This window comes from Flavobacterium sp. RHBU_24 (assembly GCF_046613695.1).
Classification (GTDB): domain Bacteria; phylum Bacteroidota; class Bacteroidia; order Flavobacteriales; family Flavobacteriaceae; genus Flavobacterium.
On sequence record NZ_JBKJHD010000004.1, the window covers coordinates 1 to 57,671 of the forward strand.

The 57,671-nt window shown below is 44.3% G+C and carries 52 protein-coding genes, 1 tRNA gene and 1 pseudogene (1 of these 54 running past the window's edge); 20 read left to right on the plus strand and 34 right to left on the minus strand.

What is annotated here, in order from left to right; translation table 11 throughout:
- From ACLI09_RS05675 to ACLI09_RS05690, 4 genes are all read left to right on the plus strand, one after another.
- The coding region (locus ACLI09_RS05675) for a DUF2147 domain-containing protein (RefSeq protein ID WP_411418631.1) at positions 1 to 452 on the plus strand (452 nt) is incomplete at its 5' end.
- A gap of 12 nt (positions 453 to 464) precedes the next feature.
- Positions 465 to 1,667 carry an MFS transporter gene (locus ACLI09_RS05680; RefSeq protein ID WP_411418632.1) on the plus strand — a complete coding sequence of 401 codons (1,203 nt, stop codon included), beginning with the start codon at positions 465 to 467 and terminating at the stop codon, positions 1,665 to 1,667.
- Positions 1,668 to 1,959: 292 nt separating this feature from the next.
- Positions 1,960 to 2,310: a hypothetical protein gene (locus tag ACLI09_RS05685; RefSeq protein WP_411418633.1), complete on the plus strand. Its 351-nt coding sequence runs from the start codon at positions 1,960 to 1,962 to the stop codon at positions 2,308 to 2,310.
- 15 nt (positions 2,311 to 2,325) lie between these two features.
- A complete protein-coding gene (locus tag ACLI09_RS05690; protein ID WP_411418634.1) occupies positions 2,326 to 3,249 on the plus strand; it encodes a helix-turn-helix domain-containing protein in 924 nt (307 codons plus the stop codon).
- Between the two features lie 130 nt (positions 3,250 to 3,379).
- Here ACLI09_RS05690 and ACLI09_RS05695 read toward each other — a convergent pair whose 3' ends face one another.
- Together ACLI09_RS05695 and ACLI09_RS05700 are read right to left on the minus strand one after the other, a co-directional pair.
- Positions 3,380 to 4,207, minus strand: a complete 828-nt coding sequence (locus ACLI09_RS05695; RefSeq protein WP_411418635.1) for an SDR family oxidoreductase — start codon at positions 4,205 to 4,207, stop codon at positions 3,380 to 3,382.
- Positions 4,208 to 4,300: 93 nt separating this feature from the next.
- Entirely contained in the window at positions 4,301 to 5,191 is an 891-nt protein-coding gene (locus tag ACLI09_RS05700; protein WP_411418636.1) for a helix-turn-helix domain-containing protein, read from the minus strand.
- 230 nt (positions 5,192 to 5,421) lie between these two features.
- Here ACLI09_RS05700 and ACLI09_RS05705 point away from each other — a divergent pair, with 230 nt between their 5' ends.
- Positions 5,422 to 6,222, plus strand: coding sequence for an SDR family NAD(P)-dependent oxidoreductase (locus ACLI09_RS05705; RefSeq protein WP_411418637.1), 801 nt, complete (start codon positions 5,422 to 5,424; stop codon positions 6,220 to 6,222).
- A gap of 4 nt (positions 6,223 to 6,226) precedes the next feature.
- On the plus strand, positions 6,227 to 7,144 hold the full coding sequence (locus tag ACLI09_RS05710) for a helix-turn-helix domain-containing protein (RefSeq protein ID WP_411418638.1): 918 nt from the start codon (positions 6,227 to 6,229) through the stop codon (positions 7,142 to 7,144).
- An 89-nt stretch (positions 7,145 to 7,233) separates the two neighbouring features.
- Here the strand turns inward: ACLI09_RS05710 and ACLI09_RS05715 are convergent, their stop codons facing one another.
- From ACLI09_RS05715 to ACLI09_RS05770, 12 genes are all read right to left on the minus strand, one after another.
- Positions 7,234 to 8,094, minus strand: coding sequence for an SDR family oxidoreductase (locus ACLI09_RS05715; protein ID WP_411418639.1), 861 nt, complete (start codon positions 8,092 to 8,094; stop codon positions 7,234 to 7,236).
- 78 nt (positions 8,095 to 8,172) lie between these two features.
- The gene (locus tag ACLI09_RS05720; protein WP_411418640.1) at positions 8,173 to 8,742 is read right to left on the minus strand and encodes a Crp/Fnr family transcriptional regulator; all 570 of its coding nucleotides are present in this window, start codon (positions 8,740 to 8,742) and stop codon (positions 8,173 to 8,175) included.
- 120 nt (positions 8,743 to 8,862) lie between these two features.
- Positions 8,863 to 9,690 (minus strand): NAD-dependent epimerase/dehydratase family protein, encoded by an 828-nt coding sequence (locus ACLI09_RS05725; protein WP_411418641.1) that lies wholly within the window; start codon positions 9,688 to 9,690, stop codon positions 8,863 to 8,865.
- A 63-nt stretch (positions 9,691 to 9,753) separates the two neighbouring features.
- Complete coding sequence (locus tag ACLI09_RS05730) at positions 9,754 to 10,233, minus strand: helix-turn-helix domain-containing protein (protein WP_411418642.1); 480 nt, start codon at positions 10,231 to 10,233, stop codon at positions 9,754 to 9,756.
- Positions 10,234 to 10,262: 29 nt separating this feature from the next.
- Positions 10,263 to 10,607 carry a hypothetical protein gene (locus tag ACLI09_RS05735; protein ID WP_411418643.1) on the minus strand — a complete coding sequence of 115 codons (345 nt, stop codon included), beginning with the start codon at positions 10,605 to 10,607 and terminating at the stop codon, positions 10,263 to 10,265.
- A gap of 43 nt (positions 10,608 to 10,650) precedes the next feature.
- Positions 10,651 to 11,430: a helix-turn-helix domain-containing protein gene (locus tag ACLI09_RS05740; RefSeq protein WP_411418644.1), complete on the minus strand. Its 780-nt coding sequence runs from the start codon at positions 11,428 to 11,430 to the stop codon at positions 10,651 to 10,653.
- A 20-nt stretch (positions 11,431 to 11,450) separates the two neighbouring features.
- Positions 11,451 to 11,804 carry a hypothetical protein gene (locus tag ACLI09_RS05745; protein WP_411418645.1) on the minus strand — a complete coding sequence of 118 codons (354 nt, stop codon included), beginning with the start codon at positions 11,802 to 11,804 and terminating at the stop codon, positions 11,451 to 11,453.
- 1 nt (position 11,805) lies between these two features.
- Positions 11,806 to 12,849, minus strand: coding sequence for an SDR family oxidoreductase (locus tag ACLI09_RS05750; protein ID WP_411418646.1), 1,044 nt, complete (start codon positions 12,847 to 12,849; stop codon positions 11,806 to 11,808).
- A 166-nt stretch (positions 12,850 to 13,015) separates the two neighbouring features.
- Positions 13,016 to 13,930 carry a helix-turn-helix domain-containing protein gene (locus tag ACLI09_RS05755; protein ID WP_411418647.1) on the minus strand — a complete coding sequence of 305 codons (915 nt, stop codon included), beginning with the start codon at positions 13,928 to 13,930 and terminating at the stop codon, positions 13,016 to 13,018.
- Between the two features lie 410 nt (positions 13,931 to 14,340).
- On the minus strand, positions 14,341 to 14,703 hold the full coding sequence (locus tag ACLI09_RS05760; RefSeq protein WP_411418648.1) for a hypothetical protein: 363 nt from the start codon (positions 14,701 to 14,703) through the stop codon (positions 14,341 to 14,343).
- Positions 14,704 to 14,782: 79 nt separating this feature from the next.
- Positions 14,783 to 15,709, minus strand: coding sequence for an SDR family oxidoreductase (locus ACLI09_RS05765; RefSeq protein WP_411418649.1), 927 nt, complete (start codon positions 15,707 to 15,709; stop codon positions 14,783 to 14,785).
- A 177-nt stretch (positions 15,710 to 15,886) separates the two neighbouring features.
- Complete coding sequence (locus ACLI09_RS05770; RefSeq protein ID WP_411418650.1) at positions 15,887 to 16,738, minus strand: SDR family oxidoreductase; 852 nt, start codon at positions 16,736 to 16,738, stop codon at positions 15,887 to 15,889.
- Between the two features lie 217 nt (positions 16,739 to 16,955).
- Here ACLI09_RS05770 and ACLI09_RS05775 point away from each other — a divergent pair, with 217 nt between their 5' ends.
- Complete coding sequence (locus tag ACLI09_RS05775; RefSeq protein ID WP_411418651.1) at positions 16,956 to 18,359, plus strand: serine hydrolase domain-containing protein; 1,404 nt, start codon at positions 16,956 to 16,958, stop codon at positions 18,357 to 18,359.
- 489 nt (positions 18,360 to 18,848) lie between these two features.
- Here the strand turns inward: ACLI09_RS05775 and ACLI09_RS05780 are convergent, their stop codons facing one another.
- The 11 genes from ACLI09_RS05780 to ACLI09_RS05830 all read right to left on the minus strand — a co-directional run bounded on the left by ACLI09_RS05780 (position 18,849) and on the right by ACLI09_RS05830 (position 29,759).
- Positions 18,849 to 19,055 (minus strand): hypothetical protein, encoded by a 207-nt coding sequence (locus ACLI09_RS05780; protein ID WP_411418652.1) that lies wholly within the window; start codon positions 19,053 to 19,055, stop codon positions 18,849 to 18,851.
- A gap of 556 nt (positions 19,056 to 19,611) precedes the next feature.
- Positions 19,612 to 20,832, minus strand: a complete 1,221-nt coding sequence (locus ACLI09_RS05785; protein WP_411418653.1) for a phage integrase SAM-like domain-containing protein — start codon at positions 20,830 to 20,832, stop codon at positions 19,612 to 19,614.
- Positions 20,833 to 21,268: 436 nt separating this feature from the next.
- Positions 21,269 to 21,356 (minus strand) — tRNA-Ser (locus ACLI09_RS05790).
- Between the two features lie 146 nt (positions 21,357 to 21,502).
- Positions 21,503 to 22,642, minus strand: a complete 1,140-nt coding sequence (gene ribB, locus ACLI09_RS05795; protein WP_411418654.1) for a 3,4-dihydroxy-2-butanone-4-phosphate synthase — start codon at positions 22,640 to 22,642, stop codon at positions 21,503 to 21,505.
- Positions 22,643 to 22,666: 24 nt separating this feature from the next.
- Positions 22,667 to 24,133, minus strand: a complete 1,467-nt coding sequence (locus ACLI09_RS05800; RefSeq protein WP_411418655.1) for an LptF/LptG family permease — start codon at positions 24,131 to 24,133, stop codon at positions 22,667 to 22,669.
- Positions 24,134 to 24,140: 7 nt separating this feature from the next.
- A complete protein-coding gene (locus tag ACLI09_RS05805) occupies positions 24,141 to 24,809 on the minus strand; it encodes a LolA family protein (RefSeq protein WP_411418656.1) in 669 nt (222 codons plus the stop codon).
- On the minus strand, positions 24,790 to 27,342 hold the full coding sequence (locus tag ACLI09_RS05810) for a DNA translocase FtsK (RefSeq protein WP_411418657.1): 2,553 nt from the start codon (positions 27,340 to 27,342) through the stop codon (positions 24,790 to 24,792). The genes ACLI09_RS05805 and ACLI09_RS05810 overlap by 20 nt, the downstream gene beginning before the upstream one ends.
- A 38-nt stretch (positions 27,343 to 27,380) precedes the next feature.
- The gene (locus ACLI09_RS05815) at positions 27,381 to 27,755 is read right to left on the minus strand and encodes a diacylglycerol kinase family protein (RefSeq protein ID WP_411418658.1); all 375 of its coding nucleotides are present in this window, start codon (positions 27,753 to 27,755) and stop codon (positions 27,381 to 27,383) included.
- A gap of 12 nt (positions 27,756 to 27,767) precedes the next feature.
- A complete protein-coding gene (tpx, locus tag ACLI09_RS05820) occupies positions 27,768 to 28,265 on the minus strand; it encodes a thiol peroxidase (protein ID WP_411418659.1) in 498 nt (165 codons plus the stop codon).
- Positions 28,266 to 28,396: 131 nt separating this feature from the next.
- Positions 28,397 to 28,768: a hypothetical protein gene (locus tag ACLI09_RS05825; protein ID WP_411418660.1), complete on the minus strand. Its 372-nt coding sequence runs from the start codon at positions 28,766 to 28,768 to the stop codon at positions 28,397 to 28,399.
- A gap of 40 nt (positions 28,769 to 28,808) precedes the next feature.
- Positions 28,809 to 29,759, minus strand: coding sequence for a hypothetical protein (locus ACLI09_RS05830; RefSeq protein ID WP_411418661.1), 951 nt, complete (start codon positions 29,757 to 29,759; stop codon positions 28,809 to 28,811).
- Positions 29,760 to 30,279: 520 nt separating this feature from the next.
- Here ACLI09_RS05830 and ACLI09_RS05835 point away from each other — a divergent pair.
- Positions 30,280 to 31,893, plus strand: a complete 1,614-nt coding sequence (locus ACLI09_RS05835) for a T9SS type B sorting domain-containing protein (RefSeq protein WP_411418662.1) — start codon at positions 30,280 to 30,282, stop codon at positions 31,891 to 31,893.
- 110 nt (positions 31,894 to 32,003) lie between these two features.
- Complete coding sequence (locus ACLI09_RS05840; protein WP_411418663.1) at positions 32,004 to 33,623, plus strand: T9SS type B sorting domain-containing protein; 1,620 nt, start codon at positions 32,004 to 32,006, stop codon at positions 33,621 to 33,623.
- A 31-nt stretch (positions 33,624 to 33,654) separates the two neighbouring features.
- Here the strand turns inward: ACLI09_RS05840 and ACLI09_RS05845 are convergent, their stop codons facing one another.
- Together ACLI09_RS05845 and ACLI09_RS05850 are read right to left on the minus strand one after the other, a co-directional pair.
- A complete protein-coding gene (locus ACLI09_RS05845) occupies positions 33,655 to 33,873 on the minus strand; it encodes a hypothetical protein (protein WP_411418664.1) in 219 nt (72 codons plus the stop codon).
- Between the two features lie 539 nt (positions 33,874 to 34,412).
- Positions 34,413 to 39,278, minus strand: coding sequence for a fibronectin type III domain-containing protein (locus ACLI09_RS05850; RefSeq protein WP_411418665.1), 4,866 nt, complete (start codon positions 39,276 to 39,278; stop codon positions 34,413 to 34,415).
- A 337-nt stretch (positions 39,279 to 39,615) separates the two neighbouring features.
- On the opposite strand from ACLI09_RS05850, the gene ACLI09_RS05855 reads away from it, so the two are divergent.
- The 4 genes from ACLI09_RS05855 (at position 39,616) to ACLI09_RS05870 (ending at position 45,557) form a co-directional block, all read left to right on the plus strand.
- Positions 39,616 to 41,106 (plus strand): ankyrin repeat domain-containing protein, encoded by a 1,491-nt coding sequence (locus tag ACLI09_RS05855; RefSeq protein ID WP_411418666.1) that lies wholly within the window; start codon positions 39,616 to 39,618, stop codon positions 41,104 to 41,106.
- 4 nt (positions 41,107 to 41,110) lie between these two features.
- Positions 41,111 to 41,596 (plus strand): DUF2271 domain-containing protein, encoded by a 486-nt coding sequence (locus tag ACLI09_RS05860; protein WP_411418667.1) that lies wholly within the window; start codon positions 41,111 to 41,113, stop codon positions 41,594 to 41,596.
- A 16-nt stretch (positions 41,597 to 41,612) separates the two neighbouring features.
- Positions 41,613 to 43,799, plus strand: a complete 2,187-nt coding sequence (locus ACLI09_RS05865; protein WP_411418668.1) for a PepSY domain-containing protein — start codon at positions 41,613 to 41,615, stop codon at positions 43,797 to 43,799.
- 72 nt (positions 43,800 to 43,871) lie between these two features.
- On the plus strand, positions 43,872 to 45,557 hold the full coding sequence (locus ACLI09_RS05870; RefSeq protein WP_411418669.1) for a pseudouridine synthase: 1,686 nt from the start codon (positions 43,872 to 43,874) through the stop codon (positions 45,555 to 45,557).
- A 99-nt stretch (positions 45,558 to 45,656) separates the two neighbouring features.
- Here the strand turns inward: ACLI09_RS05870 and kduI are convergent, their stop codons facing one another.
- From kduI to ACLI09_RS05885, 3 genes are read right to left on the minus strand one after another with little or no spacing between them, the layout of a single operon-like run.
- On the minus strand, positions 45,657 to 46,493 hold the full coding sequence (kduI, locus tag ACLI09_RS05875; RefSeq protein ID WP_411418670.1) for a 5-dehydro-4-deoxy-D-glucuronate isomerase: 837 nt from the start codon (positions 46,491 to 46,493) through the stop codon (positions 45,657 to 45,659).
- 25 nt (positions 46,494 to 46,518) lie between these two features.
- Positions 46,519 to 47,712 (minus strand): DUF4861 family protein, encoded by a 1,194-nt coding sequence (locus tag ACLI09_RS05880; RefSeq protein ID WP_411418671.1) that lies wholly within the window; start codon positions 47,710 to 47,712, stop codon positions 46,519 to 46,521.
- Between the two features lie 41 nt (positions 47,713 to 47,753).
- Positions 47,754 to 48,959 (minus strand): glycoside hydrolase family 88 protein, encoded by a 1,206-nt coding sequence (locus ACLI09_RS05885; protein WP_411418672.1) that lies wholly within the window; start codon positions 48,957 to 48,959, stop codon positions 47,754 to 47,756.
- A gap of 260 nt (positions 48,960 to 49,219) precedes the next feature.
- Here ACLI09_RS05885 and ACLI09_RS05890 point away from each other — a divergent pair, with 260 nt between their 5' ends.
- Positions 49,220 to 49,672, plus strand: a complete 453-nt coding sequence (locus ACLI09_RS05890) for a Fur family transcriptional regulator (RefSeq protein ID WP_411418673.1) — start codon at positions 49,220 to 49,222, stop codon at positions 49,670 to 49,672.
- Positions 49,673 to 49,784: 112 nt separating this feature from the next.
- Positions 49,785 to 51,056, plus strand: coding sequence for an adenylosuccinate synthase (locus ACLI09_RS05895; protein ID WP_411418674.1), 1,272 nt, complete (start codon positions 49,785 to 49,787; stop codon positions 51,054 to 51,056).
- Between the two features lie 64 nt (positions 51,057 to 51,120).
- On the opposite strand, the gene bcp is transcribed toward ACLI09_RS05895, so the two are convergent.
- Entirely contained in the window at positions 51,121 to 51,573 is a 453-nt protein-coding gene (bcp, locus tag ACLI09_RS05900; RefSeq protein ID WP_411418675.1) for a thioredoxin-dependent thiol peroxidase, read from the minus strand.
- A 34-nt stretch (positions 51,574 to 51,607) separates the two neighbouring features.
- On the opposite strand from bcp, the gene ACLI09_RS05905 reads away from it, so the two are divergent.
- The 5 genes and pseudogenes from ACLI09_RS05905 to ACLI09_RS05925 form a co-directional block, all read left to right on the plus strand.
- The gene (locus ACLI09_RS05905; RefSeq protein WP_411418676.1) at positions 51,608 to 52,285 is read left to right on the plus strand and encodes an endonuclease III domain-containing protein; all 678 of its coding nucleotides are present in this window, start codon (positions 51,608 to 51,610) and stop codon (positions 52,283 to 52,285) included.
- A 343-nt stretch (positions 52,286 to 52,628) separates the two neighbouring features.
- The gene (locus ACLI09_RS05910; RefSeq protein WP_411418677.1) at positions 52,629 to 54,356 is read left to right on the plus strand and encodes a hypothetical protein; all 1,728 of its coding nucleotides are present in this window, start codon (positions 52,629 to 52,631) and stop codon (positions 54,354 to 54,356) included.
- A 12-nt stretch (positions 54,357 to 54,368) separates the two neighbouring features.
- Positions 54,369 to 55,244, plus strand: a complete 876-nt coding sequence (locus ACLI09_RS05915; RefSeq protein ID WP_411418678.1) for a hypothetical protein — start codon at positions 54,369 to 54,371, stop codon at positions 55,242 to 55,244.
- 4 nt (positions 55,245 to 55,248) lie between these two features.
- Positions 55,249 to 56,241 carry a tetratricopeptide repeat protein gene (locus ACLI09_RS05920; protein ID WP_411418679.1) on the plus strand — a complete coding sequence of 331 codons (993 nt, stop codon included), beginning with the start codon at positions 55,249 to 55,251 and terminating at the stop codon, positions 56,239 to 56,241.
- A 10-nt stretch (positions 56,242 to 56,251) separates the two neighbouring features.
- Positions 56,252 to 56,419: pseudogene (locus ACLI09_RS05925) on the plus strand (endonuclease III); the annotation flags it as partial.
- Positions 56,420 to 56,441: 22 nt separating this feature from the next.
- Here ACLI09_RS05925 and ACLI09_RS05930 read toward each other — a convergent pair.
- From ACLI09_RS05930 to ACLI09_RS05940, 3 genes are all read right to left on the minus strand, one after another.
- Entirely contained in the window at positions 56,442 to 56,585 is a 144-nt protein-coding gene (locus ACLI09_RS05930) for a hypothetical protein (RefSeq protein WP_411418680.1), read from the minus strand.
- Between the two features lie 60 nt (positions 56,586 to 56,645).
- A complete protein-coding gene (locus ACLI09_RS05935) occupies positions 56,646 to 57,230 on the minus strand; it encodes an RNA polymerase sigma factor (protein ID WP_411418681.1) in 585 nt (194 codons plus the stop codon).
- 263 nt (positions 57,231 to 57,493) lie between these two features.
- On the minus strand, positions 57,494 to 57,671 hold the 3' portion of the coding sequence (locus ACLI09_RS05940) for a DUF1905 domain-containing protein (RefSeq protein ID WP_411418682.1). It continues 296 nt past the right edge of the window; the window shows 178 of its 474 coding nt (coding positions 297-474); its start codon lies off the right edge, out of view; it ends in the stop codon at positions 57,494 to 57,496.

Sequence of the window (57,671 nt, forward strand, 5' to 3'; positions counted from 1 at the left end):
TTATTAATACTATTAAAATGAAAAAAACTTTTTTTGCCATCCTGATGCTTTTTCTCTCAATAGCATCATTCGCACAGAAGATATCCCCTGACAATATCATCGGTATATGGAAATGTGAAGAATACAAAATCGAAATTTTTAAAAACGGCGGTACCTATTCGGCAAAGCTTCTATGGGCTAAAGATATGTTTGAAGCGGATGGGAAAACCCCGAAAAAGGACGACCAGAATCCTGATGAAAAGCTGAAGGCCCGATCCCGGCAGGGACTGACCCATATTACAGGGCTGACCTTTAAAAATGGTGAGTATATTGACGGTAAGCTCTACAGTGTTCAGGACGGGAACACCTACAGCTGCAAAGCTGTGGTGAAAAGCATCAATACCCTTGAAACACGGGGCTATAAGGGTATACCCATGATAGGAAAGACCTTCACGTGGACGCGCGTACAATAAATTTATAAGCTGATGAAAAATAAAGGAACCCTTAGAATAGTGCAAAAGGAGGACTGGCTCTACGGCTGGCGCAGGACAGCGCTCTTACTGGCGCTGCTGTTGGTGACCATTTTTAGCCAGGTAGACAGGATACTGCCTTTCATTTTAGCGGAATCCATAAAGGCTGACCTGCACCTGACAGATACACAGCTGGGCCTTATTTCAGGGTTAGCATTTTCAGTATGCTATTCGTTGGCATCCCTCCCCCTTGCGAGGTTGGCTGACCGGGGGTGGGCAAAACCAATCCTTGTGTGGTGCATTGTACTGTGGAGCATCATGACGGGGGCGGGTGGCCTGGCCACAGGGTTCCTTACCCTTGCGCTATCCCGTTTTGGTGTGGCCCTGGGCGAGGCAGGGGGAACCCCTGCCAGCCACGCGCTCATAACTGCTAAAATTTCCGAAAAATTCAGGGGGCGTGCTATAGGGCTAACGGCAATGGGAATCCCGCTGGGCACTATGCTGGGTTTTGCATTAGGAGGATATGCCGGCGATACAATTGGATGGCGTAACGCTCTCTTTGCGGTGGCGGGGCTGGGTTTTGTGGTCGTTATGGTGGTTTTGGCTTTCGTAGGGGCCAGGGTGTTCAAAACACATAGTCCTGTAAACAATCAAAATCTTTTTAAAGCAGGTAAGGCATTATTCGCAAAGCCCGCATTTCCATGGCTGTTCGCAACAGCCCACCTGCTGGGTTTTGCCTCAGCGCCGTTCTATATATTTACAGCTCCCTTTTTAATTAGGCAACATGGGTTTACAACAAGTGAAGTGGGTTTGTTTTTTGGTGTGTTACAGGGTTTGATGGGGATTGCCGGCACCATACTTGGCGGCAGGCTGTTTGATAAGGCGGTAGGCCGCAGCTCAGCACGGATTATGAATCCGCCGGCATTCCTTCTTTTATTCACGGCACTAACAACATGTTTGGCTCTTTTTGCCCCGACAGGCTGGATGTCTATTGCCCTGTTTGTCCCGGCTATGCTCTCCTTTGCTTTTTTACTCCCTTTTGCTTTTGGAACGGGGCATTTGGTGGCCGGTGAGGGAAAACAGGCTTTTGCAACCGGTTTGATCCTGCTGGGGTCAGGGCTGCTGCCGGCCGCACTCGCACCACTTTTAACCGGGCTCATCAGCGATATGGCAACGGAAGCAGGTAGCCACAATGTTTACAGATGGGCCTTTTGGTAACGCCTGTATTCAGTTTACTTGGCGGTATAGCATGCTTTATTATAAGCCGCAAGCTAACAGTCGCGAACCTGCAAAACTGAAAAAGAATATAATAAATTATGGTGTGGACAACAATAGCAGGGCTGGGAGATTTTCCGCGTTTTGGTTTACATCTCAAATATGGTAAAACCAACAGGATTGTTTCTCCGGTTCACGTACAGGAGTACCACACTATAAATCACAAAGCATTTAAAGCGAATCCATTAGGAAACCGATAGCGCTGAGAACAATATCCATTTAAAACCCACATTTTATGATCAAGAATATAATTTCATTACTGCTCTTAATCGTTTCAGCTTTTCTTAGTTTCAGCCATGGCTGGAGCGCTTTCCAGCCACCGGCACCGCAACAGGCCGAGATGATGTCAATACTGGGTATAAGTAAAACCTCCCTTCCTTATTTTGGGGTGTTTTCAATCATTATAGGCCTGATGTTGCTGTTCCCAAAAACGTTTTTTATAAGCAATTTGCTACATGCTACGACTATTTTAGTAATTATGGCATTATCTTTAAAGGCGGGCAATTACAAAATTGCCCTGATTGAAATCCCTTTTTTGGCACTGCCGCTTATACTGATCTGGTTAAAATATCCGTTTAAAAATTAAACTCACTTTGTGACTATGGAAGACAGAAAATTAATCCGTGTAAAATCAATAGCAGATGGGTACCGCATGCGTATGCTCCCGCCGCCCGAACATCCTTTGATAAGTATTTTAGACTGTGCCGATATAAAAGACAGCCATGAAGCAGACAGCCCTGTAGCAAACATTAACCTGGTACTGGATTTCTACTTTATTTCCCTTAAAAGAGGTTGCGATAAACTATTTTATGGGCAGCAAAAGTATGATTTTGATGAAGGTGTGATGGGGTTTGTAGCCCCTAACCAGGTTATGCGTGGGCAGCTTGGTACCCAAAAGGCCATGTCCGGCTGGCTGCTGTTCCTACACCCTGACTTTTTATGGGGTACACCCCTTGCAAAAAAGATCAAGAAATATGACTTTTTTGACTACAGTACAAACGAGGCACTGTTTCTTAGCGAGAAAGAAGAAAAGATTATAAACGGCATTATCAGCAACATAAAAGAGGAGTACCACGGCAACATTGACAAATTTAGCCAGGATATTATCATTTCACACCTGGAAACATTGTTTAACTATTGTGAGCGTTTTTACCAAAGGCAGTTCATAACCCGTAAAATTACCAACAGTAAAATCCTCGGGAGCATCGAGAAGGTTTTAAATGACTATCTTGACCATGAGGATCTGGCTTCCAAAGGGCTGCCAACCGTTCAGCACCTCGCCAATTCCCAAAATATATCTCCAAAATACCTGACCAGCCTTCTAAAACAGCTGACAGGGCTGACGGCGCAGCAGCATATACATGAGAAGCTGATTGAAAAAGCCAAAGAAAAATTAACGACCACGGAGCTCTCTATAAGCGAAATTGCCTATGAATTAGGATTTGAACATTCCCAGAGCTTCAGCAAACTATTTAAGGCAAAGACAAAGCAAAGTCCTATAGAGTTCCGGGCCAGTTTTAACTGAGAGGCCTTACCGCTTGCTGCAGGAACAATTAACAACCCCTGGCAAATTCTTCCTGTTTAACCCTGTTTACAAGGTAACAGTTGTAACGTTAAACAGGAAGACCGCTGCCCGGCTCATTTTTTCGCTGTAGTTAATCCCTTTTTTCGCTTGCCATCGCAAGCTCCTTTTGTGCATCCAGTGCTTCCAGGCGGGATACCAGTGCCGCACGCATATCGCGATAGGCATCGCCCCCAAGGGCTAAACGCAGCGGTGCGGGAGATACTTCCACGCTATCAATCATGGCTTGTACTGATTTATCCACATCTCCTTTTAGAGGGAATGTCCCTGCGGCGATGGCACGTCGTACCTCACCCGCCGGAGTGCTCTCGTAGGCTTCCATCACCGGAGCGGTAGTCATGCCTGCGCCAAATGAGGTCTGATGCGCCCCGGGCTCAACAATGGTTACGCCAATGTTCAATGGGGCCAGTTCCTTGGCAATGGTGTCGCAAAAACCTTCAACAGCCCATTTGGTGGTATGGTAATACCCAAAGTTAGGGTAGGTAGTTTGCCCGCCTGCTGATGAAAGTTGGAGGATCCTGCCATGGCCTTGTTTTCTAAAGTGTGGCAGTGCGGCACGGATGACCTGGATAGACCCGATGACGTTGGTATTGATTTGGTGGACAATTTGCTCGTCGCTTGCTTCTTCAACCGAGCAGAATAACGCATAACCAGCGTTGTTGACCACAACATCTATTTGTCCAAAATCTGCAAATGCCTGGTTAACCACTGTTTTAATGGCAGCGGTGTCGGTAACGTCCAGCACGGCTACATGCAAATTTTCAGGATAGGTTTTTTTCAATTCGTCCAGGGCATGGGGTTTGCGGACCGTTGCCACAACGCGATCGCCTTTTGCCAGCAGTTTTTCAGTGAGTACCCTGCCCAGGCCGGTAGATGTACCGGTTATCAACCATGTTTTCATAATGTATCGTTTAATTATTTACGATACAAAATTAAGCGCTTACCTACCGGCCCGTTAACCATGGACAAACCAGTACTGACCCTAATCAAACAGCTATCGCAATGAAGATGGCGGATGTCCGGAATACGCCCGGAACGCCCGGGCAAAATGTGTCGGCTCTTCAAAACCAAGGCTGTTGCTGATCTGGCTGATGGTCCAGTTCGAATGTACTAATAAAGCACGCGCCTCCAGCATCAGCCTTTCATTGATAAGCTGCGTTGTAGTCTTTCCTGTCACTTCTTTTAATGCACGGTTAAGGGAGTTGGTATGTACAGCCAGTCGTTCGGCGAATTGCTGCGGTGTACGCAGGCCGACCTGCTGATTGGGGTAGGCTAATGGAAACTGGCCTGCCAGCAACGATTTAAATGCATTAGCAAGGCGTGCCGATGCGGTAGCACTTTTATGCTCCGGCTCCGGCTGTAATTTTAATGCCCCGTGGATGCATTCCAGCACGTAGAGGAATAAAAGGTCGTATTTATGCGCGTAGGTGGATGCCTGCTCCTGGAGCATTTTCTGGAACAGGCTGGTAAAATGCGATTGGTCAGACTCGTTGAGTTTAAAGACGTATTGAGCGTCTCCATTAAATACAGCCCAATCGGCTGGCCGCAGGTGTGTGTGGAGCGGCAAAAAATCTTCTGTGAACATACAGGCATAGCCGCTGCAAATACCCTCGTGCACCTCCCATCGGTAGGGCACTTCGCGGTTGGTAAATACCAGTGCCCACTCACCCGCATTCAGCCGGTACTCTGTCCCCTGGTAAAAATAGGAGGTATTACCCGTAACCAGGGATATTTTATAGAAATCTTTACGGCTGTAAGAAGCGGTCGCAGCCAAACTTTCCGCTGAAAATTCTTCCAGCCTGACAGCCGCGAAATAGCCTGCGGAAGGATCTTTAGCTTCCGATATATCCGGAGCGAAAACATGAATAGGCTGCGTATGTATCATGATCAAATTTAAGCAAAGTAAAATGTCGATAATAACATTATCGTAAAATATTTACCAAATTTCCTTAGATGATAGCCTAGAAAACAATCCTAAATTAGCTAACGGTCTTACATTTATCTAACTTGCATAACCCAACCAGCCGCCAACAGCCATTTGGTTACAAATTCCGGAGTTATAGTTACAAAACCTTTGGCTCTTGTCGGGACCTTTGTACTACTAAATTATACTAAATGAAAACTACTTTGATTACAGGGGCTTCAGGAGGGATTGGGGAAGCGATTGCCAGGCGCCTTGCCGAAAAGAAAGAGAACCTGACGTTGGTCGCCCGAAGTGAAACCAGACTTAGGCATTTGTGCCAGGAATTATCGACGCAATACGGCGTTAGTGTCGGCTTCATTGCAGCTGACCTCTTTGACCCGGAGGCACCCAAAGCGGTATATTTGGAATGTAAAGTACGTGGGCTTGAAGTAACCAGCCTGATCAACAATGCAGGTATTGGCTCTGGCGGTGAATTTGCCGGGGCAGATTTAAAAAGCCTTGAAAATATGCTGCAACTCAACAATGGCGCACTTGTCAACCTCACGCACTTATTCATGCAGGATATGCTAAAACGCAAAGCCGGGAATATCGTCAACATGGGTTCGCTGATCTCATTTGCGCCTGTGCCGTATATGGCGCTTTATGGGGCAAGCAAGGCGTTTGTCCGCTTTTTCACCCTGGCGTTGTATGAGGAGTGCAAGCCGTATGGCGTGCACGTCCTGTTTTTTGCACCAGGCCTTACTTCTACCAACTTTATGGAAGCGGCGGCACTAAAAAATGAAACGGGTGATGCCTTAATCGCCGGGGCGCCTGCCCAGACAGCAGACCAGGTGGCCGAGGAATTTATTAAAGCATATTATAACAGGAAAAGGGCTGCTGTCTCAGGGCGTATTAACCGCTTTGCGGTTAAGTTGCTTGCACTGATACCCAATTCCGCGATTGCAAAAAGCTCTGCCAGGACTTTTAAAAAACGGATGAATAAAAAAAGTTAGGCATATGAAGAATGACAGCAGGCCGCATTTGCATATTGATTCATTAGCGGAATTACATAAACAGTTGGGTTTTGCCAAACCAAAACACCCGCTGTTCACTGTGCTCCAATTTAAGGATTTCCCGATAATCGAGCTGGAAGACGGTGTGAAGCTCAGCGCAGATTTTTACCAGATTACCTTCAAGAAGGGGTGTTGCAATAAAATGATCTACGGCCAGTCCGAATTCGATTTTGACGAAGGTGTCCTGTCTTTTTTTGCCCCCAAACAAACATTTATCAAGGATGGCGAAGTTATCCCGCCCGCCGGGTTTTTGATCATGATTCATCCTGATTACTTAAAAGGCACTTCCCTGCAGGCCAAGATACGGTCCTACAGCTTTTTTGATTATGCGGTAACCGAATCTTTGATTCTATCTGAGGACGAAGAAGCGTTTATTGAACAGGTTTTCGTTCAGATTGAAAAGGAGGCCCTGCGGCCTATAGATAAACACAGCCAGGATGTCATCATTTCAAGCCTCGAACTGTTGCTGACCTATGCTGACCGCTTTTATACACGGCAGTTCCTGACGCGCAAACCAAAGTATAATACCCTTATGGCTAAATTTGAAAAGTACCTCGACGACCTGGTACATAGTGATGCCATTCCAGAACATGGCACGCCGAATGTAGCGGCAATAGCGGAAAAATTCAACCTCACTCCTAAATATTTCAGTGACCTGATCCGGCAGCATACCGGCCGTTCCGCACAGCAGCATATCCATGACAAGTTGATAGATGCCGCAAAAGAAAAATTATCCAGCACTGCATTGTCTATTAGTGAAATTGCCTTCCTGCTCGGTTTTGAGCACCCACAGTCCCTGAGCAGGCTCTTTAAACTAAAAACTAACGTTACGCCATCAGAGTATCGGGCTACATTGAATTGATCAAATAACATCATTATAATCAACAATACTCAGCCACAATACAAAACGGCGGTAGCATACTACCGCCGTTCCCATTTAATCTGTGCCGCTTATAATAACTCACCCATTCCGAATACCGTCAATCCTTTGGCAAACTGCTCGGCTACAGCCTGGTTGGCCGCTTCAATGTATTGGCCGGTTATCGGGTCAACCACGGTGCGTAATGGACGGGTGCCTTTGGGTGCGCCAATCAGTTTTACAATGGCGTCGGCAACATCCTGCGGATTAGGGTTTTTAGCCTGCATCTCTCCGCCCAAGGCGGCTATCATTTTGTTGGGTATATCGGCAATGGCGCCGTACGCTTCAAATACCCCCTGGTCGGATGCGGGGTTGTTCTTTTGCTGCATTTCGGTAGGGAAAGCGCCGGGCTCCACAATAGCCACATCAATGCCTAAACGCTTCACCTCATAATGAAGTCCCTCGCTTATGCCTTCCAGCGCAAATTTCGAGGCCGCATAAATAGTAGCAAACGGGAACGATACACGCCCGAAGCCGCTGGTCACGTTAATGATCAGCCCATCAGCCTGTTTTCGCATTGCGGGCAACACCTGTTTGATCAATCTCCATGGGGCATAAACGTTGATATCAAAAGTGGTGTGCACATCGGCCGTGGTAAAGCTTTCTGCCACCCCGCTCATGGCGTAACCGGCGTTGTTCACCAACACATCAATACGGCCTTCTTTGGTCAAAATGGTCTCAACGGCCTGCTTCACGCTTTCGTCATCGGCCAGGGTAACGTCCAAAACGTTTATGTTCTCCACGGCCTCAAGGGCCTGGACTTTATCGGCGTTGCGGCCCTGCGTATCGCGCACGGTGGCGTATACGGTATGCCCCAAGGCGGCCACGCTATGGGCGGTAAGCCAGCCAAAACCACTATTAGTTCCGGTTATCAGTACAATCTTTTTGCTCATCTTTTTTAATTTTTAAATGAATAAGCAAATGTTGAAAAAGGCTGCAACATAACATTTACCATTTGGTAAAAAGCGCCGCTAACGGATATTACGACGGATACGGCTAAGTGATTGTTGGGTGATGCCCAGGTAAGAGGCCACATAGGAAAGTGGAATGCGGTTGATGAGGTTGGGGAATGCCTCAATAAATGAAAGGTAGCGCGTGGTAGCATCTTCTGACACCAGCGGGCTACGCCGCTCCATAGCCAATAAGAGGCATTTTTTTACCATTTTTGCCTTCATCATTTCCCAGCCTACAATGGTATTGGATATGTCGTCCCAGTCTTTTTTACTAAATACAAGCACTTTACAGTCAGTAGCGGCCTGTACATATTCCGAGGCCACAATCTGCGATTCAAACTTTTCGTTATCGACTACGAAATTGCCTTCGTCCACAAAATAAGTTGTAACCTCCTCACCTTTGTTGTTATAATAGCTAAAACGGAACACGCCTTCAAGAACGAACGCCACATAGCGGGGCACTTTACCGGCTTCGGAGAGGTAGTCGTCTTTTTTAAATTCAAGCATTTCAACCTTGCTCAGCACGAAATCGATCTGCTGTTTGTTAAGGTGGCCATATTGCAGGATAAGATTTATTAGTGCTTCCATAGCGTAAAGATAGCGTACTGCGCAAAGCGGTGATTTACCATATGGTAAAAAATGGAAATGCATCGGGAATACACGCACAAAGCCCCCCGGGATGTAAGGGGCTGTTAATGCTATAGGTTTTCAGAGCAGGTTTTCCCGCGACGCCTGGTAAACGGTTCTTACCGACGCCTGAAAGCCTAAACTGCGGGCCAGGGATGCATCGGCATGCAGATACCATGGGTTTGTCAGCGGTTCTGCAGAAGAGGCCATCGGCTGGCCAACAAGCTGCAGCAGTTCATATAATGTTGTTGGGGCTTCATCTGCGATATTGACCACCCGGCCATCCATAATTCCCTGCAAAGCCATCTCAATGCCTGTGTATATATCACGATGGTGGATGGTGCTCATGCGCATTGCCGGATGAAAGTTAGCAGCAATTACATGTTTAGGCAATTCTTCCAGGTGGCCGTCACCATCCCCGTAAACAAACGGGAAGCGGAGAACCGACCAGTTCAGCCCGCTTTCGCGTAGCTCTTTTTCCGCAGCAACTTTACTGGCCGGATAGGCATGTTTCGGGTTAAGCGCATCGTCTTCGCGACCGGGGTGCGGATTGTTCATATCGTAAACGTGGCTGGTACTTGCAAAAATGAAGCGGGCGTCAGGGGCATTGCTTTTTACAGCAGTAATAAGGTTGCGCGTGCCCTCCAGGTTACTTTTCCAGATCAGGTCCGTGTCGGGTGAGCGGAACACGGCTGCCAGGTGAATGATGGCTACTGCATCGCTCACCGCTTCTGCCAGAGATACCGCATCGAACAAGTCGCCCTCTATAGCCGTTACTCCGGAAGCGACCTCTTTACCACGTACCAGTGCAGCACAATTATATCCTGCTTCAACAAGGCGGGGCAAAAGCCGTGAGCCTACCAGGCCGGTTGCACCGGTTACCAATATTTTACCAAATTGTCTGTCCATAATTATATTATTTTGGACAAAGGTGAGGGTAATGCGATAATTAGGGTCGGACAAAAACCGCTTTTACAAGGACAAATCCTGATAAAAGCCGGCTACCGTTTTGCCTGTTACTTTTTTAAACAGGCGCGAAAAATACCCGGGGTCGTTAAAGCCGAGCTCAAAGGCCAGTTCCTTTACAGATATATTCTGGTTGTGGTATATTCTACGCCTGGCTTCGGTGATCAGGCGGTCTGTGATAAATTCTTTAGGTGAAAGGCCCGACTGCTGTTTCACGACCCTGTACAAACAATCTGTGCTTACGGCCAGCTTTTCTGCAATCTCCGTTATGGCAGGCTGATCCGTAAGGTGATCTTCTACAAATAGCCTGAACCCTAAAAATGTATCCAGGCTTTCTCTTGCCTGCTTTTTATGCTGTGCAAAATAGGCGGTGTTTATTTCCGTAAGCAGGCTGTTCAGGTAAGCCAGGATTAGTTCGGGGTCAGTATCGGCAGTACGCAGCAGTTCATTTAAGATTTTAAAAGTATTCTTAATCCTTACTGCCACATCGGGCAGTAAACTGATTTTTTGCCGATTCAGGGGGTTAAGCAAAAAGAGGTAGCTTTCGGCAACCGGGACAGGCACTCATCGTCAAACCCTAGTTTATAATAGTCGGCGTCATGACCGCTTGCAGCCAGTTGCCTGATCTGGTGCGGCAAGGCAAAAAATAGCTCATTTTCACCTACCTCGTTCGTTTCTCCATCAATAACCTCCCGACTGTTCCCCTGCAGCACTAAAAGAAAGAAATAGTAAGGCAGCCGCTGAGCAGAACCGTATTGCGCTGCCAACTCCGGCGATATACGGCCAAACTCCGGTGTAACGATACGTATAGGCAGGCCTTTGTTCTGACTCAGGTTTTCGGGAAAAGTGTTTCTGCGCATAACTTCTAATGCTCCTTATTAAACGAAGTTAATCAATTCGTCTTTATTTATGCGTTAAAAGCGAAGTCGGAGCTATCCCAAACTCTTTTTTAAACGCCACGGAAAAATGGGACAACGATTCAAAACCGAGTTCAAGATAAATTTCAGAAGGTTTCCTGCCCTGATTTTGCACAAGAATGTGGGCTTCCTGCAAACGCCTGCGCACCAGCCATCGGCTTGGGGACTCCTTAAATACCGAGCTAAAGTCGCGCTTGAATGCAGAAAGGCTGCGCCCAGTGAGTAAAGCGAACCGCTCCAGGCTGACATTAAACCTAAAATTCCGGTTCATGTAAGCTTCTAAATTAATCTTTTGAGGGGTATCAAAATTAAAGAATATATCCGCAAGCTCTGGCTGCGACCTGAGCAGGATGATCATCAGCTCCTCGTACTTGATGTCCTCAAAGGCAGCATCCAGTTCCATAACGCCCTTATGGTACGGCTTTATTGATTGTATAAAGCTATCGATTAACGCGCTTTTTGCCACCTTAATGATTGCCCGCTCGGACAAAAAATTTACGGCTTTGTTTTGGTACTTTTGCTGAAACTGGCGGAGGAACTCCTCGTCAAAACAAAAGAGTACCGGCTCAAAATCTTCCGTTGTACTGTTGAGTATGAATTTAACCAGGTGGTTCCTGCGGGCGATACAGCTATCTCCCGGTCCATAAGTGTACATTTCATTGCCATCAAAAAAGCTGACCTGCCCCTTTGAGACGTATAAAAACAGGTGGTCGGGGATGAACTGTTCCCTCAGGATATTACGCTCTGCCTGGTTTATCGCTCTCATCTTTATCGTATTTAGTATTACTAAACCGTATCGCCTTTAAAGGGATGGCCTAAATAGATCAGCAGCAAAGGCACAATCAAAAAGGGCACTTCAATTAAAGCGAGCTTATAATTTCCCGCCTTCAGTGCCAGTGTCATCATTACAACCAGCTGCACGGCCCGCAGCACATTTCCCCAAAAGAATGTTTTTGGGAACAGGATCAGTACGGCCGAGGTAATCGCCCAAATGCCAAATACGATGCGCATGGCATCCGTTATGCCCAGGGCCGACATCATACGAATGTACTCCTCAGATGGTTGCCTGAATGCACGGCTGCCATGGCTGATACCCAAATATACCGAAACCATAATCAACGCCCCACTTACTATCTTCATATTATTTCGCGTTTATGAGGTTATATTTGACCATACTGTCTACCGATGCCAACAGCGTTTCTTCCTGCGGGGCGATAGGTTTCCAGCCCAGTACGCTTTTCGCTTTTTGATTGCTTACGTTACGGTTCATCCTAATGAGTAAAAGCGCTTCTTTTGCCTGCCCGCTAAACAATGATGCTAACCTCAAGACCCAGGTCGGCAGCTGCTTTTTAGCAACCAGTTGCGATACGCCCGGCCGCTCTTTTTTTAACAATGCGGCAATCTCAGGTAGTGAAATTTGTCCGTCGGCACTGGCAATGAAGCGTTGTCCATTGGCCTCAGGGGTCAGCATTGCCCTAATATGCAGGTCAGCGACATCCCTGACATCTACGATGTTTAGCGCAATGTCCGGCACCGCTTTCATCGAGCCATTCAGCAGGTTTTTGAGCAAGTGGAAGCTGCCGGAGATATGCGCATCGAGAGCCGGACCTAAAATGGCAACGGCATTGATGGTTACCAATTCCAGCTTCCCACCTTCTGAGCGTATGAAATCCCAGGCTGCCCTTTCAGCCAGTGTTTTTGACTTTTCGTAAACCGATAGCCCCTTTGCTGCCGTATCGGTCCAGTCCGCCTCTGTGGTTTCCCTGCTCCTGTCGGTTTGCGTAAAGCCGACCGCACCGAAATTGGAGGTCATCACTACCCGCTGCACGCCTGCACGCTTAGCAAACTTAAGGATACGCAAAATGCCTTCCACCGCAGGGCGGATGGCTTCCTGCTCATTTTTGGGCTTCTCAAAGAACACCGGCGATGCTACGCTCAATACATATTCGCAGCCCCGCATCGCCTGTTGCCAGTTATCGTCGCTTGTAAGCTCCGTTTCTGCAAAAGATAGATAGTCGATGGCCGTTACCCCATGGGCAATAAGCATTTCTTTTACTTCGGTAGTACTTGCCAGGCTGCGTACCGTTGCCCTTACGCGGTAGCCATTTTGTAACAATTGCAGAATAATCTGCCGGGCTACAAAACCCGTGCCGCCTGTTACCAGAACAGTTGCTTTGTCTTCCATTTTTCGAGATTAAAATATAAGCCAAAGGTCTGGATAAAATGAAACGGCCGGTTTTCTGAAAAGTCCAATTTGTTTTATTGAGCGGCCCCATGACGAATGTGACACGTATCAACCAAAGGATGCCTTTACCCGCGTGCCATCTTATATAAAGGGCTTCATGATCATTTTAGTTGAACGATTGCCGAAAATCCAACGGGCTTTGGTTGGTTTTACTCTTAAATAATTTATTGAAGGACTGCGGATGCTCAAAGCCAAGCTGATAGGCAATTTCACTTACCGACAGCTCCGTTGTGGATAGTTTCCCTTTCGCCACATCAATCAATTTTTCGTGGATCATTTGTTGCGCGGTCTGTCCGGTAAGCTGTTTAAGCAGGCTGCTTAAATATTTAGAAGATATGTGCAGATTGTCTGCCATGTATTGCACTGTGGGCAGTCCCTTAGAGAGCATGTCCTCATTACCAAGATATGCTGTCAGGATCTCCTCAAACCGGTCCAGGACTTTATGGTTTGTGATCTTTCTCGTGATAAACTGGCGCTCGTAAAAACGCTGGGCATAGTTGAGCAGCGTTTCAAGGTTTGAGATAATGATGTCCTGACTAAATTTATCAATATTAGAATCATATTCGGTTTTAATATTCTTCACCAGGTCGTTTATTACTGCCTCTTCCTTATCGGATAGAAACAGGGCTTCGTTTGTAGCGTAACCGAAGTATTCGTACTTCTTTATTTTTTGTGCAAGGCTGGTATTCCATAAAAAATCGGGATGAATAAAGAGCATCCAGCCTTCAAGATTGCTCGGTACCCCGTTTGCTTCTCCACGTAGCAGTTGTCCGGGAGATAGAAAAGCCATCAGTCCCTCATCAAAATCATACTGCTGCTGGCCATAATGTAAGCCATCGCAGCCTCTTTTCATTGATATCACATACATTTCAAAGACAACGGCCTCAATATCACTATCGTTTCTCAGGCCTTTCAGGTCCAGGATGCTGATAAGGGGTGATGCGGTTTTGGAAGCCCCATCAACTGGTGTATTTGTGATATGGATTGAACCCTGAAGGGCGTTGAATTTGCCATACTGCAAGTTATTTAATATGAAATTATTACTTTATTTTTTTGGGGTCCTAGCAAGAGCAAAATTTATTAAAGTTTGTAAAGTGATGCCCGGAATGATCCGGACAACACTCTTACAAACCAACCAATTAATCAATTTACAATATTGTATTAAGGAAACTGTTACGCTATACGTATCGAGTGAAATGGTATTCCTTAACATTAATTCAAAATATAAGTTTGTACTATATAACCGCCGATCAATCCAATTGGTATACCCAAAATGGCATTGATAAGAGCCGTTCGCGCTTTTTTAGGAAATGCTTTTCTAAATCTGTAGTACAGATAAAATCCCACAGGTGGTAGTGCATTTGACAATACCATTAGACCCATTGGCAGCTTGTCATTCTTTTGAATTGTATTCATCTTATTATCGTAAAGTTATTTAATATTTACCCACAGTTCTTCAACGTCAAAACGTATATGCGACACCCTGGTCTTGTGTGGCATATCGATAGCTATCCTGCTACTGTCGTTAATGACTTTGGTGTGCTTAAGCACGTCCTCCAGGTTGTTCTTATCATCCTTTGTCCATTTGCCCTTGCCATAATCAAAAACTTTTTTACGCTCTATCCTTAACCCATCCAGGGAATCCGTAAAAGCTATAGCGTGTGTGGCCCTGTAAGAGCTATCCACATGCAAGGTGATGGTATTGCCAGTTTTGTTACTTATGTAAACGGTTTTCCTGGCATTGCAGGATGAAAGCAAAACCACAACAATCAATACAGCGCTTACAAGTTTCATTTGCTTTATTTTTTAATTCAGTTTTGAAATGAGTATTTAAATATTGTTACACATCAGATAGCACCAGGAGTGGCAGGTACTAAAACTCCACTTTAGCCAATTCCTGCGATATCTCCCATAATTTTACAGCAGCCTTCAGGTCTTTTGCTTGCGTAGGTATCTTAGCTATTGATGGAAATCCCCGGGTCTCGCCCATTTTGTTTGGTCCATAATACACACCTCCTTTGGCATCCGGAGAAGTGGCTGCATATAATGTTGGCAAGGCTCCTTGTGCAGGCGGCTGGAACAAAAACGGAAGAAAAGTCCTCATTATTCCAGGGCCGCTCCATCGCCCTGCACCGGTAATAAGCAGTTTTGTTCGGGAAACACCCGGATGGGCAGCCATACTCGTAATACCCCAGCCGTGCTTTTCACTTTGTCGCTGTAGCTCTAAGGCAAACATCAGGTTCGCAAGTTTTGACTGGCTGTAAGCTTTCATTGGATTATAGGAGGATTTTGACTGAAGGTCATCAAAATTGATTGCCCCCGCGCGATTTGCTACACTTGAAACGGTAACCACACGCGCACCCGGTGATTTTTGTAATAATGGTAGAAGCTGTGCTGTCAGCGCAAAGTGGCCAATATGGTTTGTGCCGAACTGCAACTCAAAGCCATCGGCAGTCTCGAGCCGTTTTGGTGGTGTCATTACACCGGCATTATTTATTAATAGATTAATGGCCTGCCCTTTAGAATTCATTCTCGAAGCAAAGGCCTTGATTGAGGATAGATCTGCAAGGTCTATTTTTTCAAAGCTCACTTTAGCCTTAGGGTTAATTTGATGAATTTTAGCAATTGACTCAGCCCCTTTTTGAGCGTCACGCCCCATCATTACCACATTCCATCCTGATGATGATAATGCTAATGCATCTTCATATCCTACACCTTCCGTACTGCCAGTTATTACAGCTAAACCACTGTTTCGCTGAGGGATATCAGATGTTTTCCAATTTTTAATTTCGTTTTGCATATTACATGTTTTTGTTATTGCAAAGTTCAGAAGCCTCCGTCAACCAGGTGTAGCCAAAAGGCACAATATTGTAGTTGAAAGGCAGGTATGCATCCTGCTCAGGAAGCTTTATCCAGCCGTATCAGGGTTGTAAGCACGACTCTGACCAGAGTGTGGCCATTAGGCATAGACTATTTTTCAGACGATTCCGCCATTGCTATAGATCAATTGGCCATTGATCCATTCGCCATTTTCTGAACACAGGATGGCAATAGTATTTGCGATATCTTCCGGTTTACCCAGGCGGCCGTAGGGTGTCATGGCTGCCGCGCCCTGAAGCTGTTCGGCCGTGCCTTTACTCCTCAGCAGGTCCGTATCAACAGCGCCGGGGGCAATAGCATTAACTGAGATACGGCGGCCGCTGAGCTCTTTAGCCAAAACCCCGGCATACATTTCCTGCGCAGCTTTAGTAGCGGCGTAAGCACCTGTACCGGCAGGCTTCATTTGGATAATACTGGAACTTAAGCTGATAATACGTCCGCCATCGCGGGTACGGCGGGAGGCTTCCCGCAGTACGTTAAAGCTACCTTTAATGTTTGTCGCTATCATCCGGTCAAAAGCATCGTCGGCCATATCAGCAAATAGCCCGGTGTTCATGACGCCGGCGTTGCTAACCACTACGTCTACGCCGCCAAAGGCTTCCTGGGCAGCATCAAAAAGAGCTTTGACTGCTTTAGGGTCTGCAACATCTGCCTGTCGGAAGATTGCCCGCCCGCCCGCAGCCTTTATCTCTTCCACAATTCGCGACGCCATGTCCTTATTCGTAAGATAGTTTACCATTACCGCATAGCCATCACGGGCTAAGCGGCGTGCAGTGGCGGCACCAATTCCACGGGATGAACCGGTAATAATTGCCACCCGTCCGGCACCGGGTTGAATTTGAGAAGGTTGTCTATGTTCAAAGCCTATTGCATTTGCTACAGGAATAGCTGCAGCGGTTGCAGCGAGTGCTAAAAATTTACGACGGGACGTACTGTTATTAGAATCCATATTTATACTTTTTATTAACTCAAAATTCAGGAATTAGTCGAATGCGTATGTAGCCAAAAGTCGTATTATAGTAGCTGAAAGGAATATAATGGTATTAAACAATATTACTAAAGTATAATATGGAGCCGGTAGCTGAACTTACATATTAACTATAAAAATAGTTGCTTAACTAAATATTTAGTTTTAGATTTGGTGACAATCATCAATCAATAATATTATGAAGTATTTCAACCTATTAGCCGTAATTATATTTTTTACCAGTAGCAGCTTCTGCCAATCCAGCCAATCTGTAAAGCTCGACAGCCTATTCACGGTGTTGCATGCCCAAAACCAGTTTAACGGAGAAATATTCATTGCAGAAAAAGGGACAGTGGTTTTTCAGAAAGGATATGGCTTTGCAAACGAAGCAACAAAAAAACCAATAAACGAAAAAACAATATTTGAACTGGCCTCCTGTACCAAGCAATTTACCGGCGCTGCAATAGTGTTGCTTAAAAGGGAGGGTAAGCTGGAGTACAGCGATAAGCTGTCAAAACATATCCCTGAACTCAGCTTTTGGGAAGATGTTACCATTTATGATTTGTTAAGGCATACCAGCGGCATACCTGATTTTATATTCAGCATGAGTAAAGATTGGGATCCGTCTACAATAGCATCAAATGAAGATGTTATCAAATATTATGCTTCAAAAAGGGATACCTTGGACTTTAAACCTAAATCGATGCACCGGTACAGTAACACAAATTATGTGCTGCTCGCTTCAATAGTCGAAAGGGTGTCCGGTAAAAAATATGGTGATTATCTCACCGCTAACATTTTCAAGCCTTTAAAGATGAACAATACATTTGTTTATAACAGGCGCATAAATCCTTCGGAACTTGAAAATTATGCCATAGGCTATGTGTGGGCCCCCGGCTCCTTTAAGAAGGTTACGATGGAAAGCCCCGAATACAATGATCAAATGGTTTACTACCTGGATGGGGTTGAAGGTGCTGCAAAGGTAAATTCCAGTGCAGAGGATATTTACAAATGGATACTTGCGTTGAGGAATAATACGCTGCTTACCCAAAAGGAATTCGATGAAATGACTGAAGTAAGCCAGACAACCCAGGGGAAGCAAATACAGTACGGTTTTGGTTTTGACATAAGGAAAGGAGAAAATAAGCTGACTTTTGGGCATACCGGCAACTGGGATGGCTATACAACCCTGATATACCATGATAAAGTTAGAGACAGGACTATTATTGTTCTTGAAAATTTCAAAATGGGGGTTACTGCAACCAACAATATATTTGAAATACTGGACAGCAGGCCCCTTACGGTGGAATACGAAAAGAAAATACCGCTGAATGAGGCCGAGATGATAAAGCTTGCCGGATCGTACTTCGATGAAAGCGGAAACGAGCATATTATTACTTACAAAGATAACCACCTGATTTACAACACCTACGAACTAAAATGGGATATGAGGTTCTTTCCCTATGCCAAAAATGAATTCGCTGCAATAAGGCAAGGCGGTGCGAACGGCGTTTTAAAATTTACAGCGTTAGATAACGGGGATACAAGGCTCGAAATGCTGCAATATGGAAATCCTGTAGGATCAGGTATCAGGAAGAAATAAGTTCGTGGTCTGCTGAAAAAGGCCGCTCAAGCTTAAGATGTATCACCACTGCTTACCGATTCCTGAAGTTTCTGCCCTGAAATATTATACAGTGCGATAACGGTCTCATCACGCAGGCCGCTTTACCGTTACCCTGTCGGTTGCCGGATTCGGGTAAACTGATATTTTGGGGCGGATGACTTCAGTAACTCCTGCCGTTGTTATGCCGGTGAGAACGATGTCGTCGAGGACGAGGTATTAAAGGTATCCAAAAACTTTGGCGATCCATTTCTGAATTTTAAAAATGTCAAAGCTAAATAACTATCCAAAGGTTACATGCAATGTCAAAGGCAAATTATGAAGTACAGGGTGCCCGTGTAATTTCATCTTTATAATTAATGATACGCGAATGAAGATTGAATAAAACCTTCAATTTGTAGAATTGATAATTGTTATTAACTTTGACTTTTAGAATTACATAGTTCTTTCACAGTCGATTAAGTTTTAGACTCACACGTTATTAAAATCATCAATTTGTGGCAAAATCGTGGCAATTTGAAAATTGATAATTGAAATACCCTTATATTGAAGGGGTTTTGTTCGAAGTTCAATTCCCGGCGGCTCCACCAAGTGATTTTTCATAGTATAAGCCTGTGGCAAAATCGTGGCAATTTTGGCTTTCAATAACCAAACGCCCGGTTTTACAGGGGTTTTCAAACTAGGTTCGATTCCCGGCGAAACATAACTTTACCTAAGCTAGACTCCACCAAACTTCCAAAATTTCATTACAACAAAATTACCACTATCTTTGAAATATAATCCGTTTTGGCGTTCTTACTAACCTCTGAAAACCTTGTTTTGTTTGTGATTTTTGGCTGTTTTTGTACCCCCATTGTACCTCGGGTTTCCAAAACCCCAGTAAATAAAAGATTGCAACTTTCTGCATCGTAAATTTAACGTGAAAAAACAACTACATAACCTTCAATTGATGCAAGAATTTGCGGGGATTATTAAGAATCTACAGATGTGTTTTACCCATTATCATAGTAATTTAGGATACTAATACCTACAAAAAAAGCCCGTTTTGACGGGCTTTTTAATTTTGAAATTAAGGCCTCTCCTCAAAAACCTTAATTTTAAATCAAATTTATAAAAAAGAACGAAAAAGAAAGCCTTTATGGCACCCTCATTTCCATTAAATACAAAACTGTAAGCCATATCGAAGGCCATATCTTAACAAATGAAGTGTAAGAGCTCTCTGCCCCATTCCTGGTTATTTGTACTTATCCATTAGCTTCTGCATATCGTCCATTACATTTTCATCCAATACCTTCGCATAATGCTGGGTTTGCTTTATATTAGTATGCCCCATCATAGCCGAAACATTTTCAATTCGGACACCATTCCCAAGTGTAACGGTCGTAGCAAACGTGTGTCGTGCTACATACCATGTAAGGTGTTTGTCAATACAGCAGATATCAGCGAGCTCTTTAAGATAAGCGTTCATCTTTTGGTTCGAAATTTTGGGTATAAGTCCAGGCTGCTTCCCTCTGTATTTCTGTATAATGTTTGCCACAGGTGGCAGAACGGGAACATTAGCTTGGATTGCCGTTTTAGCCCGGTTTGTAATCAACCAAAGTTCCCCGTTGTTCCCTGTAAAGATATTTTCCTCTGTCAAACCACAGGCATCCACTGGTGCGTAGCCGGTATAACAACTAAAAAGAAAAATATCCCTTACACGACCAAGCCGCTCAGCGGGCATCGTTTTACCCTCAATAAGGTTTAATTCAGCTTGCGTGAGGAAAACAGCATCGGTGACTTTCAATCTGCCCTGAAAAACATTAAAAGGGTTCTTTGCAAGTAAATCAAGCTTTATACAGTAGTTACAAGCGGTTTTATAAATTTTGATATATTTCACTACAGAATTATTCTTTATACCCGTACGCCCCTTGAAACTGCTTTCGTACCGCAGGAAGTCCTCAAGATTGTGCACAAAAGCACTGTTGACCTGTGTCGCGTCAATATCAGACAGGTTATAATGTTTTCGCATAAAATTTTGAAGCAGGTCTTTAGCGCGTTCGTATTTTTGCAATGATGCCGCTGCACGCTCCCCTGCATTTACCTTCCTTTTAAAATAGCTGTTGTGTTTCTCCATGACTTGCAGGATGGTTACGGATGCGGTCTCTGTCCTGGATTTACCGGCTAATTCCTTTTTCAGCAAGAGTAAGGAGACCTCGGGATCAAATTTATAAAGCTCATTAAATTTCTTCTCAATAGCGAATTGAAAATTATCTAAAGATTGCTTTAAAACCTTTTCCCTTTCCAATTTAAGGACATTACGTAACCTGTTCGTAAACTCCCACCGTTCAGCCGAAATAAATTTTCCCGTGGACATAGCCACATTCTTTAACTTGTAACTGATTTTAGCCATTATTGGGCTCTCACCAGCTTTGTTCATTTTTTGTGACTTGATGTAAAAAATTACTTTTAACATAACTCATTGTTTTTAAATTAATACTATGATCAAAAACTATGAGCGTACCTTCATTTTCCCAGTAATTCCGCGGGAATTCCTAACTCCAGCTACCCTTTTTGGCAAAAAAAGCCTTTTAAAAAAAGGGGTAGCTAATAGGTCAACTGTCCTTTGACATTTAAATGTGTTTTTTGACACATCCATTCGAGATTGAAAACACCGTTCTTTACAATCTACTTTGAGAGTATTACAGCTCAATTTAAAGTCTTCCGGGCAACCCTCCGGTTAGAAAAATTACTGTAAAACCCGTTGTAAACCCCAGTAAATACAGGCATTTTCACGCGATGTACAAGAACAACATTCCTGCAAAACCACTAAGGGCTGAAAACAAAAAACCTTTAAATCCTGGGATTTAAAGGTTTCATTTTTTTGTGAGTTTCTCTTTAAAAACTCTCCTTGGCGGAGAAAGAGGGATTCGAACCCCCGGACCTGTTATAGTCAACGGTTTTCAAGACCGCCGCATTCGACCGCTCTGCCATTTCTCCAGTATGACCGCGATGATATCCTCATTGCGGTTGCAAATATAGTAAGCTTTTTGGGTTTTGCAAGTGCTTTTATCCAAAAAAAACTAATTTATTTTCGCTGCAAATATAACCGTTTCATTAAGTGAAACTTAAATTATGGTTATGCCCTAAAAATTCACATATTCGGTTATTTCAAGGCCATACCCTATCATGCCTACGCGCTTTGCATGCTCACTGTTTGTAAGCAGGCGTATTTTACAAATATCTATATCGTGCAGTATCTGTGCTCCTATGCCAAAGTCTTTATTGTCCATACGCGACTGCGGTGCTTTTAAAATGCCCTTTGCCTGTAAGGTTTTAAGTTCAGCCAGCCTGTTAAGCAGTTCAGACGGCAGGCTGTCCTGGTTTATAAACAATATGGCCCCCCTGCCCTCCTCATTCATCCGCTTAAACATACTGTCCAGTTTGCCGTCGGGGTTGGCAGTAAGGGTGCCCAGTATGTCATTATTTATCTGGGTGCTGTTTATGCGGGTTAGCACGTGCTCGCCGGTATTCCAGCTGCCTTTTGTAAGTGCTATGTGTATCTGCTTGTTTGTAGTCTGCTCGTATGCCCTCAGCCTGAAGCTGCCAAAGCGTGTTTGTATCTCAAAATCCTCCTTTTTACTTATCAGGCTATCGTGCTGCATGCGGTAGGCCACAAGGTCTTCGATAGAAATAAGCTTAAGGCCGAGTTTCTTTGCCACTTTATACAGTTCCGGCAGGCGCGCCATAGAGCCGTCTTCGTTAAGTATTTCTACCAGTATGCCGGCGGGCTTAAAACCTGCAAGCCTTGCAAGGTCTATAGCGGCCTCGGTATGCCCGGTACGCCTTAGCACGCCGCCCTGCTTAGCCTTAAGCGGAAATATATGCCCTGGGCGGCCCAGGTCGTGCGGGCGTGTGTTGTCGTCTACCAGTGCCTTTATGGTCTTGGCCCTGTCGTGTACGGATATTCCGGTAGTGCAGCCGTGGCCCAAAAGGTCTACCGATACGGTAAAGGCCGTTTCGTGCAGTACTGTATTGTTGGTTACCATCATAGTAAGGTCAAGTTCCTTACAGCGCTCTTCGGTAAGTGGCGCGCAGATAAGGCCACGGCCTTCAGTAGCCATAAAGTTTATCATTTCGGGGGTAACCATCTCGGCAGCGGCTATAAAATCGCCCTCGTTTTCGCGGTCTTCATCGTCTACAACTATTACCACTTTGCCCAGGCGTATGTCTTCAATAGCCTCTTCAATGGTATTTAGCTGTATTTTTTCTTCGGTTGTTATCATAACCTGGGGTGTGTTGTTTGTGGGTTAAACTTGCGTTTTAGGCTTCGCTTTAAACAGTTTTTCAAAGACTTTTTGAAGTGGCAGCAACAAATTGTCAAAACTGATAAGCCCTATATCATTCGTGGCCCTGTAGGTAAGCAATATGGCCAGCGGGGTTAGTACAAAAGACGATACCCACGAGCCCATAAACGGCGGGATACCGTTTTCCTGAGCGAGTTTTTTTCCGAATGTATTTATAAAGTGGAAGATAATAAATATAAGTACCGCAAATACTATGGGCAGCCCCAGCCCCCCTTTACGGATTATAGCACCCAGTGGCGCCCCTATAAAAAACATCATAATACAGGCGTAGGCTATTACAAACTTGTCATAAAAGGCAAGCCAGTGCCCGTTGATGTTCTTTATTTTTTCCTGGAGTACGGTTTCACCCGATGTAACTATGTATTGTGTACTGCTTACATTATTTACAGCCACCTCGAGCACGCGCGGTCGGTCTGCCTTTTTTAAAATGGCGAGCAGGTCTTTTGGCGGTTGCTTCGTTTTTTTTAGGGTGTCCTTAACTGTATTTTGCGCTGCGGCAACAGTTGGGGTAAAAGCAGCTACCGGCCGTATAACAAGGTTATCGGCTATGTTTTTTGCTTCTTTATCATAACTGCCCTCCAGCGAATCAAGCGTATAATTAAGTTCAGATACATTAAGCATATTGTTAGTATGCGATATCTGCTCATTATCTACATCGCTGTTATTAAGGGCGGTAAGGTCTATATTCATCAGCTGCCGCGAAAAGCTGCTTTTGGCAAAAGGTTTTTTAAGCCTGTCCTGCGGGCTTTTGCTGTTAATGTCTTCATAATAATAGCCGTCATACAGTTCTAACTGTAACAGGTTACTTTTTTCCTGGCTTTTAAGCAGCCCGGTCTTAGAGCGTATAATGGTGGCATTGGCAGCGCCGGGGCTGCGTTTGTGTATGGTAACGCCGGTAAGCTTTTCGCCGTTTTCGCCCGATTTTTTTTCTACGCGTATATTAAAAAATCCTACCGCGTTAAACTGCCCCTCTACAATAGCCATGGCAGGCTTGCGCTGAAATATGTTTTTACGCAGGTTGCTAAAGCGGTATTGTGCCTGGGGTATTACATTATTGGCAAAAAAGAAGGCTACAATACTCAGGCAAAAGATGAATATGGTAAGCCCGCGCATGGCTCTGCCCAATGAGATGCCCGATGATTTCATGGCGGCAAACTCGTAGTTTTCGGCAAAGCTGCCAAAGGTCATTATCGAGGCTAACAGTATGGAAAGCGGCAGCACCAGCGGCACCATGGTAGGGGAATAAAAGCCAAGGAATTTTATTATTACCCAGGCATCAAGGTCTTTACCCGCGAGTTCAGCTATAAAAAGCCATATACCCTGAAGCACAAATATAAGGAACAGGATAATGAATACGGTCCCGAAGGTTTTTATAAACGAGGTAAGGATGTAGCGGTCTAAAATTTTCACCCGTAAATTAATCTAACCGGTTAATGTAATAGTTTGGATATTTACTTTCGGTAAAGGTAAAGTGATTTTTTGACAAAGGTTGGTTTGTTTTAAAAGAATTTATCGTAATAGTGGTTTTGGTGCCATTATCATCGGTTTGTATCAGCGTATAAATGTGTTTTGTTTGCGAATCGATACCTAACAGTACATACTTTACATCGCTTTTAACGTCAGTCGGGGTAAGCTTTATATACTGTATCTTGCGGCCTTTTATGGGCTGCAGTATATCCATGGCATACTTGTAGCCCGAATTAAAAAAGGTGAGCATCTTGCCGGGGGTCATCTCATCCTTCTTGTCATCATAAGGCGATATGGTTATCTCCTCATCCTGCGGCACAATGTTATACACCTTTTTCCCGTCAAAAATACGGGTAACACCCATAAAGTTAAGCACATACTTATCGCCCTGCAAAACTACATTGCCTTTGCTCTCCTGGTTGATGTTCTTGCCGGGGTTGCTTACCTGGTACTTAAAGTCGATGGTAATGTTGCTGTAGCTTTTAATACGGCCCGATACATCGTCAAGCAGGTCTTTTGCCTTTTGCGAATCCTGCGCGGTACTTACGTTGCCTGTTAAAAAAACAGCGAATAGAATAATCCTGAAAATGCCCTTCATGCTAAAAATCGTTTTCTTCATTTTTAAAGAATTGTTCCAGCGATACAAGGTCAGATATTAAAACGCTTCTGGCTTTACTGCCTTCAAACGGGCCCACAACGCCTGCCGCCTCCAGCTGGTCTATCAGCCTTCCGGCCCTGTTGTAGCCCAGCTTGAGCTTGCGTTGCAGTAATGATGCCGAACCCTGCTGGGCTGTAACTATTACTTCGGCGGCTTCCCTGAACATTGTATCCCTTTCGCTGATATCTATATCAAGATTAGTGCCACTTTCTTCCCCAAAGTATTCCGGGAGCATATAGGCATCAGGATATGCCTTCTGGGAGCCAATGAATTCGGTAATTTTTTCTACCTCCGGCGTATCTACAAAAGCACACTGCACGCGTGTAAGGTCGTTGCCCTGGGTATACAGTAAGTCGCCACGGCCTATAAGCTGGTCAGCGCCCTGGCTGTCGAGGATGGTACGGGAGTCAATTTTAGATGTAACACGGAAGGCTATCCTGGCCGGGAAGTTAGCCTTGATGATACCCGTAATAACGTTAACCGACGGCCTTTGCGTGGCAATAATAAGGTGTATGCCTATGGCACGGGCCAGCTGCGCGAGGCGCGCTATAGGGGTCTCTACCTCTTTGCCTGCAGTCATTATCAGGTCGGCAAACTCATCTACTACCAGTACAATATAGGGCAGGAAACGGTGGCCGTTTTCAGGGTTTAGCTTGCGGTGGCGGAATTTTTCGTTATACTCCTTAATATTGCGCACCATAGCGTCTTTAAGCAGGTTATAACGGTTATCCATTTCAATACACAGCGAGTTAAGCGTGTTGATAACCTTGGTGTTATCGGTTATAATGGCATCGCCGCCATCGGGCAGCTTGGCCAGGTAATGGCGCTCTATTTTGTTAAACAGCGTAAGCTCTACCTTTTTAGGGTCTACCAGTACAAACTTCACTTCGGCAGGGTGTTTTTTATACAGCAGCGAGGTAAGCACCGCGTTTAACCCAACCGATTTACCCTGCCCGGTGGCACCCGCCATAAGGAGGTGGGGCATTTTGGCAAGGTCAGTAACAAAGGTTTCGTTGCTAATGGTTTTACCTAAGGCGATAGGCAGCTCCATCTCAGCATTCTGGAACTTTGGAGAACCTATAACGCTGCGCATCGATACCATAGTGGGCCTGGTATTAGGCACCTCAATACCTATGGCGCCTTTACCCGGTATGGGAGCGATAATACGGATGCCCAGTGCTGCAAGCGAAAGCGCAATATCATCCTCAAGGCTCTTAATACGCGATATGCGGATGCCGGCCTCGGGTACAATTTCGTATAGCGTAACGGTGGGGCCTACAGTGGCTTTTATCTGCGCTATTTCAATCTTATAATTGCGCAGTGTTTCTACAATGCGGTTTTTGTTTTCTTCAAGCTCGTGCTGGTCTATGGTAATGCCTCCGGACGAGTAGTCTTTTAAAAGCTCAAGCGGCGGAAACTGGTAATTGCTGAGCTCAAGCGTGGGGTCAAACTCTCCAAAATCGCGCACCAGCCTTGAGGCAAGGTTTTCTTCCACCACGGTTTCATCCTCTATTTTTTCGATAACAAAATTTTCGTCGGATGTTTCTATAATTTCGTGCACCTGGGCAGGCGGCTCTGCGGGCACTGCCGGTTTTGTTAGGGGTTCGAGGTTAATCTGCGACGAGTGTGCTATGGTAGGCCTAAGCGAATCGCGGTTAATTTCAAATTTTGACGCGGGTATGGGAGCGGGTGCCGGCTCATCTTCCGGAAGTTTTTTCAGCTGGATGTTTTCCAGTATTTCTTCGTCAAGTTCTTCCTCGTCCATGTCTTCATAATTGGCATGGTGAAATACAAGGTCCTCTTCCGGCTCTTCCTCAACTGGCTCTTTAATTACGGGTTTAACCGCCATGGGTGCCGAAGCAGTTTCTTTAGCCTCGGTTTCCTCCTCTTCATCGTCTTCAAACTTCCGTTCAAAAAATGCTTTTATAGCATCCGGGGATATCTTAACCCGCATGAACAGGAATACCGAAAGGCCAAAAATAAGTACCAGCAGTGTGCCGGTCTTGCCCAAGTAGTCCTGCATAAAAAGGTTCATTTCATAGCCTATAACGCCGCCCAGTTCCGGCAGGTAGGCGTTAAAGAAACCGCACAGTATTGAGACGATTATAACAAGGTAAATATCCCAAAAGAGTGTTTTTTTAAGTTTGCTTACCGCGAGGTCTAACACCAGGTAGGCGCCCGTTAAAAAGAAGAACCGTATTAATATAAACGATGCCACGCCAAAACCGTGGTACAAAAACAGGTCGGCTATATAAGCGCCAAACTTGCCCAGCCAGTTGCCTACCGGCTCATTGCGGTCACCAAAAGCCGTGAGGGCGCTCTGGTCTGACTCCCAATACAAAAAGTAGGACACAAACGAAAGCAGCATGGCTACTGAAAACAGGAAAAATAGTATGCCCAGCAGTACTTTATTCCTGCGGGAAAGCTTCCATTTTCTCTTTTCGGTTTCGGGTTGTTCCGGTTTTTTTGCAGGTTCTTTTTTAGCCTTTGCCATATACTGTAAACTCCTCGTTTTTTGTAAAAATACCAAATTTAAAACAACAGTGCCACTTTAGGGTAATAAATTATAGCGCCCACCACTATAGCCGCCACCGCCGCAAAAAACACCGCCCCCGATGCTACATCTTTTATAAAGCCGATGCGCTCGTCAAAATTTGGCTGGATGAAATCGCACATTTTTTCTATGGCAGTGTTAGCGCCTTCTATGGCCATAATAAGCCCTACCGCAAAGGTTTGCATCATCCATTCGGTAGCCGAAATATTAAAATAAAACCCGGCAACAGTAACCAGTATGCCCAGGCCAAGCTGCACCATAATGCTGTGCTCGCGGGTAATAAGGGTAACTGCCCCTTTAACAGAATAGGATATACTTTTTAGCCTGCCCCTAACAAACCTGTTGTCTTTCATTAAAATGCTTATTTACAGTGCAGCAAGCGCCGCATCATAATTTGGCTCATCTTTTATTTCGGCCACCTGCTCGGTATACACCACGTTGCCTTCGGCATTAATAGCCACAACAGCGCGGGAATGCAGGCCGGTAAGCGGGCCATCAGTAATGGTAAGGCCGTAAGCGTTGCCAAAAGCGCCTTCCCTGAAATCAGAGGCTGTAATTACTTTATCGATACCCTCGGCGCCGCAAAAACGGTTTTGTGCAAAGGGCAGGTCGCGCGAAATGCAGATAACCTTGGTATTCTCAAGTGCTGCCGCCTTTTCGTTAAACTTGCGTACCGAAGCGGCACAGGTGCCCGTATCGATGCTGGGGAATATATTAAGTATAAGGTTACTGCCTTTATAGTCGGCCAGTGTTGTGGTGCTAAGGTCGCCTTTTACCAGTGTGAAATCGGGCGCGGGTGTTCCGGTTTGGGGTAGTTCGCCGGATGTGTGTACGGCGTTTCCGCCAAGAGATATTGTAGCCATGGTTTTGTTTTTATTGAAAAGCAAAAGTAGTGTTTTTTGTTTATTGTTGGTTGTTGAAAGTTCATGGTTCTGGGTTCAGTGTTTGAGGAGCCCGTGAACCGTGAACCATAAACCATTTACGCTTTTGCAACCTATTGCTTTAAGATAAAATTAGCCATGTAGGCCAGGCACACAATGCCTATAGTATAAATGATCATGATATAAAGGGATCCCAGTATTTTTTTAAGGTCAAAATTTTCAATTTTGAGGGACAGCCCAAAAAAGATTGCCGAGGTATAGGCAAACGCCAGCCACCACCGGTAAATGATATTCTTCGCCGATATGCCATTTTTAAAGTCAATATCATTCATATCGCCAAATTTTTCTATTTTGTAAATAGCGTTTAGCTTCACAAGAAACGGGAACGTAAAGCAGGTAAACAGCAGTACAAATACTAACGTCCATTTAAAAATAAGAAACCTGTTATAGCCGTAATTCCACCACATTTCATCCACGGTATTCATCCATTTGGTGCCGGAATGGTTCCATTTATATTGTTTGTATTCAATAATCTAAAAGTTCATAGCTGTCCTGCTGCCCGCGGGTTTTAAAATTGTTCAGGAGGCTTTCGTAGATGCCCATCATTTCATCTTTTGGGATAGTTTTTGTTTTATCCAAGGCATCTAAGTATAAAGTATCTAAATAAAAATGCTGGTAATCGATATGAAATTTAGATATATCTGATTTATAAAGATTTGTTTTGTGTTTTTTGTACAACTTATTAACTGTGTCAAATCTTTTTGGAATATTAAAATCAGCTACCGTTAGATCAATTTCATTTTTAATATTATTGTTAAATGAGAAATCTATATAATCGGGAAACTTGCAAAGATTAAAATAAAAAAAGCTAGAATCTCTTAATTTAAGATTTATAAATCTTAAGGTATCACAAAATAATGTACGTTTAAAATCAATTTTCCCATCTATCTCTACTTCTCTAAATATAACAGAGCCAAGATACATGCAATCATTTGATGAAAAATCTCTATTAAAAGATGAGCCGGATATATCGAATTTTTTCTTAATCTCAACATCCATCATTTCAACAGAATTATTAAAAATGGATTTATGAAAGTATAAATTCTCATTGAACATTGAACTAAATAGAAATATATGACTATTAATTTTATATTTATAATTTGAAAATACAGTGTTGTTAAATGTTGTATAAAGATATGAGGTGTCTTTTTTCGAAAAAATAACATTATTACCCTTATAATCTGTATAATTATCTATGGAATAAATTTCATATAAATTCGGGTTATCAACAAATATTCCTTCTTTCTGCTTCCTTCCGTCTACCAAAAAGCAAATAACAACCACAGTAAATATGTATGGCACATAAATACAAAGTAGTTTTGTCAATCTGGTTATCAAATTCATATATTGATATTTAAGACCATAATGATAAGAAAGATTTAAAAGGAAAAAAATACCTATTACTGGGTATTTCATAAAAATTAAAAACACGCTACGGACACCAGTTTTTCCTAGTGCAAAATTACCACGCTTTTGTCATCAAAGTACTGAAGGCATCCTTTCAGTAAACAGCGCTAAAAAATGCCTTTTGAAAAAAAATATACCGATTGTGCACCGAAAACGGTTTAGTTTAAAAAATACAGAAATTAGGTAAAAATATAGGTATTGATAATCAATGTTTTACAAAACATAAATTTTTAAAAAATATACCGATTGTTAAACTTTTGCGCGCAAAAACTATGTTGATAACTTTATATAAAGAATTTGCCTACAAAAATACGAGCAAGATTTGGCTCAAGTTTTTATCCTGAAAAATTGTAAAAATTTAATTTCAAAAAAAACATGAAACAAAAAATTACTGATTTAAAATCTGGGCGCAGAGAATAGCTTTTCTAAATTACCGTACCTGCCCATCGTATTTTTGCATCTTATGCCCAGAAAATCTAAAACCTCCAAGTTATTTTTATATTTTTGCTTGTACCATTAACAAAAATTTGTGAAAAATATACTTGCCGTTGCATTATTGTTATTAATTCCTGTTAGCCTGTCTGCGCAAAGCGATTGCCGGGATGCCATTATAGTATGTGGCGATAACAACTATACCGGCCTGAATGCTACCGGGATAGGCTTCCAGGAACTGAATATCAACAATGCCTGCACCAGCGTAGAGCACAACAGCCTTTGGCTAAAAGTGCTTATTAAAGACGGCGGTACGCTTGGCTTTATTATAACCCCTGAAGAAACAGACGACCTTGTAGTAGACTTTGACTTTTGGATGTACGGCCCCGGGGTAGACTGCAGTAACTTAGGTACCGCTATCCGCTGTTCTACTACTAACCCTTTAGCAGCCGGGCTTACCTATAATACTACCGGCATGAACGAAGAGGCAACTGATACATCTGAAGGGCCTAATGAAGATGGTAATGCTTTTATACACTGGGTTGATGCCGAAGATGATGATATATACTACCTGGTTATAGACCGGCCTCACGGCGCATCAAATTTTTCGCTGCAATGGACGGGCACGGCAACATTTCATGACGTACCTGTATTTTTAAACCCTGATAATATACCCCTTGACATTGCGCAATGTGATGCCGATGGTACCGATGATAACGCTACAGCGTTTGACCTTACCGTATATTCAGCCATGTTTATAGGGCCGCAAACTGATGTAGCCCTCACCTACCACCTGAGTTTAAACGACATGACTACGGGCGAAAACCCCATTGCTACCCCCGAAGCCTATGTCAATATAAGTAACCCGCAAACCATCTACCTGCGGATGACAAACACCGTGACAGGTTGTTTTTCTAACGAAACCTTTAGCATATCGGTGGAAGAAGCGCTGCTTGCCGGCACACCTGACGATCTTACGCTTTGCGATTATAACGACAACGGCATACAGCTTTTTGACCTTTGGGAAAACAACGCCCCGCTAACCGATGGCGATACAAATATCAGTGTTACCTACTACACTTCGCAGGAAGATGCAGTAAACAGGGTCAATGCATTAGACAGGTTCCACCCTAACAGCCAGCCCTATACAGCTGATACCATCTGGGCGCGGTTTGAATATATTGTGGGCTGTTTTGGCTATGGCCTGGCCCCTTTTACCATAAGTGTAACTCCCCCGCTGGACTTTAGGTACAAACTTGATGTGGTAGATTTTAAAGATGACAACAACGCCATACACGTTAATATGCACAACGGCAACGACGCGTTTGAGTTTTCCTTAGATGGCATAAACTTTAGTGATGACGCCGGTTTTACAGGGCTACGGCCCGGTATCTATACCGTATACATAAGGGGTAAAGACGATTGTAAAATTATTGATTTTGAAGTGCCCATACTCAGTTATCCCCGGTTTTTTACACCTAACGGCGACAGCTATAATGAAATATGGAATGTAAAATTTGTAAGCTATTTCCCTGATGCCCGCATTAGCATTTTCGACCGTTTTGGCAAACTGATTAAAAGCTACTTTGGCAGCCAGGCGGGATGGGACGGCACCTACAACGGCCCCAGGCTCCCCGCTACCGATTACTGGTTTACACTTGAGTTTACCAGTGGCAGAACCGTAAAGGGGCATTTCGCATTGATAAGGTAATTGTAAATAAAATCGCCCGTTGCAATCTGGCATTGGCAAAACTAAAGAGGCATCATTTACATTTGGTTAACTAATTTTCAATATTTTTGCTTAAAACCATTATCTGCCCAGTGAAAAATATAGTTACCACCGCCCTGTTATTGCTGCTGTTTCCTGTTATACTATATGGGCAAAATGACTGTATGGATGCTATTGTAGTATGTGGTAATAACAACTATAACAGCCTTAACGCAACCGGCACAGGCATACAGGAACTCAATATAAATAATGCCTGCAGTGGTGTCGAAAACAACAGCCTTTGGCTCAAGGTGCCTATAAAACAAGGGGGGAGCCTGGGGTTTATGATAACCCCGGACCAGGCAACTGACCTGGAAGTAGATTTCGATTTTTGGGTGTTTGGCCCCAATGCCGATTGCAATAACCTGGGAACCGCAATACGCTGTTCCACCACAAACCCCATAGCTGCCGGATTAACGTATAATACTACCGGTGTGAGGCAAAGCACAGCCGGCAATTCCGAAGGGCCCGGCGAAGATGGCGACGGCTATGTAGCTATCATAAATGCAAATGATAACGACGTGTATTACCTGGTTATAGACCGGCCCATAGGCACATCAAATTTTTCGCTTACATGGACGGGTACCGCCAAGTTTTATGATGTTCCAGTGTCGTATAGTACCGATGAAGTACTGCCCGACATTGCCCAATGTGATGCAGACGGCACCGACGATAATGCCACAGCATTTGACCTTACCGTACATGAAAACACCCTAAGGGGGCCACAAACCGACATCGCCTTTACCTATCACAATACCATAAATGACATGATTACGGGCGAAAACGCAATTGCCACGCCACATGCTTATGTTAATACAGGTAATCCGCAACCCATTTACCTGCGGATGACCAATACGGTAACCGGATGCTTTACTGAAGAAAGAATAAGGATAAGGTTAGAAGATGCCGTATTTTCGGGTACACCGGTAAACCTTCGCCTGTGCGATGAAGATAATAATGGGTTGCGGCTTTTTGACCTTTGGGAAAATAACGCCCCCTTAAGCCAGGGCGATGCTAATGTTAACGTAAGGTATTATGCCACGCAGGACGATGCAAATTTAGAAGTTAATGCGTTAGGCCGGTTTTACCCAAACAGCCAGCCGTATATGCCTGAAACCGTATACGCGCGGTTAGAGTATTTTACCGGATGCTTTGGCTACGCCGTTTTGCCCTTTACGCTTACTGTGCCGCGTATTGCCGATTTTAGCTACACTCTTGATGTGGCAGACCTGACCGGAACCAGCAACAACACTGTAACCATTAATATGGATATCGGTAATAATGCCTTTGAGTTTTCGCCCGATGGTATAATTTTTACTGATACCAATACGTTTTACCAGTTAGCGCCGGGCATTCATACCTTTTACGTCAGGGATAAAAACCTTTGTGACACCATTAATATTGATGTCCCCATACTCAGTTACCCCCGCTTTTTTACGCCCAATGGCGACAGTTATAATGAGGCGTGGAATATCAGCTACATACGCTACTACCCTGATGCCTATATCACGATTTTTGACCGTTATGGTAACCTTATCTACGGGTTCTCTGGCAGGGAGACGGGTTGGGATGGCACCTACAACGGCACGCCCCTACCCGCTACCGACTACTGGTTTACTATTGCGTTTGCTTCCGGCCGGGAAGTAAAAGGGCATTTTTCGCTGGTAAGGTAGCAACGCATCTAATAATGCTTAAAATGCACTATCATTTTTTACCATCTGATAATTTAAAACTATTTAATGAATAATTAAACTTTTGCAAGTGCTTCTCCCTAATGTTGATATACACTAAAATATAATCTTTAGTAACCCTTAGACCAAAATATTTTTTTTTATTAAAATTTGGATAAGCTTTATCTAATTCAGGTAGATTCAATCGTAATTCTTGAATAATCTTTATAAAATTATCCTTATCCATTGCCATCAGTTCGGTGGATTCATAATTTCCAGTATTGCCTGCTATAAATAGTTTTTCTCCTTTTAAAAAACGATTACTATTTGGTTAGGAACTTGGCTAATAGAAGATTTTATTGTAATGTACTGTGGTACTTCTATAGAGTAAGGCTTTTCGAAAACAACAGTATCTCCATATTTAAAAGAAAATGGTTTTTTTTTTAGCCTAAAAAAATCTGAGTTTAATTTTTCATTATAAAATATGCATAAAGTATCTACATTACGTTTATTCTGTTGGGCGTTACAAATCAAATTGAAACAAAACAATATCAATAGAATTATTCTTGTCAGCATGGGTTTACATTATCTTGGGAGCAATATTTTGTATGCTTTTGTAAATCTAATAACTATCTTGTTGATTGCTCCTGCAAATTATAATCTAATATAATCATAAAAGCCCAGTCCTAAATGATTTTTTATGCATAAGCATTAAGATAGTACCAGTGGCATAAAAATCAAAAACCACTCCCTAAAGAGTGGTTTTCTATGTAATGTAATAAGTTCTTAAGGCTAATCCTTCAACACCTTCAAATGTAAAGTCTCCCCTTCGGTAGTATGCAGCGTTATAAAATAAGCGCCCGCGCTGTACGCCGAAAAATCAATTAAAAAGTCCTTCTGCCCTGCCCTTTGGCTCAGTATTAGTTTTGAGGTTATATCATACACTTCAAAGTGTTCTACCAGGTTAGTGGCATGTACAGTAAGCTCATTGGTAACCGGGTTAGGATAGCAGGTAACGCTGTTTTGCTTTAGTGGCTCATCCACAGATAACTGCGTACACGCTATGGTCGCATCCCACCCGCTAAAGGTAGCACCGTCGTTTGACGTGAACCAGAATGTTAACGCTCCTACGCTGTTAGTAGCCGTAACCGTACCCGGGGAGGCGTTGCCGTTGCCCATAAACAGTAGCGGGTAGCTGGTATCAGGGCCGTTATAAATGCGCAGGTAGTCGCAGCAGTCTTCTAACTGGAAGCTGTTAAACACGGCGCTTACCGCCTGGCCGGGTGCTCCGGGGTAAATAACCGTTGTGCTGTTTTCCATATCGCTGTAGCTTCCTGTAGCGCCGCCGGTATCATAAAAATGCCCGCCGCAGCTTACACTACTTGTGCAAAAGGTATAAGGGCCCGCCCAGCCTGAAGTAATGTCGCTGCAAACGGAACGTACATAAAAGTCGTAGCAGGTATTTATTGTAAGCCCTGTTGCGGTATACGGGTTGGTGTTTATAGCCGTAGCTTCCCCGGCCGGGGTTGCGCCCTGCGATACCACATATATCTCCCATTGCGAGCTGGGGTTTGCCTCATCCCAGGCTATGGTAGCCGATGTGCCGGTAGCTGCCACCTGGCGTACGTTTTGCGGTGCGGTGGCGCAAGGGCTAAGGGGTTCGCAAAGTATCATGGCATCCCAGCCGGCACGCGTTTCTATGTCATCCGAAACGAAAACAAACGTAAGCGCACCTGAGGGGTGTGTAGATTGTACCGTACCAGGAGAAGTGTTTCCCGAACCGTGGAACAGCAGTTCACCGGAGGCGTCCGGGCCGTTATAAATAGATAAGAAGTCAAACCCGTCTTCCGTTTCAAAACTGGTAAATATGGCTTTTACACTATCGCCGGCATCGTGGGGATAGATAACAGTTGTTATATTTTCATCTTCATCGTAATTGCCGTTTGCACCACCGGTATCATAAAAGTGGTCGCCCGCGCAGTAATCGGGCAGGGTGCAGAACCCAAATGGCCCCGACCATGCCGAAACGCCTTCGCTGCAAATGGTTTTCAGGTAAACGTCATAGCACAAGCCACTGTTTAACCCTGTGGCGGTATACGGGCTTGTAGTTATAGGAGTACCATTTACCGCAGGCAGGGTACCTTGCGGAACCACCTGTACCTGCCACGAAAGCACGCCGGTATTAATTTCATTCCACGCAATGGTGGCCTGAGATGATGTGATGTTTGTAAAGGCAACATTATTTACCGAAAGGCCGCAGGGTGGCATAGGTTCACAAATAATGGCCGCATCCCAGCCAGGGGCGTTTATAACATCATCGGACGTAAACCTGAAGGTAAGCGCGCCCGTAGGGTGCGTTGATGCTACAGAACCGGGCGAGTCTGTACCGGTTGCCGTTAACAGCAATGGCGATGATGTATCGGGCCCGTCATACACATACAGGTAATCATAGCCGGCCTCTATATCAAAGGCTGTAAAGTTAGCCCTTACACGTTGGCCTGCGCCGCCGGGTGTTATAGTGGTAGTATAGTTTTCGTTAACGCTATATTCGCCGCCTGCGCCGCCGGTGTCATAAAAGTGTGTGCCTCCGCAATAATCTGGAGGTGTACAAAATGAAAGCGGGCCTACCCATGCCGACAGGCCATCGGCACAAACCGACTGCACATAAAAATCGTAGCATGTGCCCTCGCTAAGCCCGATAACCGTATACGGATTAGTAGTGGCTGCTGTACCGGCTCCCTGCGGCGTTTGGCCCTGTGGCACTACCTGCACGTTCCAGGAGAGGGCAGCGTTACCATCTGTCCAGCTCAATGTAGCCCCTGTAGGCGTTACAGACGAAACAGCAAGGTTAGCCAGTTCTAAAGAGCATGGCGGTAAGGGTTCACAAATAATAGTGGCATCCCAGCCTTCATCGGTTACAAACTGGTCTGAAACAAAAACAAATGTAAGCGCTCCCGTGGGGTGCGATGACACGATAACCTCCTGCATATCTGTTCCCGTTGCCGTGTAGATAAGCGGGGACGAAGTATCAGGGCCATCATATACATACATATAATCATAATCTTCCTCTATTGAGAACGAATTGAATATTGCCCTTACGCGAGAGTTTGCATTGTCAGGGTATATTACAGTGGTACTGTTCTCATTATCGCTATATTCCCCGTCTGATCCACCGGTATCTAAAAAGTGGGCGCCGGCACAAAAATCGGGCTGGGTACAAAAAGTAAACGGCCCTACCCATACCGTATTAAATCCATTAGGGCATACGGAACGGATGTAAAAGTCATAGCAGGTATCCACCATAAGACCGTCTTCTGTGTAAGGGTTGTCTGTTATTGTAAGGGTGTTACCTGTAGGCGTTGCGCCCTGTGGCACTATTTCTATTTCCCAGCTTTGGCCCCCGGTATTTTGGTTCCAGGCAATAGTAGCCGATGTACCTGTAACGCCTGCCAATACAATGTCGGTGGGCGTTGCGCAGGTGGTAGCAAAACTTCCGGTGGCGGAATAAGGCCCCTGACCACAGGTATTAGTGGCACGCACCCTCCAGTAATATGGGGTGTTGTTTTCAAGGCTTTGTGTTGCATAGCTGTTCGCCGTTACTGTTTCGCCAATCACTATATTTGAGAAAGCGGCATCGGTAGCCACCTGGATTTCATAGTTAATAGCGTTGCTTATAGCATTCCAGGTAAAGTTTACCGGCTGCTGCAGGCTTGCGCCGTTTGCCGGGGCAGTGAGTACCACCGGTGTGGTTATAGGCGCATAAATGGTTAACGTTACCGGAACTTCTTCAAAGTTACTGCCTGCTGCGGCATGTATATTAAAAGTATAGGTACCCGGTGCAAGTACCGAAAGATTGCCTAATGTAAGGGTTGTAGCGCCGGATGCCGAAAGATTCTGGTTACTAAAAGCCGCTGTAACACCTGCGGGCACGCCGGGTACGCTAAAGGTTACAGGCTGTGTAAAATCGGGCTGTACCGCAAAGTCAAAATCGTATGTTGCCAGCTCTGTGCTGTTGCATATCGCTTTGGTATCCTGGGCTGTAGTGAGCGAAAAATTCCTCACGCGTATACCCGAAATAATAAGCGAGTAGTGTTGCGGCTGGTTATTAAGCGTACCCTTGTGCGATACGGTAACAGTATAGTCCCCTGTAGGGTTTGCAACCTGTATTTTCTCTACATTATCTACAATGTTATCACCCTGCGTGGCGGCGTTACCCGGGTTTCCCGCATCCAGCTTCCAGGGCATATAGTTAGTACCTCCTTTTGTGATGCGTACATCAAGGTCGTTTACAAGGGCTGCCGTGGCATCGTCTACCTCATTATTTGTTATGGGGTTACCGGCAGGGTCAGTCCAGCACAGGGTAGCTACCAGCGGGCCGTTGCCCAGCGCGGTAACGTTCATAACATAAGGGTTGCCCTGGGTAAGGGTATTTTCCAGTATCACCGATTGAAAATTATCTTTGCTAATAACGTTCGCTGCTTTTTCGGCATTGATAAGGCCCCAGCCAAATTTATAATCTGGGCCGGGCGCGTCTCCTGCCTCATCGGCACTGTGTATCATAAGGCCGCGCACTGTGGCAGCCTTCATAAAATTATTGTTCTTCAGGTTATAATACTGCTGTAATAGCAATAAGGTGCCAGTTGCGCTGGGTGCGGCAACCGAAGTACCTGAAGCGCTACTGTACGAAGATGTTGAAGCATCTACAGACGAATAGGTATTTACACCCTTAGCCGAAATATCAGGCTTTACCCGGCCATCATCCGTAGGCCCCCAGCTACTGAACCACGACATGTGTACCGATGCCGGCCCCGTATAATTTGCTACTTCATCTACCGCTGCTACAATTATAGCGTTTTTGCTTACCCCCATACCGGCTAAGAGGTCATAACCGTTTTTATCGGTATTAAAGCCACCGCCGTTGCTGTTTCCCGCGGCAACCACCATCTGGTAGTAAGGCGCGTTATATAATAACTCATCCACATCTGCCGAGGTATTATCATATTTTCCCCATGTATCTGTACTCACAAATTCCGGCGAATAACCATAAGAGTGGTTAGAGAGCAGCAGCCCGTTTGCCGCTGCCTCCGCTGCTTCGCTTAGATCATTCCCCCAGTCATACGAGTGGCCATTGGCTTTAAATGCCATACCCCTTGCGTTCCCATTCTGCACAAGGTCGGTACCTAATACGGTACCCATAACATGTGTAGCATGCGAGTGCGACTGCAAAGTACCGTCCATTACCTGCACCCTGCCGGTATACAGTTCATGTTCCGGCAGGGCCGCCCCGGCATCCCAAATGGCAGCCAGCATATTTTGCCCTTCTATGGCAAGCCCCAGGCCGCCGCCGCTGTACAACTTGTTGGCCCTTGATGTAATGCCCGCCCCACGGTTGTATGTGGTATAATAAATGGGCTTGTTAAAACCGGTAACCCCCATAAGTTCAGCGTAGCTGCTATCGGCGGTTATAAACTTAGGCCAGTTGTAAATTGCGGCAAGGGCAAATGCCTTTTTTTTATTGTTTACAAAGTTGCGGCTGCTTTTAGCAGAAAATGCATTAAGGTAAGCCGTGTTTGTTTGCCGGATAATTTTTTGGCGTTCGGGCTGCGTCTGCGCAAGTAAAAACGCGGGAAAAAGTAGCAGAAGGTAGCGTAATTTCATGTTTGTTAGCTTTGGGTAAACCGATAAAAATTTAAATTAGAATGCTATGATGGAGAGGTTTATAATAACGGGGCGAATATAAGATATTTGATAACTATTTTTAATATTGCTTTAATTAATTTAAAATTTTAACACATGGATGAGATGTGTGGTAAAATTAATTAACATTTTAAGTCGCAAAATTTGTTTTTACAACAATCACGGGGCTGCTCCGCTTGCTAAAATATTATGTATTTTAATTAGGCGTATTTATATCAAGTCTAAATAAAAAATAATATTTTTGCGACTTGATATCAGGCTGTGTATTTCAAACCTGTTATCCGCCTAATTATAATTTATGAAAAAAATATTTTTATTCTCTTTTATCCTGGCCTGCGTTGCTATAAACGCGCAACAAAAAAACACACTGCTTGACGCCGAATTCTGGAAAAAAGCCCCCGATGTGGCAACCGTGAAAGCTGAAATCGCCAAAGGCAACAGCCCTAACGAATTTAACCCATTTAGCTTTGATGCCACAACCCTGGCAATTAATAATGGCGCGCCAAATGAAACCATAAAGTACTTAGTAGAACTTGATGGCAACGGCGTTAAAAAAATAACACACGATACCCGCATTTACCTGCATTGGGCGGCTTACAGGGGTAACGCAGAAATAGCAGACTATCTCCTTGCAAAAGGGTCAGACGTTAACTTCCAGGATAGCCACGGTAACACGCCCTTAGCCTTTGGGGCGGCAAACGGGCTTACCAATACCGCCGTTTATGATGCTTTCTTTAAAGCGGGCGTCAACCCAAAAACCAAATACGATGGCGTAAGCCTGCTGCTTTTAGCTATAGCAAGCGATACTAAAGATTTAACGCTTACCAACTATTTTGTTACCAAAGGCTTATCTCTTAAAGATACGGATGTGCAAGGCAAAACAGCAATAGACTATGCGGCCCGATCAGGAAACATTGATGTGATTAAAGCTTTACAGAAGAAAGGTGTTAAGCATACTGACAAGGCACTTATCATGGCGGCCCAGGGAACACGCCGCGGTGCAAACAGCTTAGATGTATTTAAGTACATGGTTGAGGAACTTAAAATAAAAGCCACGGCTACGGGCACTGATGGCGAAACCGTACTGCACTACCTGGTACGCAAGCCTAAGCAGCCAGAAATTATTGCTTATTTTTTAAGTAAAGGTGTAGACGTAAATAAGGCAGACGCAAACGGAAACACTGCCCTTATAAATGCCGCGGGAGGTAGAGATACCGCGGTTACCGAACAGTTATTGCCACTGGTAAAAGACATTAACGCTAAAAATGCAAAAGGCGAAGCGGCAGTAACAGCCGCGGTTAAAGGCGGCAGTGCCGAAATGGTGGCACTGCTCCTAAATAAAGGCGCCGATATAAACGTTACTGATAAAGACGGCAATAACCTGGCTTATTACCTCATACAGTCATACAGGCCACAGGGTGGCGAGGGCGGTGCAAAACAAGATGATTTTTCTGTTAAGATGAAGCTATTAGAGGATAAAGGCTTTAACTTTGCCACCGTGCAAAAGGACGGCAGCACGCTCTATCATCTGGCTGTGGCTAAAAACGACCTTGAGCTTGTAAAAAGAGTATCGGCACTAAAGCCAGACATCAATGCTAAAAACAACGAGGGCCTTACCGCGCTGCACAAAGCGGCTTTATTGGCTAAAGACGATGAAACCTTAAAGTACCTGGTTTCATTAGGGGCGAAGAAAGATATGGTTACAGAGTTTGACGAAACCGCCTACGCCCTTGCTAAAGAAAATGAGTACCTTGCCAAAAACAATATATCGGTAGATTTTTTAAAATAATACTATGAAATCAATATTCCGCATATGCCTCCTGGGCATCCTAATAAGCCTTGGTTCGTTTAGCGCTTCCGCACAAACCGCTAAATACAAGTGCCTGCTGCAAATGGGCAACTACATGGGCGAAGGCGCTTATATAGTTGTATCCCTCATAGACCCGCAGGGTAATTATGAAAAAACGCTGTATGTAATGGGCGACGACCAAAAGTGGTACAAAAGCCTTAAGGAATGGCATAAGACGCAGGCAAAAAAACCGCAGGACATTAGCGCTATAACCGGTGCATCAATTACCGGCGGCGACCGTAGCGTAACCACGCTTGAACTTGATGATTCAAAGCTGAATAAAGGCTATAAGATACGATTTGAATCGGTGGTGGAAGACCAGAAATACCATGTTGATGATGTAGAGGTGCCGTTTACTACCGCGGGCCTTGCGGATAAAACCGACGGCAAGGGCTACATACGTTACGTAAAGCTGAATAAAATACAATAGTACCCTCCCATTATAAATGACGCTTTCCCTCTGGCGGTACGCCCACCTTACCCTAGCTTTATGCTCCTGCCTGTTCCTCGCACTGGCCTCCCTTACGGGAGTGGTACTGGCAATAGACGCGGCAGGCGAAAAGCTAACGCCATACCGGGTAGAAAACTTTGAAAGTATTACCTTGGCAGAATCATTGCCCACGCTGCGTAAAGCTTACCCGGAGATTAGTGAAATCAGCGTAAACCACAACGGCGTTGTAACCCTGCAGGCTCTTGATGCCGATTTTAACGAGATTAATGCCTACGTAGACCCCCGCACGGGAAAGATACTGGGCACTCCGGAAAAGAAAAGCGAATTTATACAATGGGTAACTTCATTGCACCGCTCATTGTTTTTGCACGAGGCGGGACGTATTTTTGTAGGGGTAAACGCGTTTCTGCTGTTGTTGATTACCATATCGGGCACGGCGCTTATACTGCAACGGCAGCGCGGCCTTAAACGTTTCTTTAGTAAAATTACTAAAGATAGCTTTAACCAATACTGGCATGTGATCCTGGGCAGGATCCTGCTTTTCCCCATTTTTACCCTGGCTATTACCGGCACCTATCTTTCAATGGAACGGTTTCATTTATTTGGCGAAGAAAAACCTATTGAACACAACATCAAAATACCGGACGGCGATGCACCTCAACAGCAGGACCTTGCCACTACTCCCCTATTTAAGAACACGTACCTGGTCGATGTACAGAAAATACAGTTCCCTTTTACAGACGACCCTGAGGAATACTATACCATAAAACTGAACGACCGGGAAATAGCAGCCAGCCAGTTTACCGGCGCTATATTAAGCCAAGTACACTATAGCCAAACGTCTACTTTAGCCGCGCTCAGCCTGAGCATCCATAGTGGCCGTATAGGTATATTTTGGGCGGTAATTTTGGCTACTGCCTCGCTTAACATACTGTTTTTCATATACTCGGGCTTTGCCATGACGCTGCGCCGCAGGGCTACCAAAATTAAAAACAGGTATAAAGCTGATGAGAGCCGTTTTATACTATTGGCAGGTTCAGAAAACGGAAGCACGCTGCGCTTTGCCGATGCCATACACAGGCAGCTTTTGGCGTCGGGCCATAAATCGTACCTGGCACAGCCTAATGATTATAAGGTATATCCCCAGGCAGAACATATAGTACTTTTTACGTCCACGCACGGGCTGGGCGACGCGCCATCAAATGCTACAAAACTGCTTTCGCTGATTCAGAAATTTCCGCAACAACAGGCCGTAAAGGTATCGGTAGTGGGCTTCGGTTCAGATGCCTACCCTGATTTTTGCGGCTTTGCGAAAAAAGCAAACAACAGCTTTACTACACAGCAATGGGCGGAAAGTATACTGCCGGTGTATACCGTAAACGACAAATCGGCGGTGGAGTTTACCCACTGGGTTAACGCCTGGGCTGCCAAAACCGGTATTCCACTGGCTACCACCCCCGCCCTGTACAACCAGAAGCCAAAGGACCTTGAAAAGATAAAAGTACTGGCTAAGCAAACCGACAGTGAGCATACCTTTATGCTTACCCTTAAAGCCAGTGGCCGGTTTACATCCGGCGACCTGCTTGCTATTTACCCGGCTAACGATAACCGCGAACGCCTGTACTCCATAGGTAAAATAAACGGCAACATACAGCTTGTGGTACGCCTGCACGGGCACGGGCTGGGGTCATCTTACCTGCACAGCCTCAATGTGGGCGATACCTTTAAGGCGCGGATAGTGGATAATAAAACTTTTCACCTGCCAAAGGGCAAACCGGTTATTATGGTAGGCAACGGCACCGGCATAGCGCCATTTTTAGGCATGCTGGCCCAGGCGGGCAGAAAATACGACTACCAGCTGTACTGCGGCTTCAGGAAGGAAACATCGCTTACAAAACAGCACCTTGATTTTGCCAAAGCACAAATGCGTAACCACCACCTTAAGGGCTTCCACATGGCATTTTCACGAGAGGTAAACAACATGTATGTAATGGATTTAATACAGCGGGACGCACCGTTTTTTGCAGCGCATTTAGAAAAAGGAGGTGCCGTAATGCTGTGCGGTTCGGTAGCCATGCAGCAGGATGTAGAAGCCACCCTTAACACAATTGTTACCGGAATAAACCGCAAGACACTGGAATATTATAAGCAAAAAGGCCAGTTACTTACCGACTGCTATTAGCCAATTATGCCAAATCACAATATTGTTTATATCATAATTGATGGTACTTTTGCTCTTTAAATTAAAATTACCTTGGTAAGCACCCCTGAACATATCACCTATTTTCCTGAAAACAGCATAAAGGGCATTCCACTACCGGAAAAATTTACCTTTCCTTTCTTTTATGAACCGCATCCGCTCACGCAAATCGCTGCGGAAGAGTTGCAGCACTACCTGGAAAATGAAGCTGGGTTAGGCCATAATTTCGGGCTTATAAAAAACCAGCCGGGGCTGGTAATCGGCAAGATGTTTGGCGTGCTGGTGGTACAGGATAAGCAGGGTAAACTCGGATACTTATCGGCTTTTTCCGGAAAACTTGCCGGCGAAAACCTCCACGAGCGTTTTGTACCCCCTGTTTTTGATATGCTTATAGAAAACAGCTTTTTCCTGAGGGAACAGTACATCCTTAATGATATTAACGACAAGGTTAAGGCACTGGAAGAAGATAAAGAATATATAACGCTTAAGCAGGACTTGGCAATATGCTCTGCACAAGCTGAACAGGAAATTACAGCCGCTAAACAGCAGTTAAAAGCAAATAAAAACGCACGCAAGGCACTACGCCAATCGCAAATTGAAACAGTGACCCAAGAAGAATATGCTGCGTATGATGCCGAACTCATAAAGCAAAGCCTGCACGAAAAGCGGGAATTTAATGCGCTTACGCTAAGATGGACACAGTTGATTGATGAAAAAAAAACAGCCATAAGCGAGTTTGACAACCAAATAGAAGCCTTTAAAAATGAACGCCGCGAAAAATCGGGCGCGTTGCAGCAACAGCTTTTTGAGCAGTACTCATTTTTAAACCAATATGGCAGGGAGAAAAGCCTGCAGGCCATTTTTAGCGAAACGGTGTTTGGCCGCCCTCCTGCCGCCGCGGGTGAATGTGCGACGCCAAAGCTGCTGCAATATGCTTTTTTAAACGGCCTTACACCGCTTGCAATGGCCGAGTTTTGGTGGGGTGCCCCGCCAAAGAGCGAGATACGAAAGCATAAGCAATTTTACCCGGCCTGTACCGGCAAATGCCAGCCTATATTAAAGCACATGCTGGAAGGCATAGATATGGATGAAAACCCTTTACTGCACAATGGCGGCGAAGGGAAAACACTGGAGGTTGTATTTGAAGACGATAACTTTGTGGTGGTAAACAAGCCTGCGGAACTGCTTTCGGTTCCCGGCATAAATATTAGCGACTCGGTATACAGCCGCCTTAAGGACCGTTTCGGGGGGATAGAGCCCATGATTATCCACCGGCTCGATATGGCTACTTCGGGGCTCTTGGTGGTTGCCAAAACAAAAGAGGCGCACAAGCACATACAGCGGCAGTTTTTAAAACGCACGGTAACCAAGCGCTACACGGCGCTCCTCTCTAAAGTAATCGAAAAAAATGAAGGAGAAATAAGCCTGCCGCTTCGTGTGGATTTAGACAACCGCCCCAGGCAGCTGGTGTGCTTTGAATTTGGCAAAAAAGCCATTACCCGCTTCAGGGTAATTGAGCGGAACGAAACCACTACTAAAATACACTTCTGGCCCGTTACAGGGCGTTCGCACCAGCTGCGTATGCATTCGGCACATGAGGATGGGCTCAACGCACCTATAGTGGGCGACGACCTTTATGGCACCCCTGCAAACCGGCTGCACCTGCACGCCGCCCACCTGGAATTTGTGCACCCAGTAACCGGTAAAACCGTTAGTTTTAAAGCCCCTGAGGATTTTTGACAAAATCCGGAGTCCTCAGTATAATCCTATCACCCACAACAGGTTAGTACGGGCATCGGACTACTATAATTTAAAATTCGTAATTTAAAATTCAAAATTCTATAGCAGTCTATCAGGGGTTACGCCGTCCATATCACCATAGTCAAGGTTCTCCCCTGCCATACCCCATATAAACGAGTAGTTGCTGGTACCACACCCGGAGTGTATGCTCCATTCCGGGCTGATGACGGCCTGGTTGCTCTGCATAAAAATATGCCTGGTTTCATCAGTCTGGCCCATAAAGTGGCTTATCGTCTGGCCCTGGGCCAGGTCAAAGTAAAAATAGGCTTCCATTCTGCGGGTATGGGTGTGCGCCGGCATGGTGTTCCATACGTTGCCTTCGTGCAGTTCAGTTAAGCCCATTTGCAGCTGGCAGGTTTCTACAATGCTGTTTACAATAAGTTTGTTAAGGGTACGGCGGTTAGCGGTTTTCTGGTCGCCCAGCTCTACTACCTCGGCATCTTCCTTACCTACTTTTTTTGTAGGATAGGCATGGTGCGCCGGTGCGGAGTTGATATAAAAACAGGGCTGTTCGCCGTCGGCAGCAGCAAAAATTACTTCCTTAACCCCTTTGCCTACATACAGCGCCTCTTTTTTAGAAAGTTCGTATACCGCACCATCTACGGTAACTGTGCCTTTTCCGCCCACGTTTACAATACCCAGTTCCCTGCGCTCTAAAAAGTAATTTGCCTTAAGGGCATCAATGGTTTCAAGGGTTAATGGTTTTGTAACGGGAAACGCGCCGCCTACAATAAAACGGTCATACATAGTATACACCAGGCTGATGGTATCATCCTCAAAAAGTGTGGGTATAAGAAAATGCTCCCTAAGCTCTTCTGTAGTATAATATTTTACATCTTCGGGGTGGTGTGCATACCTGAATTCTGATTTTGTCATGTTGTGTGTTTTGTGCGGATAACTATTATTTTATTCCTACAATTAATGGATTGGCAATAATTTGCGCCTGCTTTTTAAGCAGGGCATCCCAGTCGGCGCCTGTAGTTACCTGCCCACTTTTTGCCCATGCAAACCCTGCATAGTATACCACGGGCATCCCGGGCCTGAAAAGTACTAACAGGTTGCTCTGGTCCGTTGCCTTACTTTTATTTACAAATGATTTCTGCACCAGGTTAGGGTCGATAATCAATCCTTCGCCCACGTATATGTTATCAATCTTTTCGCTGTGGCTAAAAATACCCTGTTCCGGCAGCAGGTTTTCTGTCCCCTCGTTTTTATGCAATGTAATTCCGGTTGCATAGCCCTGTACCTGCTTTTTAGCATCATAGGTAATCTCAAATTTTGAAAAGTTACTGCCCAGGTCCAGTGATATGCGCCTGGTTTCGCGCGCCTCATACGGGCTATAGGCCGCATAGTTAAGCTCAAATATAGTGCGTAGCGGCCCGGTAGTAATGGTTTTCCACTTCACAAAATTTTTAGGTACATACAAGCTGTCGCTTTCCCAAATGCCGGTGCCGCCGGTGCCGCGGCTGCCGCCCACATGGTAGGGGTCATACCCTTCGCCCCGGTCTTTGTGGTAAAACTGCGGGTCGGTTTTATAACCTGCATACCACTTGTTTATAACAGGTTCTGTAGTGCGTTTAAACCAAAGGTCTATACCGCTGCCCAGGGTGCCGTTAGGAAGTTTCTTTTCGGCGCGCATCTGGGCATCGGGGCCATATGTGCGAAAGGCTACACGGTCGTTCTCCCATGCGTAATCGTCCGTCCGCTCCGGCACAAAACGTGAAAAGGTAGTATATTTAGGTATGGGCGGCGGGGTACTGCCATCGGTTACAAGGGTATACTCGCGTGCCTGCATAGCCGGTACCGTTGCCATAAACAGTACTTCTTCATTAGTGCCGTCGCCGTTATAGTCTATCCACTGCAATGTTTCAAGTATTCCTTCGGTGTTGTTTTTAAGGCGCACATCCTTAAGGTTCTTCCCGCTTAAAAAACCCTCAAGGTCCTTCAGCGGCAAGGCTACCACTTCGGTACGGTTAAAATCAAGAGGGTTCTTTACGGTCACCGATATTGACTCCTGCGCATTGCTTGCGGACGTATAAAGCATACCTGCCGCAAGCGTAAAAAGCGCCAGTGCCTGTTGTTTTGTATTTTTCATGAATAATATTTTTGTAAAGGTACAACCCATATTTCAATAGGTTAACCCCGTTTATTTTTTTCTTTATAGCGCATCAGCGCTTCCACAAAATAGTAGTCGCCATAACTAAGCGGCACGTCTATTTCGCTTTTATTAGGTATGTTGCCCACCCCGTGCTTCAGTAAAAAGCCACCGTTAGTTTGCGGAGCGGCAAAATATTCCGGGCCTGAAAGGGTATTGAGTATGGTTTCGGCATCCGCCAGATATTTTTTGCCGGGGCCGCCCTCAACATAACCGGAAAGCTCTATTAAAGCCGAAGCCGTAATGGCCGCCGCCGAACTGTCGCGCAAGGCGCCAGATGTGCCTGCCACACTGTAATCCCAGTACGGTATAAGGTCTTTTGGCATGGCTTTGTTAGTAAGGATATAATCTGCTATATGGGTAGCCTGTTCCAGGTACTTCGCATCTTTTGTTTCGCGGTACATTACCACATAGCCATACAGCCCCCACGCCTGCCCCCGCGCCCACGATGAGCCGTCGGCAGCGCCCTGAATGGTTATTTTATTAGTAACCGCGCCGGTGTGTATGTTATAAATCACTTCGTGAAACGAGCTGTAATCGGGCCTGAAATGGTTTTTCAGGGTAGTATTGGCGTGGTTTATTGCAATATCCCTATAGGTAGGGTCGCCGCTGAATTTGCTGGCCCAGAACAGCAGTTCCAGGTTCATCATGTTGTCTATAATTACCGGCATTTCATCGGCAGAGGCATGGTTAAAGGGGGCGCTGTCCCACGATTTTATGCATTTCGCCACGGGGTTATAGCGTGTGGCAAGCGATTTGGCACTATTCATCAGTACGTCCTCATATTCTTTAGAGGGGTTAAGCCGCTCTGCATTTCCAAAGCTGCAATACATCATAAAGCCGAGGTCGTGTGTAGTGGTATTAAACTGCTCGCGTTTAAGGTCGGCTAGAAACGCCAGCGCCTCTTTTTTAAGGGCGGGCGCTGTTACGCTTTCGTCCAGGTACAGCAGCGTACCGGGGTAAAAGCCGCTGCACCACCACCCGGAATCGCTGTTTTCGAGTGTTGCGGTATCGTCGTGCCAGGTTTTAGGGTACTTGCCGGGTTCGACTTTGATACTCAGGTACTCATATTGCTGTGCCGAGGCTTTAAGAGTGGCATCAGCGTTTTGGGAAATACTGGTTTTAGACGATGAGCAGCCCGTAGCGACCAGCAGTACTAACGAAATTGCGGATAGATGTTTTATCATTTTTGGAAAAATTATACCTGCAATATACAGATTATCTAAAATATCAATCGTTATATACGGTTATCATAGTTCCGAAAAAAATAAAGCCACGAATTGCACTACTTTCAAAAAATCCCAATATCTAAGCTTGAAGATGAAATAAAAACGCGTAAACACAAGGATAATTTGTGGCTTACCTTATTATGATGTGTTCGCTTTAATCAAAATGCTTTCACTTCAAAAAAAAATAGCCTATCTTTGCGTGTATTTCGCATTACACTATGGAAAATAATAAAAACCAGGACATTGTAAAAAATGTCTTTACTAAATACCTGGAAGACAAAGGGCACAGGAAAACCCCTGAGCGCTATGCCATACTACAGGAAATATACAACAACCTGGAACATTTTGATATAGAATCGCTCTACATTAAAATGAAAAATAAAAACTACCGCGTAAGCCGCGCCACGCTCTATAACACCATAGAGCTGCTGCTGGAATGCGGCCTGGTAAGGCGCCACCAGTTTGGCCAGAACCAGAGCCACTACGAAAAATCATACTTTGATAAGCAGCACGACCACATTATTATGACCGATACCGGCGAAGTGATAGAGTTTTGCGACCCAAGGATACAGAGCATTAAAAAAACAATAGAGGAAATTTTTGGTATAGAAATTCACAACCACTCGTTGTACCTGTATGGCAATAAGAAGCAGCCCGCGGCCGAAAGCTAGGAGTTGCTGCAAAAACAGCATAAACAAACCAACCCTGCATAAGGATTGGTTTTTGTTTTTAATAGAAAATCAGACAATTACTAAGAATAAACAACAACAAACAAGAACACGAATGACCGTAGATTTACTGCTCGGATTACAATGGGGCGACGAAGGCAAAGGAAAAATAGTTGACGTACTTACCTCAGGATATGATATTATAGCCCGTTTTCAGGGAGGGCCTAACGCAGGCCACACACTGGAATTTGATGGCATTAAACACGTACTGAGAACCATACCATCGGGAATTTTTCATCAAAATTCAGTAAATATCATAGGGAACGGCGTGGTTATAGACCCTGTTGTATTCCAGAAAGAGCTTGAAGGGCTCGAAAAATTTAATATCGACATAAAGTCGCGCCTGCTTATTTCGCGCAAGGCACACCTTATACTCCCCACCCACCGCCTGCTTGATGCCGCCAGCGAAGCCAGTAAAGGCAAAGCAAAAATAGGCTCTACCCTTAAAGGCATAGGCCCCACCTATATGGACAAAACAGGGCGCAACGGCTTACGCGTGGGCGATATAGAGCTGGAAGATTTTAAGGAACGCTACCGCGCACTGGCGGATAAGCACGAGGCCATGATAGCCTTCTATAACGTAGCGCTGGAGTATGACCTTGCTGAACTTGAAGCCGAGTTTTTTACGGCCGTAGAAGTGCTTAAAACACTTACTTTTATAGACAGCGAAGAATACCTTAACAGCGCTATGAAAGCCGGGAAAAGCATACTTGCCGAAGGGGCACAGGGCTCGCTGCTGGATATCGACTTTGGTACCTACCCTTTTGTAACCTCATCTAATACTACAGCCGCCGGGGCATGTACCGGGCTTGGCATCGCGCCAAACAGGGTTAAGGATGTGTTCGGGATATTTAAGGCCTATACTACCCGTGTGGGCAGCGGCCCCTTCCCTACTGAATTGTTTGACGAGGTAGGCGCTACCATAGCAAAGGTGGGTAACGAGTTCGGATCGGTTACGGGGCGTGCACGCCGCTGCGGCTGGCTGGACCTGGTGGCGCTTAAATATGCCGTTCAGGTTAACGGCGTTACAGAGCTTTATATGATGAAGGGCGACGTACTTAGCGGTTTTGAAACCCTGCAGGTATGTACTGCTTATAAATATAAGGGCGAAGTGATAAGCCACTTTCCGTACAACATAGAGCCGGAAAATGTAGAGCCTGTTTATGTAACGAAAAAAGGCTGGGCTGCCGACCTTACCGGTATGACTACCTATGAGCAGCTGCCTGCTGAACTTAAAGAATATATAGAATTTATAGAAGTTGAGCTCGAAGTGCCTATTAAAATAGTATCGGTAGGCCCGGACAGGACACAAACCATCAGGAAATAAATTTTATTTACAGATAAAAAACACCGGACTTCTCCGGTGTTTTTGCTTTTAATAAATCCGCCTGTTACGGTAATATCTGCGCGGTGTGCTCCTTGGTTTTTACGTTGTCTATCACATCGGTAATTATACCATTCTCATCTATAACAAACGTAGTGCGGTGAATGCCGTCAAACAGCCTGCCCATAAACTTCTTAGGCCCCCAAACGCCAAAGGCGTTCAGTACTTCATGGTTTTCATCTGCCAGCAGAGGAAAAGGCAGCTTGTATTTTTCGGCAAACTTTGCCTGCTTTTTCTGGCTGTCGGCGCTCACGCCAAGCAGTTCATACCCGGCGGCTTTTAGCCGGCTGTAATTATCACGCAGGTTACATGCCTCGTTAGTACAGCTTGGTGTATCGGCCTTAGGGTAAAAAAACACCACAAGCTTTTTGCCTTTATAATCGTTTAGCGAATGTACGTTTCCATTATGGTCAGTGCCGGTAAAATCAGGTGCTTTATCACCTTTTTTAAGTGTAGTCATTTAGGTATATTTGTTTTCGTAAAGCTACTCAAAAATGACCAAAGCAGAAAAGGCGAAGTTTGTTATAAAAACACTGGACGAAATATACCCCACCATACCCATTCCGTTAGACCATAAAGACCCATATACCCTGCTTATAGCCGTACTGATGAGCGCGCAAAGCACCGATGTGCGGGTAAACCAGATAACGCCACTGCTCTTTGAACGGGCCGATAACCCTAAAATGATGGTAAAACTGGAGGTAGACGAGATACGCGAAATTATAAAACCCGTGGGCCTATCTCCGGCTAAGGCCAAAGCCATTCGTGGGCTAAGCGAAATATTGTTAGACAAGCATAATGGCGAAGTACCCGCCACGTTTGAAGACCTGGAAGCACTGCCCGGCGTGGGCCATAAAACGGCGAGTGTAGTTATGAGCCAGGCATTTGGCGTACCTGCATTTCCGGTAGACACGCACATTCACAGGCTGATGTACCGCTGGGGGCTTAGCGATGGCAAAAATGTGGTGCAAACGGAAGCCGACGCCAAAAAACTGTTCCCTAAAAACCGCTGGAACGACCTGCATTTACAAATAATATGGTATGGAAGGCAATATTGCCCGGCACGCGGATGGGATTTAAGCAAGGATATCATTACCGCCACCATAGGGCGCAAAACAGTGCTTGAAGAATACTATAAAAAACCTCCCGTAAATAAATCGCGGGAGGTTTAGGAAAATTTAATTATAGCCTGACCCGGCTCTTAATTGCTTGTGGAGAAACCGTGATACGACAATAAAATAGCCCAACTGAGCCTGAATTTTCGTTTCCGGTGTACTGTTAAATTAGCACATACAGAATAATTAAGACAGGCATCATCAAAATTCTTGGCGAAAGTCATAAAAAATAACCAAAAACTAATTAATTTTACCCTTTAGAGACCAACAATAAATCATAATTATATCTAAAAGTCAGCATCTAAAATATCAAATCACACGTTTTTATCTTTAAAAACGAATATGTTTTATATCAATTTCATGTTGTAACCGATATGAAACTACCAACAAACCAAATAGTATGAGAAATTTATTTTTTATTATTGTTTTTTTTGTCGCGCTATCACCGCAAAATATAAAAGCTCAGCAACTACACGGCACAACTGAAATGCCTACTAATGGAGGGAGCCATTTCATTTCTTACAGTTGGAACGCAAACTATAAGTTGGCTATCGAAGGGGAAGGCCAGGCTCAGGCTCTTACGATTTCCCTTAATAAAGGAAGGGTGGATTTACAGCCTCACTCCGAATATGTTTACGCGGGGAAACACTATACCAAAGCCGATTTGGGTCTGTCGGCCTGGCCGTCAGGCATTCATACGCCATATGGAATGGTAGTGGAAATTAACATAAGCGTAAACGGCAAAGGTTTTAAAAAAATTTTAGACAACAACGGGCGGGCAGTTTTTATTGATTATGTCAAAAATTTGGGCAATGACCCTTTAAATAATGTGAGCGTTACTGCTGTTAGTATGACCTGTAACTGTGCAAGTAAGGAAATTCAACGTGACCTCGATAATATGATATTTCAACAGAAGAACAAAAAAGACCTAAGAACCAATTCAACTTCTGCCAGCACGACAAAAACGGCTACAAATGTAAAATCACCTGTAACTCAAAGTGTAAATCATGACGAAAATATTAATGAGAACAAAGATATAAAAGATATAAAAGAGTCTCCTTCAGATAATTATTGGGACGAAAAGAGCCAACGCCGTACCGAAACACCCGCTGAAAAAAAGGCCCGCCAGGACAAAGAGTTTACAGATAAAGTAAACATTGAAAGAGAAAACACTGAGAGAAAGCGACAGGAAATTAACAGAAAAACGGAGGCGGTGATGAATAGCATCTATGCCTCTTTTTATGCCGCCCAGGCCGCTACGGATGCCCGCAACCAGTTAATTGAAAATTCAAAACTTTCGGGAAATTATAATTCGGCGGAGGAGCTGGAGGCTGATTTTTATCAAAAATATCATGCGATAAACCAAAATGTGCAGGATTGGGAAAATGCTAAAAACCAGGAAGTACAGGCGCAGGCTAACCTTTATTTCAACGATGGTACAGCGTCGGGAGCGGCATTAAGTAATGCTGCCGGAACTATTGGCGCACTCATTAATGAAGAAAAAGCCGAAAAAGAAGAAAAAAAGCGCAAGGAGCAATTACAAGCGCAACGCCAACAGGCATTAGACGAAATGAACCAAAAAAAATGGAATGCTATTTTAGAGCTGCGCAAGCAGTTGTTAAAAGAATTTCCCGACGGCGGAACACCACTTTCAGCGCACAAAATAGAAACGGAAGAGGTATATTTTTTTGCTTACTGGTTTGATAACGAAACTATAAACAAAACTGAAACGGGCATTTATGTCAGCAATGTTTTTGCTGTTGCAAAATACAGCGACGGTACCTGGATGTTTAAAAATGCACTTGTAAACGATATTAAAACGAAAACATCGAAAACCAGCCCGATTACTTTAATGGGTTACTATACCGATAAAAGTACGGCAGAACGAATGCGCAACAGTTTGATAAGCCTTGCTCCAAAAGCACAAATAAAACCTTATGCGTTAGACTACAAACTAAAAGCTGCCAGCCAAGCCAAAGGAACGTCTGGTGATTTTTGGGAGACCGAACAAAGCGGGGCAAACAAAACAGATGGTTTTTGGGAAGCAGGAAAATCTACGCCGTCAAAAAAGGCAAAAGAAGAGGAAAAAGAAACTAAAACAACAAGCGATAACTACTGGAATAATTAAAACTTCATTTATATGAAAAGACTTACTTTTTTATTGTTATTTATTTCTGCATCAGCATTCGCGCAAAACGATATGAAGGCCAGGATAGAATATGAAGATGCCGAAACCTCGTTTGCAGCAGGCGATTTCCCCACAACGCTTTCACATCTTGAAGAAGCAACAAAACTTTTGAATGGAGGAAATACTAAAATAATGTATTTGCAGATTTTAACAGAAAGGGAACTGGCAAAAAAAGATACGGTGTATTTTTCGAAAGTAAAAAAAACGATTGAAGATTTTGAAAAACTGCCGGGCTATCCATCATTTTCAGACGACAAGAAAGCGGAAGTCTACAGGATATACAAAAAGCTTAATGACGACAAAGCTGCCGCTATTAGTGGGATGGCCGACAAGAAAATATCGGATGAAAATTTCAAAAAATATTCTTACTTAAACTGGCCTTTTGACATTACAATAGACGAACTAAAAAAACTTGCAGGAAACAAAGGGTTTTTCAGGAAAACCAAGGTTGTAGATAAAGAAAAAAAAGATTTTTATGGCTATAAACTTTATCAGTTGAGCAACTGGGACCTGAGTACCATGACACACAAGGGCCTGCAAGGTGTTCTGTATGATGACAATAATATGGTAAAAGGCTATTATATTGTTAAAGAACAAGGTTATTATGAGGGCCATATCTCTGCCGAGCAATTTAAATCGATAGTGGAGCCAACACTTACTGAGCTCACAGGCTTGTTTGGATTTAATCCTGAAATACAAAAAGATTCAGATTATTCGATGAATTATCGCTGGAGTAAAGACAATAAGCTGGTTTTGTATTCATGCTACGCGCAGGACTATAAAGACCAGACGTATGTTTATAATTCAATCTCTATTTTAACCAAATAACGCGATGAAAATCATTACATTATTAGTCCTTTTTATCTCTGCAACTGTGTTCGCACAAAATGATATGAAAGCCCGTATAGAATATGAAGATGCCGAAACCGCTTTTACTACAGGAGATTACGAAAAAGCAGTAGCCCATTTAAGGGATGCTGAAAAATTATTAGGAAAATGGACCCCAAAAGTGAGTTATCTGCTTATCTTGTCTTTGGATAAAACCATAGATTATGAAAATGCGGATGCACGAAAACTTCTTGATGATGAGGTTAAAAAATACATGCAGTTTGCGGCCGAAGCAAAAGATTTAGACGAAGATAAGTTTAGGGAAATAAATACCATAGAAAAATATGTAACCGCTACCGGCAAATGGGATGGGGACGAAGATTATGAACTGGCAGGAAAATTTCGGGAAAAAAATGAGTATGACAAGGCATACAGTCACTACAAAAAATCGGCGGCAAAAGGAAATCTCTGGTCTGTAACTTTTTTAGGATGGTGCTACGAAGACGGAAAAGGTGTTGAGAAAAATCAGGTAGAGGCTAAAAAATATTACAAAATAGCAGCTGAACGAAAAATTACCGTTGCAATGAATAACCTTGGAACATTATATTATGAAACACAAAAATATCCTGAAGCAAAATATTGGTTAGAAAAAGCGGCAGCAAAAGGCAATAACCAGGCAAAGTGCGCATTAGGAACAATGTATTTTGCAGGACTGGGGGTAACAAAAGATTATGGTAAAGCACTCAGTTGGTATGAAAAACTGGATAAAGATTTTACTGTATATCCCTTCCATATGCGGGTAATGGGAATTTTGTATTATTACAAAAAAGACAAACCAGATTATGGGCAGGCTATGAAATATCTAACCGCAGCCTACGAAAACGGCGATGCGAATGATAAAACCGAAGCAAAATATTTTATATCAACGATGTATGAAGAAGGATTAGGCGTGGAAAAAAGTAAAAAGCTTGCCAAAGAATGGCTGAAAAAAGAATAATGGCCACAACAAAAAGCTGTTCCCTAAAAACCGCTGGAACGACCTGCACTTGCAAATAATGGTATGGTAGGCAATATTGCCCCGCATGCGGAGGGATTTAAGCAAGGATATTATTACCGCCACCATAGGCCGCAAAACAGTGCTTGAAGAATACTATAAAAAAACCTCCCGTAAATAAATCGCGGGAGGTTCAAGGAAAATTAATTAGCAATATTTTCGTAAATGCCGTTCTCCGTCCTCACAATTGTAAGTGATCTGGAAAAGCTTAATAAAAAATCAACTGTTTCTTTTTTAGGCAGCATAACCTGTTCAGTAGGTTTTGTTTGAGAGTAGAGTTTTGCCATGAAGCTGTGTTTATTTGTTATCTTTATAACACTACAACGCAAAACAACAACCCATATTGCCTAATTGGTTAAAATAATTTTGTTTTTATCAATTACTTTACGCAGGTTCATCAGCGCGTAGCGCATACGGCCCAGCGCGGTATTGATGCTCACACCGGTAAGGTCGGCTATTTCTTTAAAGCTCAGGTCCTGGTACATGCGCATTTGCAGCACCTCTTTCTGGTCTGCCGGAAGCTCCTCAATAAGGCGCTGTAGGTCGGTCTCCACCTGCTCAGTAATAATCTGGCTTTCTATGTTAGGGCTGTTATCGCTCATGATAGAGAAGATAGAAAACTCCTCTGTTTCGCGGTACATGGGCATTTTTTTGTTACGGCGAAAGTGGTCTACAATAAGGTTGTGCGATATGCGCATTACCCATGGCAAAAACTTACCCTCTTCGTTATAGGATTGCGATTTCAGCGTTTTTATTACTTTAATAAAAGTATCCTGAAAGATATCATCAGCGATATCCCTGTCAGAAACCTTAGAGTAAATAAAACCGTAAATTTTAGATTGGTGCCTCTTTATTAATATAGATAGAGAACCTTCGTCTCCGCCCATATAATCTTTCACCAGAACAGCATCAGGGATTACAACATTAGCCATAGCAATACTTTTTAGCGTTTTTTGAATTTTGGTAATACACACCGCGTTGGTCCACGGTTCTAAAAAGTAAAGTTTTCGCTTATAGGCTCTGTTAATTAAGAATTAATGATATGCCAAATATAATATAATTAAATCTTAAAAAACAAGTGCCAAATTAAATTTTAACAAAAATTGCGCAATAATATTTGTTAAGGCAATGTAAACGCAGTAGTAACAGCAAACGAAAACGTTTCGCTATCGCAATTTTAGCAGTTTTATGTATACTAGATAATCTTTTCATTGCGTTGCAGGCGGTATACAGTCTTAATGATGCGCTCGTTAACCGTCTCCGGCCGCTTAGCAGAGTAAATCCAGCGGGCACAGAGGCGCTGCTCAAATTGCTTGCGTTTCAGGAAGTGTTTATACACGCCGGCCTCCTCCAGCCGGGATTGCAATGCTTCG

Coding starts and splice junctions, on each gene's coding strand:
- ACLI09_RS05680 (WP_411418632.1), top strand. CDS start 465: ATGAAAAATAAAGGAACCCTTAGAATAGTGCAAAAGGAGGACTGGCTC.
- ACLI09_RS05685 (WP_411418633.1), top strand. CDS start 1,960: ATGATCAAGAATATAATTTCATTACTGCTCTTAATCGTTTCAGCTTTT.
- ACLI09_RS05690 (WP_411418634.1), top strand. CDS start 2,326: ATGGAAGACAGAAAATTAATCCGTGTAAAATCAATAGCAGATGGGTAC.
- ACLI09_RS05695 (WP_411418635.1), bottom strand. CDS start 4,207: ATGAAAACATGGTTGATAACCGGTACATCTACCGGCCTGGGCAGGGTA.
- ACLI09_RS05700 (WP_411418636.1), bottom strand. CDS start 5,191: ATGATACATACGCAGCCTATTCATGTTTTCGCTCCGGATATATCGGAA.
- ACLI09_RS05705 (WP_411418637.1), top strand. CDS start 5,422: ATGAAAACTACTTTGATTACAGGGGCTTCAGGAGGGATTGGGGAAGCG.
- ACLI09_RS05710 (WP_411418638.1), top strand. CDS start 6,227: ATGAAGAATGACAGCAGGCCGCATTTGCATATTGATTCATTAGCGGAA.
- ACLI09_RS05715 (WP_411418639.1), bottom strand. CDS start 8,094: ATGAGCAAAAAGATTGTACTGATAACCGGAACTAATAGTGGTTTTGGC.
- ACLI09_RS05720 (WP_411418640.1), bottom strand. CDS start 8,742: ATGGAAGCACTAATAAATCTTATCCTGCAATATGGCCACCTTAACAAA.
- ACLI09_RS05725 (WP_411418641.1), bottom strand. CDS start 9,690: ATGGACAGACAATTTGGTAAAATATTGGTAACCGGTGCAACCGGCCTG.
- ACLI09_RS05735 (WP_411418643.1), bottom strand. CDS start 10,607: ATGCGCAGAAACACTTTTCCCGAAAACCTGAGTCAGAACAAAGGCCTG.
- ACLI09_RS05740 (WP_411418644.1), bottom strand. CDS start 11,430: ATGAGAGCGATAAACCAGGCAGAGCGTAATATCCTGAGGGAACAGTTC.
- ACLI09_RS05745 (WP_411418645.1), bottom strand. CDS start 11,804: ATGAAGATAGTAAGTGGGGCGTTGATTATGGTTTCGGTATATTTGGGT.
- ACLI09_RS05750 (WP_411418646.1), bottom strand. CDS start 12,849: ATGGAAGACAAAGCAACTGTTCTGGTAACAGGCGGCACGGGTTTTGTA.
- ACLI09_RS05760 (WP_411418648.1), bottom strand. CDS start 14,703: ATGAAACTTGTAAGCGCTGTATTGATTGTTGTGGTTTTGCTTTCATCC.
- ACLI09_RS05765 (WP_411418649.1), bottom strand. CDS start 15,709: ATGCAAAACGAAATTAAAAATTGGAAAACATCTGATATCCCTCAGCGA.
- ACLI09_RS05770 (WP_411418650.1), bottom strand. CDS start 16,738: ATGGATTCTAATAACAGTACGTCCCGTCGTAAATTTTTAGCACTCGCT.
- ACLI09_RS05775 (WP_411418651.1), top strand. CDS start 16,956: ATGAAGTATTTCAACCTATTAGCCGTAATTATATTTTTTACCAGTAGC.
- ACLI09_RS05785 (WP_411418653.1), bottom strand. CDS start 20,832: ATGTTAAAAGTAATTTTTTACATCAAGTCACAAAAAATGAACAAAGCT.
- ribB (WP_411418654.1), bottom strand. CDS start 22,642: ATGATAACAACCGAAGAAAAAATACAGCTAAATACCATTGAAGAGGCT.
- ACLI09_RS05805 (WP_411418656.1), bottom strand. CDS start 24,809: ATGAAGAAAACGATTTTTAGCATGAAGGGCATTTTCAGGATTATTCTA.
- ACLI09_RS05810 (WP_411418657.1), bottom strand. CDS start 27,342: ATGGCAAAGGCTAAAAAAGAACCTGCAAAAAAACCGGAACAACCCGAA.
- ACLI09_RS05815 (WP_411418658.1), bottom strand. CDS start 27,755: ATGAAAGACAACAGGTTTGTTAGGGGCAGGCTAAAAAGTATATCCTAT.
- tpx (WP_411418659.1), bottom strand. CDS start 28,265: ATGGCTACAATATCTCTTGGCGGAAACGCCGTACACACATCCGGCGAA.
- ACLI09_RS05825 (WP_411418660.1), bottom strand. CDS start 28,768: ATGAATACCGTGGATGAAATGTGGTGGAATTACGGCTATAACAGGTTT.
- ACLI09_RS05830 (WP_411418661.1), bottom strand. CDS start 29,759: ATGAAATACCCAGTAATAGGTATTTTTTTCCTTTTAAATCTTTCTTAT.
- ACLI09_RS05845 (WP_411418664.1), bottom strand. CDS start 33,873: ATGGCAATGGATAAGGATAATTTTATAAAGATTATTCAAGAATTACGA.
- ACLI09_RS05850 (WP_411418665.1), bottom strand. CDS start 39,278: ATGAAATTACGCTACCTTCTGCTACTTTTTCCCGCGTTTTTACTTGCG.
- ACLI09_RS05855 (WP_411418666.1), top strand. CDS start 39,616: ATGAAAAAAATATTTTTATTCTCTTTTATCCTGGCCTGCGTTGCTATA.
- ACLI09_RS05860 (WP_411418667.1), top strand. CDS start 41,111: ATGAAATCAATATTCCGCATATGCCTCCTGGGCATCCTAATAAGCCTT.
- ACLI09_RS05865 (WP_411418668.1), top strand. CDS start 41,613: ATGACGCTTTCCCTCTGGCGGTACGCCCACCTTACCCTAGCTTTATGC.
- kduI (WP_411418670.1), bottom strand. CDS start 46,493: ATGACAAAATCAGAATTCAGGTATGCACACCACCCCGAAGATGTAAAA.
- ACLI09_RS05880 (WP_411418671.1), bottom strand. CDS start 47,712: ATGAAAAATACAAAACAACAGGCACTGGCGCTTTTTACGCTTGCGGCA.
- ACLI09_RS05885 (WP_411418672.1), bottom strand. CDS start 48,959: ATGATAAAACATCTATCCGCAATTTCGTTAGTACTGCTGGTCGCTACG.
- ACLI09_RS05890 (WP_411418673.1), top strand. CDS start 49,220: ATGGAAAATAATAAAAACCAGGACATTGTAAAAAATGTCTTTACTAAA.
- ACLI09_RS05895 (WP_411418674.1), top strand. CDS start 49,785: ATGACCGTAGATTTACTGCTCGGATTACAATGGGGCGACGAAGGCAAA.
- bcp (WP_411418675.1), bottom strand. CDS start 51,573: ATGACTACACTTAAAAAAGGTGATAAAGCACCTGATTTTACCGGCACT.
- ACLI09_RS05905 (WP_411418676.1), top strand. CDS start 51,608: ATGACCAAAGCAGAAAAGGCGAAGTTTGTTATAAAAACACTGGACGAA.
- ACLI09_RS05910 (WP_411418677.1), top strand. CDS start 52,629: ATGAGAAATTTATTTTTTATTATTGTTTTTTTTGTCGCGCTATCACCG.
- ACLI09_RS05915 (WP_411418678.1), top strand. CDS start 54,369: ATGAAAAGACTTACTTTTTTATTGTTATTTATTTCTGCATCAGCATTC.
- ACLI09_RS05920 (WP_411418679.1), top strand. CDS start 55,249: ATGAAAATCATTACATTATTAGTCCTTTTTATCTCTGCAACTGTGTTC.
- ACLI09_RS05930 (WP_411418680.1), bottom strand. CDS start 56,585: ATGGCAAAACTCTACTCTCAAACAAAACCTACTGAACAGGTTATGCTG.
- ACLI09_RS05935 (WP_411418681.1), bottom strand. CDS start 57,230: ATGGCTAATGTTGTAATCCCTGATGCTGTTCTGGTGAAAGATTATATG.